This is a genomic window from Paenibacillus antarcticus (assembly GCF_001637225.1).
GTDB classification, from domain to species: Bacteria; Bacillota; Bacilli; order Paenibacillales; family Paenibacillaceae; genus Paenibacillus_AQ; species Paenibacillus_AQ antarcticus.
The window spans coordinates 1-57,671 of record NZ_LVJI01000054.1 but is presented as its reverse complement, the minus strand read 5'-3'; the positions used below and the strand labels follow the sequence as shown (position 1 = coordinate 57,671).

Annotated in this window: 53 protein-coding genes and 2 pseudogenes; 11 read left to right on the top strand and 44 right to left on the bottom strand. The window is 40.4% G+C overall.

Annotated elements, in window-relative coordinates; all coding sequences use genetic code 11:
- Window positions 1–152 precede the first annotated feature (152 nt).
- From PBAT_RS26105 to PBAT_RS23090, 6 genes and pseudogenes are all read right to left on the bottom strand, one after another.
- Complete coding sequence (locus PBAT_RS26105) at window positions 153–785, bottom strand: alpha/beta hydrolase (protein ID WP_246168220.1); 633 nt, start codon at window positions 783–785, stop codon at window positions 153–155.
- On the bottom strand, window positions 748–1,356 hold the full coding sequence (locus PBAT_RS26100) for an alpha/beta hydrolase (protein ID WP_248912456.1): 609 nt from the start codon (window positions 1,354–1,356) through the stop codon (window positions 748–750). The genes PBAT_RS26105 and PBAT_RS26100 overlap by 38 nt, the downstream gene beginning before the upstream one ends.
- A gap of 381 nt (window positions 1,357–1,737) precedes the next feature.
- Window positions 1,738–2,718, bottom strand: coding sequence for an alpha/beta fold hydrolase (locus PBAT_RS23105; RefSeq protein ID WP_068653018.1), 981 nt, complete (start codon window positions 2,716–2,718; stop codon window positions 1,738–1,740).
- A 206-nt stretch (window positions 2,719–2,924) separates the two neighbouring features.
- Window positions 2,925–3,925, bottom strand: a pseudogene (locus PBAT_RS23100) (alpha/beta fold hydrolase).
- Window positions 3,926–4,135: 210 nt separating this feature from the next.
- Window positions 4,136–5,503, bottom strand: a complete 1,368-nt coding sequence (locus PBAT_RS23095) for a sensor histidine kinase (RefSeq protein ID WP_068653017.1) — start codon at window positions 5,501–5,503, stop codon at window positions 4,136–4,138.
- Window positions 5,500–6,174: a response regulator transcription factor gene (locus tag PBAT_RS23090; RefSeq protein WP_068653016.1), complete on the bottom strand. Its 675-nt coding sequence runs from the start codon at window positions 6,172–6,174 to the stop codon at window positions 5,500–5,502. The genes PBAT_RS23095 and PBAT_RS23090 overlap by 4 nt, the downstream gene beginning before the upstream one ends.
- Window positions 6,175–6,375: 201 nt before the next feature.
- Between PBAT_RS23090 and PBAT_RS23085 the strand changes: the two genes are divergently transcribed.
- Both PBAT_RS23085 and PBAT_RS23080 read left to right on the top strand, forming a co-directional pair.
- Window positions 6,376–7,215: a YihY/virulence factor BrkB family protein gene (locus PBAT_RS23085; RefSeq protein ID WP_246168216.1), complete on the top strand. Its 840-nt coding sequence runs from the start codon at window positions 6,376–6,378 to the stop codon at window positions 7,213–7,215.
- A gap of 103 nt (window positions 7,216–7,318) precedes the next feature.
- A complete protein-coding gene (locus tag PBAT_RS23080) occupies window positions 7,319–7,783 on the top strand; it encodes a DUF2062 domain-containing protein (protein ID WP_068653014.1) in 465 nt (154 codons plus the stop codon).
- 94 nt (window positions 7,784–7,877) lie between these two features.
- Here PBAT_RS23080 and PBAT_RS23075 read toward each other — a convergent pair whose 3' ends face one another.
- Window positions 7,878–8,210 carry an antibiotic biosynthesis monooxygenase gene (locus PBAT_RS23075; protein WP_068653013.1) on the bottom strand — a complete coding sequence of 111 codons (333 nt, stop codon included), beginning with the start codon at window positions 8,208–8,210 and terminating at the stop codon, window positions 7,878–7,880.
- A gap of 181 nt (window positions 8,211–8,391) precedes the next feature.
- On the opposite strand from PBAT_RS23075, the gene PBAT_RS23070 reads away from it, so the two are divergent.
- Window positions 8,392–9,057: an S-layer homology domain-containing protein gene (locus PBAT_RS23070; RefSeq protein ID WP_068653012.1), complete on the top strand. Its 666-nt coding sequence runs from the start codon at window positions 8,392–8,394 to the stop codon at window positions 9,055–9,057.
- A gap of 127 nt (window positions 9,058–9,184) precedes the next feature.
- Here PBAT_RS23070 and PBAT_RS23065 read toward each other — a convergent pair whose 3' ends face one another.
- Window positions 9,185–10,423 carry an aminopeptidase gene (locus tag PBAT_RS23065; RefSeq protein WP_068653011.1) on the bottom strand — a complete coding sequence of 413 codons (1,239 nt, stop codon included), beginning with the start codon at window positions 10,421–10,423 and terminating at the stop codon, window positions 9,185–9,187.
- Window positions 10,424–10,459: 36 nt separating this feature from the next.
- Window positions 10,460–11,230, bottom strand: coding sequence for an exodeoxyribonuclease III (locus tag PBAT_RS23060; RefSeq protein WP_068653010.1), 771 nt, complete (start codon window positions 11,228–11,230; stop codon window positions 10,460–10,462).
- Between the two features lie 200 nt (window positions 11,231–11,430).
- On the opposite strand from PBAT_RS23060, the gene PBAT_RS23055 reads away from it, so the two are divergent.
- The 3 genes from PBAT_RS23055 to PBAT_RS23045 are packed head-to-tail and all read left to right on the top strand — an operon-like array spanning window position 11,431 to window position 15,154.
- Window positions 11,431–12,525 carry an endospore germination permease gene (locus tag PBAT_RS23055; protein WP_068653009.1) on the top strand — a complete coding sequence of 365 codons (1,095 nt, stop codon included), beginning with the start codon at window positions 11,431–11,433 and terminating at the stop codon, window positions 12,523–12,525.
- Window positions 12,522–14,006 carry a spore germination protein gene (locus PBAT_RS23050; RefSeq protein WP_246168214.1) on the top strand — a complete coding sequence of 495 codons (1,485 nt, stop codon included), beginning with the start codon at window positions 12,522–12,524 and terminating at the stop codon, window positions 14,004–14,006. The genes PBAT_RS23055 and PBAT_RS23050 overlap by 4 nt, the downstream gene beginning before the upstream one ends.
- Window positions 14,003–15,154 (top strand): Ger(x)C family spore germination protein, encoded by a 1,152-nt coding sequence (locus PBAT_RS23045; protein ID WP_068653008.1) that lies wholly within the window; start codon window positions 14,003–14,005, stop codon window positions 15,152–15,154. Before PBAT_RS23050 ends, PBAT_RS23045 begins: the two co-directional genes overlap by 4 nt.
- Before the next feature lie 29 nt (window positions 15,155–15,183).
- Here PBAT_RS23045 and PBAT_RS23040 read toward each other — a convergent pair whose 3' ends face one another.
- A complete protein-coding gene (locus PBAT_RS23040; protein ID WP_084403323.1) occupies window positions 15,184–16,485 on the bottom strand; it encodes a voltage-gated chloride channel family protein in 1,302 nt (433 codons plus the stop codon).
- A 166-nt stretch (window positions 16,486–16,651) separates the two neighbouring features.
- Here PBAT_RS23040 and PBAT_RS23035 point away from each other — a divergent pair, with 166 nt between their 5' ends.
- Entirely contained in the window at window positions 16,652–17,350 is a 699-nt protein-coding gene (locus tag PBAT_RS23035; protein WP_084403322.1) for a DsbA family oxidoreductase, read from the top strand.
- A 75-nt stretch (window positions 17,351–17,425) separates the two neighbouring features.
- Here the strand turns inward: PBAT_RS23035 and PBAT_RS23030 are convergent, their stop codons facing one another.
- On the bottom strand, window positions 17,426–17,917 hold the full coding sequence (locus PBAT_RS23030) for an 8-oxo-dGTP diphosphatase (RefSeq protein WP_068653006.1): 492 nt from the start codon (window positions 17,915–17,917) through the stop codon (window positions 17,426–17,428).
- A 183-nt stretch (window positions 17,918–18,100) separates the two neighbouring features.
- On the opposite strand from PBAT_RS23030, the gene ymzB reads away from it, so the two are divergent.
- Window positions 18,101–18,436, top strand: a complete 336-nt coding sequence (ymzB, locus tag PBAT_RS23025; RefSeq protein WP_169810166.1) for a protein YmzB — start codon at window positions 18,101–18,103, stop codon at window positions 18,434–18,436.
- Window positions 18,437–18,562: 126 nt separating this feature from the next.
- Here the strand turns inward: ymzB and murB are convergent, their stop codons facing one another.
- The 15 genes from murB to PBAT_RS22945 all read right to left on the bottom strand — a co-directional run bounded on the left by murB (window position 18,563) and on the right by PBAT_RS22945 (window position 37,425).
- On the bottom strand, window positions 18,563–19,474 hold the full coding sequence (gene murB, locus PBAT_RS23020; protein WP_068647069.1) for a UDP-N-acetylmuramate dehydrogenase: 912 nt from the start codon (window positions 19,472–19,474) through the stop codon (window positions 18,563–18,565).
- Between the two features lie 606 nt (window positions 19,475–20,080).
- Window positions 20,081–21,805: an assimilatory sulfite reductase (NADPH) hemoprotein subunit gene (gene cysI, locus PBAT_RS23015; protein WP_068647067.1), complete on the bottom strand. Its 1,725-nt coding sequence runs from the start codon at window positions 21,803–21,805 to the stop codon at window positions 20,081–20,083.
- A gap of 22 nt (window positions 21,806–21,827) precedes the next feature.
- On the bottom strand, window positions 21,828–23,660 hold the full coding sequence (locus PBAT_RS23010; RefSeq protein ID WP_068647065.1) for an assimilatory sulfite reductase (NADPH) flavoprotein subunit: 1,833 nt from the start codon (window positions 23,658–23,660) through the stop codon (window positions 21,828–21,830).
- A gap of 269 nt (window positions 23,661–23,929) precedes the next feature.
- Complete coding sequence (locus PBAT_RS23005) at window positions 23,930–25,714, bottom strand: methyl-accepting chemotaxis protein (RefSeq protein ID WP_169810079.1); 1,785 nt, start codon at window positions 25,712–25,714, stop codon at window positions 23,930–23,932.
- Between the two features lie 192 nt (window positions 25,715–25,906).
- Window positions 25,907–26,347, bottom strand: a complete 441-nt coding sequence (locus PBAT_RS23000; protein WP_068647060.1) for a hypothetical protein — start codon at window positions 26,345–26,347, stop codon at window positions 25,907–25,909.
- Window position 26,348: 1 nt separating this feature from the next.
- A complete protein-coding gene (locus tag PBAT_RS22995; protein WP_068647057.1) occupies window positions 26,349–26,555 on the bottom strand; it encodes a helix-turn-helix transcriptional regulator in 207 nt (68 codons plus the stop codon).
- A gap of 276 nt (window positions 26,556–26,831) precedes the next feature.
- Window positions 26,832–27,209 (bottom strand): helix-turn-helix domain-containing protein, encoded by a 378-nt coding sequence (locus PBAT_RS22990; RefSeq protein WP_068653004.1) that lies wholly within the window; start codon window positions 27,207–27,209, stop codon window positions 26,832–26,834.
- Window positions 27,210–27,940: 731 nt separating this feature from the next.
- Window positions 27,941–29,233 (bottom strand): hypothetical protein, encoded by a 1,293-nt coding sequence (locus PBAT_RS22980; protein WP_068653002.1) that lies wholly within the window; start codon window positions 29,231–29,233, stop codon window positions 27,941–27,943.
- The gene (gene gndA, locus PBAT_RS22975) at window positions 29,221–30,630 is read right to left on the bottom strand and encodes an NADP-dependent phosphogluconate dehydrogenase (protein WP_068653001.1); all 1,410 of its coding nucleotides are present in this window, start codon (window positions 30,628–30,630) and stop codon (window positions 29,221–29,223) included. Before gndA ends, PBAT_RS22980 begins: the two co-directional genes overlap by 13 nt.
- A gap of 376 nt (window positions 30,631–31,006) precedes the next feature.
- Window positions 31,007–32,365 (bottom strand): nickel pincer cofactor biosynthesis protein LarC, encoded by a 1,359-nt coding sequence (gene larC, locus PBAT_RS22970; RefSeq protein WP_068653000.1) that lies wholly within the window; start codon window positions 32,363–32,365, stop codon window positions 31,007–31,009.
- A gap of 1 nt (window position 32,366) precedes the next feature.
- Window positions 32,367–33,041, bottom strand: coding sequence for a nickel pincer cofactor biosynthesis protein LarB (gene larB, locus PBAT_RS22965; RefSeq protein WP_068652999.1), 675 nt, complete (start codon window positions 33,039–33,041; stop codon window positions 32,367–32,369).
- A complete protein-coding gene (gene larE / locus PBAT_RS22960; RefSeq protein WP_420848834.1) occupies window positions 33,038–33,856 on the bottom strand; it encodes an ATP-dependent sacrificial sulfur transferase LarE in 819 nt (272 codons plus the stop codon). Before larE ends, larB begins: the two co-directional genes overlap by 4 nt.
- A 16-nt stretch (window positions 33,857–33,872) precedes the next feature.
- Complete coding sequence (locus PBAT_RS22955; RefSeq protein ID WP_068652997.1) at window positions 33,873–35,393, bottom strand: gluconokinase; 1,521 nt, start codon at window positions 35,391–35,393, stop codon at window positions 33,873–33,875.
- Window positions 35,390–36,667, bottom strand: coding sequence for a nickel pincer cofactor-dependent isomerase, group 22 (locus PBAT_RS22950; protein WP_068652996.1), 1,278 nt, complete (start codon window positions 36,665–36,667; stop codon window positions 35,390–35,392). Before PBAT_RS22950 ends, PBAT_RS22955 begins: the two co-directional genes overlap by 4 nt.
- On the bottom strand, window positions 36,664–37,425 hold the full coding sequence (locus PBAT_RS22945) for an SDR family oxidoreductase (RefSeq protein WP_068652995.1): 762 nt from the start codon (window positions 37,423–37,425) through the stop codon (window positions 36,664–36,666). Before PBAT_RS22945 ends, PBAT_RS22950 begins: the two co-directional genes overlap by 4 nt.
- 168 nt (window positions 37,426–37,593) lie before the next feature.
- Here PBAT_RS22945 and PBAT_RS22940 point away from each other — a divergent pair, with 168 nt between their 5' ends.
- On the top strand, window positions 37,594–38,589 hold the full coding sequence (locus PBAT_RS22940; protein WP_068652994.1) for a LacI family DNA-binding transcriptional regulator: 996 nt from the start codon (window positions 37,594–37,596) through the stop codon (window positions 38,587–38,589).
- A 106-nt stretch (window positions 38,590–38,695) separates the two neighbouring features.
- Here the strand turns inward: PBAT_RS22940 and PBAT_RS22935 are convergent.
- The 7 genes and pseudogenes from PBAT_RS22935 to uidA form a co-directional block, all read right to left on the bottom strand.
- Window positions 38,696–39,001 (bottom strand): annotated as a pseudogene (locus PBAT_RS22935) (HIT family protein); the annotation flags it as partial.
- A 104-nt stretch (window positions 39,002–39,105) separates the two neighbouring features.
- Window positions 39,106–39,966 carry a sugar phosphate isomerase/epimerase family protein gene (locus PBAT_RS22930; protein ID WP_068652993.1) on the bottom strand — a complete coding sequence of 287 codons (861 nt, stop codon included), beginning with the start codon at window positions 39,964–39,966 and terminating at the stop codon, window positions 39,106–39,108.
- On the bottom strand, window positions 39,963–40,976 hold the full coding sequence (locus PBAT_RS22925) for a Gfo/Idh/MocA family protein (RefSeq protein WP_068652992.1): 1,014 nt from the start codon (window positions 40,974–40,976) through the stop codon (window positions 39,963–39,965). The genes PBAT_RS22930 and PBAT_RS22925 overlap by 4 nt, the downstream gene beginning before the upstream one ends.
- Window positions 40,977–41,016: 40 nt before the next feature.
- Window positions 41,017–42,168: a Gfo/Idh/MocA family protein gene (locus PBAT_RS22920; RefSeq protein ID WP_188017027.1), complete on the bottom strand. Its 1,152-nt coding sequence runs from the start codon at window positions 42,166–42,168 to the stop codon at window positions 41,017–41,019.
- A 2-nt stretch (window positions 42,169–42,170) separates the two neighbouring features.
- The gene (locus tag PBAT_RS22915) at window positions 42,171–43,058 is read right to left on the bottom strand and encodes a sugar phosphate isomerase/epimerase family protein (RefSeq protein ID WP_068652990.1); all 888 of its coding nucleotides are present in this window, start codon (window positions 43,056–43,058) and stop codon (window positions 42,171–42,173) included.
- A gap of 68 nt (window positions 43,059–43,126) precedes the next feature.
- Window positions 43,127–44,539: an MFS transporter gene (locus PBAT_RS22910; protein ID WP_068652989.1), complete on the bottom strand. Its 1,413-nt coding sequence runs from the start codon at window positions 44,537–44,539 to the stop codon at window positions 43,127–43,129.
- A gap of 218 nt (window positions 44,540–44,757) precedes the next feature.
- Window positions 44,758–46,557 (bottom strand): beta-glucuronidase, encoded by a 1,800-nt coding sequence (uidA, locus tag PBAT_RS22905; RefSeq protein WP_068652988.1) that lies wholly within the window; start codon window positions 46,555–46,557, stop codon window positions 44,758–44,760.
- Window positions 46,558–46,667: 110 nt separating this feature from the next.
- Here uidA and PBAT_RS22900 point away from each other — a divergent pair, with 110 nt between their 5' ends.
- Both PBAT_RS22900 and PBAT_RS22895 read left to right on the top strand, forming a co-directional pair.
- A complete protein-coding gene (locus tag PBAT_RS22900; protein ID WP_084403321.1) occupies window positions 46,668–47,903 on the top strand; it encodes an AraC family transcriptional regulator in 1,236 nt (411 codons plus the stop codon).
- A gap of 91 nt (window positions 47,904–47,994) precedes the next feature.
- Window positions 47,995–48,573, top strand: a complete 579-nt coding sequence (locus tag PBAT_RS22895) for an LURP-one-related family protein (protein WP_068652986.1) — start codon at window positions 47,995–47,997, stop codon at window positions 48,571–48,573.
- Between the two features lie 78 nt (window positions 48,574–48,651).
- On the opposite strand, the gene PBAT_RS22890 is transcribed toward PBAT_RS22895, so the two are convergent.
- From PBAT_RS22890 to PBAT_RS22840, 11 genes are all read right to left on the bottom strand, one after another.
- Window positions 48,652–49,086, bottom strand: a complete 435-nt coding sequence (locus PBAT_RS22890; RefSeq protein WP_068652985.1) for a MarR family winged helix-turn-helix transcriptional regulator — start codon at window positions 49,084–49,086, stop codon at window positions 48,652–48,654.
- A gap of 144 nt (window positions 49,087–49,230) precedes the next feature.
- On the bottom strand, window positions 49,231–50,268 hold the full coding sequence (locus tag PBAT_RS22885) for an NADH:flavin oxidoreductase/NADH oxidase (protein ID WP_068652984.1): 1,038 nt from the start codon (window positions 50,266–50,268) through the stop codon (window positions 49,231–49,233).
- 252 nt (window positions 50,269–50,520) lie between these two features.
- On the bottom strand, window positions 50,521–51,867 hold the full coding sequence (locus PBAT_RS22880) for an LLM class flavin-dependent oxidoreductase (RefSeq protein ID WP_068652983.1): 1,347 nt from the start codon (window positions 51,865–51,867) through the stop codon (window positions 50,521–50,523).
- Between the two features lie 25 nt (window positions 51,868–51,892).
- Window positions 51,893–52,705 carry an ABC transporter permease gene (locus PBAT_RS22875; RefSeq protein WP_084403320.1) on the bottom strand — a complete coding sequence of 271 codons (813 nt, stop codon included), beginning with the start codon at window positions 52,703–52,705 and terminating at the stop codon, window positions 51,893–51,895.
- Window positions 52,702–53,553: an ABC transporter permease gene (locus PBAT_RS22870; protein WP_068652982.1), complete on the bottom strand. Its 852-nt coding sequence runs from the start codon at window positions 53,551–53,553 to the stop codon at window positions 52,702–52,704. The genes PBAT_RS22875 and PBAT_RS22870 overlap by 4 nt, the downstream gene beginning before the upstream one ends.
- Before the next feature lie 31 nt (window positions 53,554–53,584).
- Window positions 53,585–54,595 carry an aliphatic sulfonate ABC transporter substrate-binding protein gene (locus PBAT_RS22865; RefSeq protein WP_068652981.1) on the bottom strand — a complete coding sequence of 337 codons (1,011 nt, stop codon included), beginning with the start codon at window positions 54,593–54,595 and terminating at the stop codon, window positions 53,585–53,587.
- 35 nt (window positions 54,596–54,630) lie between these two features.
- Window positions 54,631–55,404: an ABC transporter ATP-binding protein gene (locus PBAT_RS22860; RefSeq protein ID WP_068652980.1), complete on the bottom strand. Its 774-nt coding sequence runs from the start codon at window positions 55,402–55,404 to the stop codon at window positions 54,631–54,633.
- Between the two features lie 274 nt (window positions 55,405–55,678).
- Entirely contained in the window at window positions 55,679–56,284 is a 606-nt protein-coding gene (locus tag PBAT_RS22855) for a TetR/AcrR family transcriptional regulator (RefSeq protein WP_068652979.1), read from the bottom strand.
- A gap of 125 nt (window positions 56,285–56,409) precedes the next feature.
- On the bottom strand, window positions 56,410–56,841 hold the full coding sequence (locus PBAT_RS22850) for a BclA C-terminal domain-containing protein (RefSeq protein ID WP_068652978.1): 432 nt from the start codon (window positions 56,839–56,841) through the stop codon (window positions 56,410–56,412).
- A gap of 126 nt (window positions 56,842–56,967) precedes the next feature.
- Window positions 56,968–57,252, bottom strand: coding sequence for a DUF4183 domain-containing protein (locus tag PBAT_RS22845; RefSeq protein WP_068652977.1), 285 nt, complete (start codon window positions 57,250–57,252; stop codon window positions 56,968–56,970).
- A gap of 88 nt (window positions 57,253–57,340) precedes the next feature.
- Window positions 57,341–57,671: DUF4183 domain-containing protein (locus tag PBAT_RS22840; RefSeq protein WP_068652976.1), on the bottom strand; the 331-nt coding region annotated here is incomplete at its 5' end.

Sequence of the window (57,671 nt, the reverse complement as noted above, 5' to 3'; positions counted from 1 at the left end):
TCTTCTCCTGTCAGTATCTCTTAGAGTATCTTTCTTTGGTGCTAAAATAAGCTTAACAAATATAAATGTACTCTTCGTGACGTCTATATGAACCGAATATGAACAGGTAAAATAATATTACAGCGTCACTCTACTCAGTCGGACATGATCGATTAGAGGTCTCCCTGTTCTATAAATTTCACCTCTGGATACATGTCGTTCGGTCCCTGAATCAGATTTCCACCCGTTCCTTTCAGTTGCTTATTAAAGAAATCGAGTACATATTGATTTACGATGCTTGATCCTCTCTTACCATTTATATCTCCTGTTATCCCAGTCAGTTTAATCAACTCAGAATAGAATTGAAGGTCTGTGAAATTGAAGTGTTGGGTTCCTTCTACATAAATCGCACTTCCTCCATGTTCGATAACATTTTTAATAATGTGCAGCTCATCTGAAAGTTGTTTAGTTATTTCGTTATCCGAATTTTCATCATTTTTAAAATCTACTAACCAGTCTTTAAAACTTCCCGATCTTATGAACATAAACGGCTTGTTTATAACATCTCTATTCTCCACTTCATATAATGACCCGTCCATATTAATCCCTGCCTTGATTCTATGATCTAAATAAGTTGTATTAAACGCCGTTGCACCCCCAAAAGAATGCCCCATCACGCCTATGTTATTTAAATCTATGTTCCCTTTAAATTGACTTTCGATTGCACCTGAATTTATCTTTTCAATTTGATTGATTACAAACTCTACGTCATTTTTCCATATATTTCCAATTTTTTCTACACTCATCTATTGTTGTCATCTTTGTTTTATAGTCCGTTACACGGCCATCCGGAAAAATGGTAGCAAAGGTGCTATACGTATGATCGATTGTGACCACGATAAACCCATGACTGGCCAGATTCTCGGCCTGTGATGCATGTAGAACCCTACTGGTTCCCATACCATGAGATAGCATTACCAAGGGATAAGGACTTGTAGAAGATAATATTTCTACATTTTCATAAGAGTTGGTTCTACTATACTTCCAGTAATCGAACACAAAATCGGGAAGGTTTAAAGAATTAGAGTATGTCTGAATATACTTTTTGAACATTTCTTTATCTTTTGGAAAAAGAGCTTCACTCTTGTTATTATTGCTATTTTCAGTAGGGTACCAAACTTGAACCATTAGTTCCCTCTTATCGCTTTGATCTTCAGTTAAGACTTCATCTCTGTTCTGATCTGTAAAATGAAATGTTTGAGTACCCACTTTCTCTGGACCATCAGGCTTCGGCAAATGAAAGACAGGCAAGTATACAGACAAGATGGTAGATACAACAAGTAGAATGACGATTATGGAAGATAAACTATATTTCAACGGCTTCCCTATTTTTAGATTCAGCATCTTTTTGGAATGCCTGAATAAAACGATGAGTATGAATAGAGCCGTCATAATATATACCAAAAGCAACTGCATCTATATTCCTCAACAAACAATTGAATTACAAATATAACGCCACTTCCTATACACAAAACCAGTCCTGTTTTCTTTGCACCTCTTTTAATAAACAATAGATCTACGAGTAAAGCGAAACAAGATAGAACTAAAAGTATCTCAAATAATCTCATTTGAATTCCTCTCTTTCATGACGGATATTGGTCGAATTGGACATACTATGAAAAAACCGCCCCACAGGACGGTTTTTTCATATTCATGTATACACATCTATAAAATCACAAGTAGACTTTTACAGGATATTCACTTCGCTTCGTTCATGAATGCTCTAACATCTTCAGCTATTTCTTTAAATAACGTATGGTGCAAATAATGTTCGCCATCCATTGTTATTACTTTTCCATGTACTGAATCTTTGATCTGACCTTCGTGCAAAGGTATCCATCCTTTTACACCTTCATTATTCGCTTGAATAAGGAGAAGAAGTGGAAGGTCTTTAGGGAAGGTTAAACCTTGAGCTCCTTTAAAATTGGAAGAAATATGGTCCATCTCATTCAACATCGTGGAACTATTCGAGTTTTTACTCGACAGCATTTTCATCTGCTCTACGGTGTGATCATCAAATGCGAGTTCAGCATAAGGGTCACCACCAAATTTGACCACTAATCTTTGGAGACCTGATTTTTTAAGAAATCCGAACATTTTTGTAGGTAATTTGGCATCCATACCCGGTTGTGTTGGAACACTACTGTCAATTCCGACGAATGCGGTTACCTCATCCGGATATTTGTTCACATAATCAATGCCGTAAATGCCTGCAATGGAGTGGCCCATGAGCATGTACTCGTTAATGTTAAGCTGCTGTAGAGCTTCATGAACTTCACTTACGATATTCTCTGCGGTTCGTTCTTTTTCAGTTCCATCACTTAATCCATAACCGAATGGCTCAACCGCCACAACTTTGTAATATGGAGATAGCTCATCGATGAGCATCTTAAAATCAAGCGCTGGTGCAGCTGTTCCATAACCTGGTAGAAGCACGATCGTTTCCTTGCCTTCGCCTTGAATTAACACATTCATATTTTTCCCGTCTACAGATACGTGCTGACCGTAGGGCTCTATCTTTTTCGCCTCTGAATTGCTACTGATCACATTCGTGATATAAACAATACCTAGAAACAGAACAATGGTGATTACGATTGCTCCTAGTATTTTAAGTATAATGTTTCGTACTTTCTTGGCCCTCGATCCATTACTCGCTTTCTTTCCCTCTGGTTGTGTCACTCTCATCTTCTCCTGTCTTCATCTGTTTATTGGGCTATTTTAAACTAGCCGTTAAACATAGCTTATACGACGAATATGTACTCCCCGTGACGTCAATATGAACTGAATATGAAAAAAAAAAATGCTACTGCGTCACATGCAAAGAAGCTTGCACATGATGCCGTAGCACGGAGAATACGGGGACAGTATTTAGATCATACGATTTCTTATTTTATTTCTTGCATAAATTCTCTAAAGTTTTCTACGATTTCTTTTGCTTCGGTACGATGTAAAGAATGGCCACCTTCCATTGGCATCACTTTTGCATGTAAAGAATCTTTTACTTGCGCTTCCTGCTCTGGTATCCATTGATCATATCCTTCTGGCTTATTCGCATCTACAAATAACATAACGGGAAGATTTTTTTCGGGAATGTTAAATTTTGAGCTGCAACAACATTAGAATCCATATTTTTCATTTCATTTAATATGTTGGGATTATAACTGTTTGTGTTCGTAAACATTCTCATTTGTTCTTTCGTTTCATCATCATATGGCACTGTAGCCAATGGATCAAGATCAGTACCCAGTTTCAGAGAAAATCTCAAGAGACCTGATTTGTAGCCTAGTTTGATAATTGCTAATTGTGAAGATGTAACCTTTAAACTTACCATTGAGCCCATCGTTGGATAACTGGTGTCGAGCCCAACAAATGCACTCACTTCGTTTGGATATTTATTCACATAATCTAGTCCGTAAATGCCTGAAATGGAATGGCCCATTATCGTGTAACGGTCAATATTAAGCTGCTGTAAAGCTTCATGAATTTCACTCACAATATTCTCTGTGCTTCGTTTCTTTTCGCTTAAATCACTTAATCCATAACCAAAAGGCTCAATCACGACGACTTTGTAAAATGGTGATAGCTCTTCTATTAACGACTTAAAATCAAGTCCTGGTGCTGGTGTTCCAAGACCAGGTAGGAGCACGACGGTTTCTTCGCCTTTTCCTTGAATCAAAACATTCATATTTTTCCCATCTACCGTCACAGTCTGACCATAGGGTTTTATTTTACCTTGCTCCAATTTGTTGCAGATCGCATTCACGATAAAAACAATGGCTAGAAAAAGTACTATGGCTATCGCTATAACTCCTAAGGTTTTTAGTATCATGGTAAGCAGTTTGCCCCTCCTCTTTTTCATTACCTCTTCTTTTGGTTTCACTCTCATCTTCTCCTGTCCTCGTCTGTTTATTGGGCTACTTTAAACTAGTTGTTAAACATAGCTTATACGACGAAGATGTACTCCCTATGATGACAATATGTACTGAGTATGAACAAGCAAAAAAAGCTACGCGTCATATGCAAGGAAGCTTGCACATGATGCCATAGCATGGAGAATACGGTTAGTCAATCCGATTGATACCACATGAATCTAACGCTAATCTATTGGCGTAGTGATTGGTAAGGTGACAATGAAGGTCGTTCCTTGGCCAGGTTCACTTTCCACTTGAATGTCGCCTTGATGAAGCGATATGATCTGTTTAACGATGGCGAGTCCCATACCGCTACCGCCATACTTACGACTGTGGGAACGATCAGCCTTAAAAAACCGCTCAAATATACGCTTCTGATCCTCTAAGGAAATACCAATACCTGTGTCGGATATTCGGACTATTACGTTGTTGATATCTTGTTTGATACTGACGTTAATAACGCCGCGATCTTCAGAAAATTTGATGCTATTACCGAGTATATTGGTCCACACCTGATTTAGCTGGTCATGATCAGCCATCAAGATAATCGCCTTCAAATTGAGTTCGAAACGGATGTTGCGAGCCGACCATTGCGGCTGTATCGCGACGATGACTCGTCTAATCTGTTCATCAAGACTGAAGGTGACCAATCGTAGTTGCTGTGACTGCGATTCAAGCAAACTCAGCTTTAGCAGGCTATCGCTCATCTTGGACATCCGATTTGCTTCATCTATGATAATATCGAGATATCGACTTCGGTCGTTATCTGCGATGCCTACTTGCTTGAGCGCTATAGCATAACCAGATATTGAGGTGAGCGGAGACTGAACCTCGTGGGACACGTTCGTTACGAATTCCCTGCGCATCTGCTCAAGTTGCTGCAGATCGTGCATCATTTCTTCGAAACTGCGAGCCAAAGTACCCAGCTCACTCGTTTGCTTAATATTCAGCTTGACATTGAAATCTCCAGATGCTATACGCTTGGTCGCATTTGTCAACTTTTTGATCGGTCTTACCAGAAATACTGAGGCGACTAGAATAAATAAGCTTCCTGCAATCAACGAACAGGTTGCAAAGATCAATCCCCACTTCATGACAAAAGAGGCAGAAGGGGGGGAGCGCGTTTCCAAAAACATCGCTTTCGTTCCCATTTCCGTTTTGAGCGGCAACCCTAAGAGGACCGTAGCAATACCATTCGGAGTGTCTTGAACAACGCCTCCTTCTAATACTTTCTTTATTTTTTCCATTGTCACAGTAGCAGGCTTGTGTCCGTTAAGCGCTCCGTAAGACTGGAACTGACCTGTGGCTTCGTAAATCCGAATATAATAGGAATCGAGCTGCTTCATTTCACTTACGAAAGAGTCCGCTTCACCTAACGGAAGGATCTTGTAAATCCGGACGATGTCTTGGCCAAAGTTCCGTAAGTTGATTCGCGCGTTGTCGTTCAATTTTTCTTCGAATATCCAAGTTGACACAAAAAAAGAAATGATCGTGCCCCCAATGACGGAGAGTAGAAATGTCAGGACAACACGTATATATAAGGATCTGATCATTCGTAAACCTCAAGCCGGTACCCAAGCCCACGCACCGTTTCAATACGAAAATCGGGTGTGGTCGCGAATCGTTCGCGCAAGCGTTTAATATGTACGTCTATCGTTCGATCATCTCCAGCGTAATCGATCCCCCAAATTTGATCGATCAGTTGCTCACGCGTATAGATTTGTCCAGGTGTTCCCGCGAGTTTATAAAGTAATTCAAACTCCTTGAGTGGCAAAGTAAACGACACCGTCCCTCTCATCACCTTATATGTCTGCCGATCAAGAATGACGTTGCCGAGCCGAATCGTCTGCGTGGAGCCAATTCGAAATCGTTTCAGTAGTGCCCCAACACGAGCGGTCAACTCCAATGGATCGAATGGTTTCGTCAGATAATCATCAGCCCCAAGTTGGAATCCTTTCACTTTCTCCCATGTTTCGCCTCTTGCAGTGAGCATAAGTAACGGAAGATCAGGATTGCTTCTTCGAAGCTCCTTGCATAACGTCCAACCATCCATAATCGGCATCATAATATCGAGTACTACAAGATCGATATGCATCGAGGCATATACGCTCAGTGCCTCCTTGCCGTCCGCCGCTTCGGCTGTTTCGAATCCGTCATTCCGTAGAAACAAACAGACAAGTTCGCGAATGTTCACATCATCGTCAGCAACCAGTATAGTAGGCATCCGTTCCCTCTTTCCCTGTTTTCCATCACATATAATAGTGTTCATTGTACTATAAATACAATGTGGATAGAAAGAATAGATGAGATTTCATCCCAACAATAATGATTAATTTCACTGTATCCGTGAAGAATGATACTATAGAATGTATAAAGATAATGTAAGATTATTTTCCAATTGAGGGGCACAATGGAGGAGTCACGCGTGACTTGGTTAATTGATTTCTTTAAACAACTTTTCAAAAAAATAAAAGATGACGATGTTCAAGCCATTAGCGCGCAGCTAACCTATTATCTACTTCTATCCTTTTTCCCTTTTCTAATTTTCATTATGACGCTTGTTGGTTATGCCAACATTTCGATAGTAGATAAGGTCGATGACTTAAGAGAAATAATTCCAGTACAAGCTGTAACCATCATTGAAGAAATAATAAAGGAAGTATCCGAGGGCAGAAGTCAGGCATTACTTTCTTTCGGAATGTTAGCCACTTTATGGGCAAGTTCAAGATGCATTAAGGCCATTATCAAAGGTCTCAATAAAGCATATGCTATTGAAGATAACCGAAGGTTATGGAAAATGAGAGTATTTTCTCTCTTAGGAACTTTTGTAATCGGAATTGTCGTTCTACTAAGTATCTTACTGATCGTATTCGGTAATTGGGTTGGGAATCAGCTATCTTATTTATTTCATTTCTCTGACTCAATTCATCACTTATGGAATTTCCTTCAATATATGATTCCCTTAATCGTTATGACTATTGTCTTCACACTTCTTTATATGCTTGGTCCTAATCAGAAAGTCACATTTAAAGAGGCTCTACCAGGGGCAACCTTTACAACCTTAGGTTGGATTATAACATCTGTCACATTCTCCATTTACGTTAATCAATTTGGGAATTTCACCAAAACCTATGGTAGTCTAGGAGGGGTGATGATCTTGTTGATCTGGTTATATATCAGTTCTAACATTATTCTAATTGGTGGGGAAATCAATGCCACCTTATCTCACAGAAACAGAAAAACAACACTTAAGTTCAAGAAATAGACAATCGTTTGTAATCGTTTACTGAAGACTTGAACTCGCAGCTATTTAATATGCTACTATGTTATGTATAACTGTAGACTTCACAAGTAAAGGAAGAATTAACATGAAAATAAGAATCTTCAGGAAATTTAAATATGATAGTTTGCGATTATTGCGCATCAAGAAATCAGATCACTTAATTTCCATTGGTTTTATTGCCGGATTTTTTCATTGTTGGTTCCCTACATTTGGAATCGGACTACTACTATCCATAGGACTTGCTCGCTTATTACGTGGAAATGTTGTTGCTGCTGTTATTTCAGGATCACTAGGCACAGTGATGTGGCCAGGTCTGTTTTTTCTGAATTACAAAATAGGTTTCGTATTCATTAGCTTATTCTACTTCTCTACAATTCAAGGCAATCAAGAGATCGTAATGAATAGTCATCGCTTTGGCCATATGGGTATGAACTTTTTAGTAGGTTCTGTTGTGAATAGTATCTTATTCTCCATCATTGGATATTTCCTTATTCGTTTTGTGTTAATGAAATATCGTCTTCCGTTACTTAAATTACTCCGTCGTTCCTGATAAGATTAATAAGAATAGTGTACAAGGAGAACCCTTTCATTAGCAATCTTGCTAATGAAAGGGTTCTCCTTTGTAATATAAATGATCATCTATTCTATTGATTATTAAACGCTTTGCCTTTTTTGATGGTTTGGGTCAGATACATATTAACCGTAGTGCTAATGACATACTCGGGTGGAGTCTGCCCTTTTTTCGAACGATGCCCCTGAATATGAATATCGCTCTTCTCCCAGTTCTTCCAGGCCTCTTCTGATTCCCAACGAATGATGACAACAACTTCCTCATTTTCTTTACTTCGCTTGTTCAGTAATACACTGATATCTATGAGTCCTTCCATACCTTCTACTGGACTTTCCTGACTGAAACGCTCAATAACCTGTTGCGCGTTACCTTTTTCTACAACGATCGTTCTTGTTTGAATAAGCACGTGTATGCCTCCCGATTATATAGTTTCTCATAACTAGTATTTTGAATATACTCTCATTGTAATTGATAATGATTATCATAGTCAATTATTAAAATGAACAAGGTATTACATGCAACATTCTTAACACCCTCTGCGTCAAAGAAGGTAATAAATTACACGTATAACTTAGGGGGAACACAATATGAAGATACAAAAGACATTGGCAACACTTACAGTCGCATCTATCCTTACTCTTTCACTTGGAGGATGGATCTATGCAGCTGACAGCACATTCACTGATTTAGGATCCACTCCTAATAAAGACAAAATCATCGCCCTTCATGAGCAAGGCTTCATTAACGGAGTTACTGAAACTGAATTTCATCCAGAGGCAATCGTGACGAATGCTCAAGCTATACAGTTCATCACAAAAGGACTCCAACTCAATCTTAGAACGATGAAATTCATCAAAGCGCCGCTAGCAAGCGACAACTTCACACATGTAAAGAATGATGCATGGTTCGCTGAAGCATTTATTAATGCCTTCTATAACAACATAGATCTTCCCAAGGACATCGAACCATCTAAATCGATGTCAAAAGAACAGTTTACGTATCATCTTGTTACAGGTGTTGAGAGAGTTGGTAATCTACCTATGGTTAAACTTGTCCCTTCAACCATTACAGATGAAGACGAGATTACAGCTATGTATCAAGGCGCTATCCAGCGCTCACTTAAATGGAACATTAATACACTTACAAGTGATGCGAAGTTCAATCCTACAAGTGAGATTACTAGGTCAGAAGCAGCTGTTATGATATTCAATGCATTAGAATTTTTGAAAACTCAAACAGTAGAGATTCAATAAATCACTCTAGCTTCATATCACCACGTTAATCTAGCTCAACTCATATGAACCTCCCAATCAACGAACAATAAAACCACCGTCTCTTTTACTACACATAGAGAACCGGTGGTTATTTAAATTTATAAGATTAAGCCCAATTTCCGTTGCGGAATACAGCTTCGATCGTACCATCCGCCAGTTCACCGTCAATCTCAAGCTTTTCAGAACCTATCATGAAATCGACATGTGTTAAGCTGACATTGCCACCTTTTAATACTAATTCTTCTTTACTAAGTTTTGTACCGCCCTCGATATTGACTGGATATGCACTACCCAGTGCAAAGTGGCATGATGCATTCTCATCAATACCCGTATTATAGAAAATCCGGTTCAATCGTGAGATGGGTGAATCATGAGGAACTAGCGCCATTTCACCAAGATAAGATGCCCCTTCATCGGTATCTAGTAGTGAAGTTAAGTGTTCGCGCCCTAATTCAGCATCATACTCAACGACTTTACCTTCTTTAAAAGTCAAAGTCATTCCTTCAACCAACCGCCCGTTTAAATTCAGCGGAAGTGTACTGGTTACCTTTCCATTCACTCCTGTGCGTAACGGCATCGTATATATTTCCTCCGTTGGCATATTCGCTACAAAATACACGCCGTCTTGGTTCTCATCTCCTCCACCAAGCCATAAATGACCTTCAGGCATTTCAACATGTAGGTCAGTCCCAGGAGCCCGGTAGTGCAAACTTTTATAACGTTTCTTATTCATTCGTTCCTGCGTTACTTTAAGTTGCTTAATGTGTTCGCGCCATGCTTCTACCGGGTCTTGTGTATCACCTGCTTCAACGCGGTTCATAAGGAATACCGCTTCCCACATCGCCTGTACCCGTTCGTCTTCTGGAAGGTCAGCGAACACTTTATTAGCCCATGCGCGAGTTGGTGCCTTAATTAACGACCAGCTGAATTTATTCGTACGTACATAAGTCGAGTATCTCTCACGTGCAATAGCAGCCGCTTTGACAGATCTCGATACCTTTAAGGAATCAATCCCATTGAATAGTTCCGGATTAGGAACCTTAATATGTAGGATGGCTCCACCGCCTTCAGCAAGTTGCTCCATCATATCAGCTTGCCACTTCGGATAATAGTTGAATGAATCATCATTCGCCTTCTCATAGCGAATACGCGTGACCCCTTCATCCTCCCACTCTACCTGCACATATTTGGCTCCAGCCTCATACGCTTTAGACACAATTAGTCGTGTAAGATCAACGGTTTCGAGTGGCGATTGAACGACTAGGACTTGTCCAGGTTGGACATTCACCCCCACTTTCACAACTAGTTCAGCGTATTTATCCAACATGATATCGAACTCTTTCATAATCCTTTTCCCCCACATCTTTTTAGTGACTTACCCTCATATTCCGTTGCTTATGTCCTCTAGCGTCAGAGTAATTGGACAATGATCGCTTCCAATTACTTCGTGATCAATTCCTGCATCAATCAAGACCGTATTCAGTCTCGATGAGACAAGGAAATAATCAATTCTCCATCCGATATTCCGTTCTCTCACCTTGGCCATATAGGACCACCAACTATAGGCATCTTCACGATCAGGATAGAAATATCTGAACGTATCGATGAATCCAGCATCCAACAATGTAGTCATTTTTCCTCGTTCTTCAGCCGTAAACCCAGAGTTGTTTCGGTTAGATTTCGGATTCTTCAGATCAATTTCTTGATGAGCAACATTCAGATCTCCACAAATGATGACAGGCTTTTGTTCGTCTAGTTGTTGAAGATAGTTACGGAAACGATCTTCCCATTCCAATCTATAATCTAACCGCGCTAAATCGCGCTTTGCATTAGGTGTATATACATTTACAAGGTAGAACGTATCGAATTCCAACGTAATGATGCGACCCTCATCTTCTTTATCCTCTTCTATCCCATACCGTACAGAAAGTGGCTTTATTCTCGTGAAAATGGCAGTACCCGAATAACCCTTTTTGAGTGCATAATTCCAATATTGAGTAAACTCATCACCTTGATCAAGGACAATTTGTCCTTCTTGCAGCTTTGTCTCCTGTACGCAAAAAATATCTGCTCCAGATTCTTCGAAATATTCGTTAAAACCTTTAGTTACACATGCTCGTAAACCGTTCACATTCCAAGATACTAACTTCATTATCGTCAATTCTCCTTGCTTTTTTACATTCAATTCTATTCCAAGTGTATCATATATTCACTTTTTCAAGATGAGTATCAGAATCGAACAAAGAAAGAACTCTTATATTTATTACCCTTTGCTATTACATATAAATTGGTTTTCAAGGGAATCCTAGTGGCATAGAAAGATCAAGTGATAAGAATGAAGGTGGTCCATGAATGAGTGCTTCTATAGGAAAAATAAGTTTCTTTCAAACAGTAATGATTCTCATGTTAAGTAATGGGCTAATGACACACGTCATTATAAATCCAATGCTTCTAGATTCTTCGGGTAGAGATTCATGGATTTCGATCATGATATCTTTTTTCGTCTTCATTCCTTGGTTTGTCTTCGTTGCAATATTTATGAAAAAATCAGGGCAACAGAAACTACTTCCATGGCTCATTTCGCGGACTAATCCAATTATCGCATGGATCCTTATCATTCCGATGTTTATTCAACTATATTTAATTGGTGGGACTACGATATTTCATACAGCCACATGGACTTTTTCAAGTTATCTACCTTCCACACCCAAAATTGTGCTAGTCATTACATTGGCCCTTGTTAGCTTTTACTGTGCCCGAGTTGGCCTTACATCTATTGCGATTGCTTCTGGGATACTGCTTCCCTTCGTTATTATCCTTGGCATATTTGTAAGTATTACGAATATGCCCCAGAAAGATTATGCACGATTGACCCCTATGTTGGAACATGGTTGGGGACCTGTATTCAATGGTTTAGTGTATATTGGTGGGGGTGTTACAGAACTACTCATTATCATCGTTATGCAACACCATTTGAAATCCAAGGTTCGCCTGTGGCAACTTCTTTTAATTGGCGCTATTTTAGTTTACATTTCAATAGGTCCAATTATAGGAGCCATCACTGAATTCGGTCCAAATGAGGCTTCTAAACAGTTTCAATCCCCCTATGAACAATGGCGTCTACTGAAACTAGGAGAGTATATTGAACATGTCGATTTCTTGTCTGTATTTCAATGGTTAGCAGGAGCGACCATTCGAATAAGTCTCGCTCAATATCTATTGGGGGATATGCTCCCTTTTAAGAATCAAGTCACACGAACACGATTTCTTCTCTTCATAACGACAAGTTATATTCTGTTGTCGTTGCTACCTATTAGTCAAAATGAATTTTATCAATGGTCATATCGAATATTTGTTCCTACAACACTTTTGGTAAGTGTGTTACTCACTTTGTTTTGGCTCTATATTTCCATATTTACTAAACCAACAAAGGAGGGTTCTACTTGAGCAATCATTCAGTCAAAGACACCTACGTTAACTGGACTACAGAGAAACTGAAAGACATGTTCAAGCAATCCGCTGATATATCCATTTTCGATCATCATTATGATGAGTCCCCATCTTCAGAGGTCGTTCTTATATATAGTGAAGGAACGATAGAATCGAGTTTAATAAGCCGTGTTGTATTACCTGAACTACACAATATGTATCAAGAGCATAATGGATTTATTATCCATCAAGGAGCCATGTTTGGATCGTTACAACTGGTATCCCTTGAAAAAGAAGCTACCAAAGAGACCCTCTTTGAGGATATATTTGAAGGTTTCCTTCTCGTGTTCTTCCCTCAACTCAATACTTTCTTCACCGTAAATATCAGTCAGATTCCCGGAAGATCTCCTGAAGAATCGAGTACCGAGATTTCAATTAAAGGTCCTAAGGATGGTTTTGTTGAGAGTGTTGTTACGAACGTTGCGTTAATTCGCAAACGAATTCGAAGTAATTCACTTTGTTATGAAAGATATATTTTAGGCACAAGAACTAAAACCAAGGTTGGTTTACTCTATTTCGAAGATATTATATCACCTAAGATTCTGAAAGAAGTTAAGCTACGACTAGAAAAGATTAATGTAGACGGCATCTCGGGTGTTGGTCAACTTGAAGAGATACTATCTGATTCTAAATACTCACTCTTTCCATTATTTGATTTCACAGGTCGCCCAGACTACGCAGTTAGTTGCTTACTCAATGGAAGATTCATCATTATTGTCGATGGAAACCCTATGGTCCTTATTGGACCTGGAACATTTACTTTGCTATTGAAATCACCTGAAGATATTCATTTCAGTTTTTATTACGTTTCATTTGTTCGCCTTATCCGAGCATTAAGTTTCCTGTTGTCCATTATACTTCCAGGATTTTATGTAGCTTTAACGGCATTTCATCCCGATCAGGTTCCATTTTATTTGATGGCAACGATATCAACCGCACGCACCGGACTTCCATTCACATCACCCGTAGAAATGTTCTTACTTATTATTCTCCTTGAACTTTTTCGTGAAGCGGGTGTCCGATTACCAAGTTCTATTGGACAGACCTTAACTGTCATTGGTGGGCTAATCATAGGAGATGCATCTATTCGTGCAGGGTTGGTATCTCCTTCTGTTGTCGTTGTTGGGGGAGTTACAGCTGTATGTGGCGTTGCATTGGTTAATCAGTCCCTAAGTTCTGTTGTTAGTCTTGTGCGACTGGTCTTGTTTATTTTTTCATCTGTACTGGGGATGTTTGGTCTATTAATGGGGATTATCCTACTCGTTATTTACTTATCAAGATTGCAAACTTTTGGGATTTCTTACCTATCACCCCTTTCACCTCCCAATTTCAAAGATATCGCACAGACCATATTACGGTTTCCATGGATTAAAATGAAACAAAGACCACAAGATTTAAATACCATAGATTCAGATCGCCAAGGGGAAGATGCGACATGAGTATTCTAAAAAGGTTGTTAATCAGCGTTCTTGCTCTGGCGGTATTATCAGGTTGCTGGGATTCTAAAGAAATTGAGAATATGGCCTATGTTACTGCTTTAGGTTTTGATTATGAAGATGGAAAATATAAAGCATATGCACAGGTTCTTAATTTCTCCAATATAGCGAAAAACGAGTCCGCAGAAACAGGGAAAAATGTGCCTACGTGGATTGGACAAGGGGAAGGCCATACGATTTCCGAATCCGTTGATTCACTCTATGCTACAGCACAGCAAAGAGTATTCTGGGGTCATGTTAGAACCATTGTCTGTAGTGAAAACTTACTGAAGCAAGCTACGAAAATACAAGATGTCTATTCTGCAGTGAATCGCTACCGAGAAATAAGATATAACATACTCGTATATGGTACGAAGGAACCGATAGCTAAATTATTTGCAATAAAGTCCTTGTTAAATTACTCTCCCATCGAGTCTATTCTGAGTACACCAGAGCAAGTATTCAAACAGTTCTCCATTATCAAACCCGTATATGGATACAAATTCATTGCAAACTCTACAGAAGGTAGTGGGTCTTGTATACTTCCATCCCTATCTATTGATAAAAAGACATGGTTGGAAGATGCGAAAAAAATACCATTGCTCAGAATGAATGGTGCGTATATGTTAAGAAATCTCAAACTACTTGGATGGCTATCAGAAGAGGATTTGAAGGGGGCTCGATGGCTCGAACGAGGCATTAATCGGGTTCCCACAAATGTACCAGATACAGAAGATCCCAAAGCAAATGTAGTAATCATTAAGCCCCATAATGCTATTACTTCAAAAGTTGTAGACGGGAAAGTACAGTACAACGTTAAAGTTAGTGTTGAAGCTTATCTGAATGAACTACTGGAACCTTTATCCAGTGCAACAATCAAAAAAGAAACAGCCAAAGTTATCGTCGCACAAATCAGGAGTACCTATATGAAGGGGCTCGCTATTAAAAGTGATGTATTAAATCTGGAGGACTCACTATATCGTTCAAATAATAAAAAATGGAAAGAGTTACATCAACATGAGGATACTTTTCTATTAACCGAGGATTCTCTACAAGATATTGAAGTTAAAGTCCATATTATCCACGCTGGTAAATATAAGACAAAGAGGTGACACTCACTCCAATGTGGTGAGTGTCACCTTTATTTTCGTTTTACTTTAACCGAAGATAGACTTGTTCCAAGCGGAACCTTCAACAGTGGGCTCTTCGACACACCGATCAATTGAGAAGTATAGATACCTGTGTGACCAGAGAACAAATAACTTACCAAACACGCGATAAACATATAAATAGCACCTTCAGATCCAAACAACTCGATTCCCATCAGAAAGCAAGCCAGAGGCGTATTGGTTGCACCGCAAAATACAGCAATGAAGCCTAATCCAGCCAAAAAAGGTGCGTACAACTGAAGAACTCCTGCTAGTGAATTCCCTAATGTTGCACCTATGGCAAATAAGGGTGTCACTTCCCCACCTTGGAATCCTGCGCCTAACGTGACTGCTGTGAAGAGAAGTTTCCCAAGGAATGCAAATGGATGAACGTTATCCTCGAAAGATTGTGATATAAGTGGTATACCTAATCCTAAGTAATCACGTGATCCAATAAGATATACCATGAGGATAATGATCACGCCCCCAATCGCACTTTTTAACATAGGATTAGGTATGATGGAAACGAAGCTCTTTTTAAGAAAATGGGTTAACTCACTGAAAATCATGCTTACTAACCCAAAACATACAGCAGCAACGATCACTTTCAATACTACCATTAGTGTTAGTGCAGGAATTACACCCATATCATAATGAATGTGAGTGATTCCCCATAAATTCATAGCTACTATATTACCTACAAAGCTCGCGACAAAACAAGGAATTAACGCATTCGATCGTATCATTCCTAAAGCGATCACTTCAATGGCGAAGACAGCTCCAGCGATAGGCGTTCCAAATATCGATCCAAACCCACCACTAATGCCGCACATCAATAGGATTTGCCGATCTATAGGTCCCACCTTAATCCATTTACCAAACTGTTCTGCAAGGCTTCCACCCATCTGAACAGCTGTTCCTTCACGTCCTGCTGATCCACCTAGTAAATGTGTTACTAATGATCCCAGCAGGACAAGCGGTGCCATACGTAAAGGGACAGGCTCAAATGCCTGCTCTTGGATTTGCTCAATAATCAGATTGTTGCCTTTAGCACTATGCTTGCCATATTTATAATATAGATAACTTACGAATGCTCCTCCTAATGGTAATAAGAACAGCACCCAAGGATTAACTAATCGAATATCGGTTACATATTCAAGACTGTTCAGAAATAACGCGGATGCTGTACCTGACAATATCCCAACAACGCTACCATAGAAAATCCATTTCAGAAAAGAACGCATGAGCAACACATGAATAAATCGGTCTGAGCCATTTAACAATATCTTCCGCATCCTATTCATTCTCGTAAGACCTACCCTCTCACGTCCATTAAGCTCTTTTTTCGAAATTTTAGTTCATAAAGAAAGGCTTGTCAATGAAATATGCCAGAGCGACAAGTTGATTTTTCTATCTGTAATCATTATGATGATAGATAGGAACAAATAAGGGGGAATTGTCATGACAATGAAAGTAGAATTCTGGTCAGATATTGTATGTCCGTGGTGTTATATAGGAAAAAGAAGATTTGAGAAAGCATTATCTCAATTCGAACATGGTACAGAGATTGAAGTGATCTGGCGTAGTTTCGAACTTGATCCTTCATCACCACGTCAAGGTGGCGATCTTGTTTCCGCTCTTTCTAAGAAGATGGGTAGATCGATTCATGAAGTAAAACAGATGATGGCACAAATCACTAATTTAGCGGCACAAGACGGACTTGAGTATCGATTCGATATCGCGAAACCCGGTAATACACTTGATGCTCATCGACTCATTCATTTCGCTTCCGATCAGGGGCTTGTGGAGGAACTTAACGAATATCTATACCGTGCGTATTTTACAGAAGGCGTGCCTGTTAGTGACATCGAAGCGCTCATTCAAGTTGCTTTGAAAGCTGGCCTTGATGAGAATGCAACTCGCGAAATGTTAGCAAGTGATAAATATACGGACGATGTCCGATCAGATGAAGGTCGGGCGCAATCTTTAAATGTAAGTGGCGTTCCTTTCGTACTTGTAAATGACAAATATGCGATCTCTGGCGCACAAACATCTGAGGTCTTCCTCGATGCACTTCGTCAAGCATGGAATGAAGCACACCCGATTACCGTTATTGGTGGCACAGGAAACAGTTGCGATGATGGCAATTGTCTCATTTAACGAATAACTGATTAGATTGATACAGATAATAAGTGTCCCATAAATAACCTACAACTGGTTAGGGACGCTTTTTTTTCAATTATAAGCTTTATCATAATGCATTAAAGTCTCACCCAGTGCCGTGTCACTCTTCTTATTCCATATTACACTTCTCTCGAATGTTCCTTGTTGAAAAAAGTATGGGAAACGTCTCTTAAACCAATCTTGCATCGGGAGTTCCAATGCCTTCGACTTCTCAACCCACAACAATTCTCCCTCCGGTGGAAATTCTAGCAATTCCCCTTCACAGGATGTAACGAGATAGTTAAACACCATATATCTCAACCCCGTCTCCTGATCACAGAACTCATCTAACCCTTTAAATATAATCTCCTTCACGATCAGACCTGTCTCTTCTCTAACTTCTCGAATGGCTCCGTCTACAATACTCTCAGGGAAGTCTACCTTTCCTCCTGGAGCAATATACCCGGGAAAGCCCATCCTATCTGGTCTATTCATGAGTAATACTTTATCTCCTTGCTCGATCATACACATCGTAAATAACTTATAATTAACTTCAGATGACATGCGCTCAACTCCAATATTTTTATCAATTCATAGTCTCTTTCATTGTATCATTCATAAATCCACTTGAGGATACCACGACAACTAAATGTCAAAATGAGCACTCTATTATAAAAAAGGAATTACAGGTGAATTTATGGAGATACTGAGCAAATACAATAAAAAAATTACAGAGGGAATGAAATGATGGAACAAGCTATTACGCAAGTGACCCAATGGTTGAACTCACACCTAGACCATACCATCATCGTTAAAAAGGAAGAAGACGATGACATCGATCAAGTCCACATTCAACTGTCTCAATTTGAATTTCGACAGACCGGAGAAGGTAGCGATGCTTACTTGGACAGCGCCCTTGTATTACAAGGAAAGGGGAGTACATTGAATAATGATGGTGACTTAGTCCCACTTCCGCAAGACATGTATGATATTGCTACAACTGGTTTGGAGATAATCAACTTGGTAAGCGAAGAAATAGAATTACATTCCGCAAGAGCTAAATACACCATTTCTTCAACATAGGTTAATTCAAGTAACCTGATAATGTACGCCATTAATTGATCGACAAATAAGCTACCGAGGTTCGGTAGCTTATTTATACGTATAATGGATCAGCTGAATTAGGATAGGACGTCCATTACACCTTGGTTATTCTTCACCAATAAATTTGACTTCTGTTTCCAAATTGACACCGAATTTCTCTTTAACCGTTTCTCTAACATGAGCGACTAATGCAATATAGTCACTTGCAGTAGCGTGATCTACATTTACGATAAACCCAGCATGTTTCGTTGATACTTCTGCGCCGCCGATGCGTACACCTTGTAATCCACTCTCTTGAATCAATTGACCTGCAAACCGATTAGGTGGACGCTTAAAGACACTTCCACATGAAGGATACTCTAATGGTTGTTTCGACTCACGTAAATGTGTTAGCTCATTCATCTTCTCTTTAATGGAGGAATGATCACCAGGCTTTAATGCGAATCTTGCTTGAAGAATGGTATAATCTCCACCCGCAAATACACTTTGTCTATAGCCCCACGTCATGTCCTCTTTATGTAAGGTCAATATATGACCAGTGGAATGCACTACAAGAGCATCTAGTAACACGTCTGCAACTTCACCACCATAAGCACCAGCATTCATATAAAGTGCTCCTCCAACGGTACCTGGTATGCCACATGCGAATTCCAGTCCGGTCAAATCATGCTGCAACGCAACTTGTGACACCTGTATAATAGATGCCCCGCTTTGAGCTGTCAAAGTATGTTCAGAAAGTGTAATTTCCTGTAGACTGGTCATTTGAAGCACGATCCCTCGAATACCACCATCTCTAATAACCACATTTGATCCATTCCCAAGTGTTGTAATCATCACATTATGATCTACTGCATATTTGATGATACTTTGAACTTCGTCATAAGTAGAGGGTACAACACGAATATCCGCGTTACCTCCCATTTGAGTATATACGTAGCCTTTTAAAGTTTCATGACACTGAATGATCGCATTCGGCACAAGTGTCTGTAAATCATTGTAAACCTGACTGATGTCCATTTCTGCACTCCTCTTCCACGTTAATCAATTCATTCATCTGTGGTATATCTTATATTAACATAACATGAGAAATGACGTTTAACTGTACAAGCTTTCATTGAAATGTGACAATTATGTAGAACATGAACAAAACTTTCAACACCTCAACTAAAGTGTATGCCAACGCTGTCATGTCATATACGTTTGGTTTCATACTTATCCTAATTGCGGTAAAATAATCATTGTTTTTATTAAGTAAACTGGAGGTCATCTCACATCAAATTCTATGAATCAGATCATATCCCATCACATTTATTCACTAGAAGTAAATTAAAAAAACTGGGACTTCGTCCTATTTCCCAACATGTTGGATTAGTGATGTATCCTCCACATCATAGAAGATATAAATTATTTAGCCTTGAAGATGTTCGGCCGATGGATGAAAATGCTGGATTTTCTTTATTGATTGAGGATACCTCTGACGATGCGCGTGAACGATTCGAAGATTTCGCCAAAAGATTCCGGGAACGAATTCGCAAATGAAAACTAAGCTTACTAGTAAATAAAAGAAGCTGTTCCGTAAGGTCTACTATCTGACCTTTTAGAACAGCCTTAATTTATTAAATACTAGTTATGGAAATCTAGTCCAGATTGAACGGGTTTGACATATCCAGCTCGGATGACGAAATCTCCGAAATGCTCGCCTACTTCACGTTCTTGTGCATATTGATGGAGCATCGGTTCTAATATATTCAGAATTTCTTCTTCTCCGATATTTTCACGATAAATTTTGTTCAACCGCTCACCTGCAAATCCAGCGCCCAGATACATATTGTACTTACCTGGAGCCTTGCCCATGAATGCAATTTCTCCAAGTGCCGGACGAGCGCATCCATTAGGACATCCCGTCATCCGAATGTTGATCGCCTCTTCACTCAATCCAACTTCCGCTAAGATTAGCTCTATCTTCTCTAATAGGGTTGGAAGATAACGCTCTGCTTCAGCCATAGCCATTCCACAAGTCGGGAATGCTACACAAGAGAGGGCATTTCGGCGTAATGCGGAATGATGTTTGCCATCTGTAAGACCATACTCTTTAATTAACTCTTCAATTTTACGTTTCTTCGCAGTCGTCACATTGCCGATTACGAGGTTCTGATTTGGGCTAAGACGGAAATCACCGGTATTAATCTTGGCTATTTCACGTAAACCAGTCATCAATGGGTATCCTTCTTGGTCTTCGATTCGACCACTTGGGATATAAAGTGTCAGATGCCATTTCCCGTTACTACCTTTGATCCATCCATAGCGATCCCCATTATGACTGAATTCATAAGGACGAGCTTCTTCGAGATTCCAACCTAGTCTAGTTTGCAGTTCATTAACGAACCAATCCATTCCATATCTGTCGATCGTATATTTGAATCGTGCATATTTACGGACAGAACGATTCCCGTAATCCCGTTGAATCATAACTGTCTTCTCCGCGACATCGATGACCTGTTCAGGTGTACAGAACCCAATAACCCTTGCCAATTGTGGGTACGTCTGAGTATCACCATAGGTCATCCCCATACCTCCACCGACAGCAACGTTGAATCCCTTGAGTTTTCCTTCTTCATAAATAGCAATTAGGCCAAGATCTTGGGAAAATACATCCACATCGTTAGTAGGAGGAACAGTCACACCGATTTTGAACTTACGTGGTAAATAGACCTTTCCGTAAATCGGCTCTTGCTCTGCTTCATCGGCATTACTATCCACGATCTTCTCACCATCAAGCCAGATCTCATGATAGGCATTGGTCTTCGGAGACAAGTGATCACTAATTCTTGTTGACCATTCAAATACTTCTGCATGAACCTCAGATTGATATGGATTCGGATTACACATAATGTTACGATTCACGTCACCACAAGCCGCTAGTGTCGTCAAGAGAGCATCATTAATCGTACGAATACTTTTCTTCAAGTTCCACTTCAGAATCCCGTGGAACTGAATCGCTTGGCGCGTGGTGATACGTATAGAACCTGTAGTATACTCCCGAGCAAGTCGATCCATCTCCAACCATTGTGCAGATGTGAGGACTCCCCCAGGGGCACGTATCCGCACCATGAATTGGTAAGCCGGCTCCAGCTTCTGACGATGGCGTTCATTACGCAAGTCCCGATCATCTTGCATGTAGCTGCCGTGAAATTTCATCAATCGATTCTCGTCCTCAGACATCGACCCGGTGATCCCATCTTTAAGTGCTTCTTCAAGTTCCCCACGTAAGTAACGGCTACGTGTCTTAATATCCTCTACGTCACTCGGCGGACCATCTTGTACCACTACTGTTTTGTTCTGAGTCATTGTTGGTTAGCTCCTTTCGATCTTAATATACGTCACGTTGGTAGCGCTTCTGTTGTTGCATATCATTCAGATAAGCTACGGCTTCTTCCGTACTCTTGCCACCTTCTTGTTCAAGGATCGTGATCAAGGTGTTATGAACATCATGTGCCATGTGTTTCTCATCCCCACAGATATATACCGATGCACCATTTTCCAACCATTGATAGAGTTCACGGCTCTTCTCAAGCATACGATGCTGTACATATACTTTCTTATCCGTATCACGTGAGAAGGCAACATCCATGCGAGTTAGAACACCTTCTTTAACCCACCGCTGGAAATCAAGTTGATAGAGAAAATCTGTTAGTAAATGCTGATCTCCATAGAATAACCATGCTTTCCCTTCCGCACTTGACTCCTCTCTTTCCTCAAGGAAAGCTCGGAATGGCGCAACGCCAGTACCTGGTCCAATCATGATAATAGGGGTATCCGAATTCGCAGGAAGCTTGAAATTAGGATTATGATGAATATACATCGATAATTGCTCACCCGGTTCTAATCGTTCTGCGCATTGTGTAGAGCAGACACCATAACGTTCCCTTCCATGTGATTCATATTGAACCGTCCGAATGGTGAGATGGACTTCATCAGGTCTAGCTTTTGAACTACTAGCGATAGAATAAAGACGAGGAGGCATCTTCCTAAGGATCGATACGAACTCTTGAACTGTGCCTTTCCAAGGAGAGAAATCCTGCACTAAATCTAACAAATCGCGTCCATCCAAGTAATTCCGAAGTTCCACTTCATGACCTGGTTCTACAAGTTCTTCCAACGATTTATTAGATGATAACTTCGCTGCTTGTTCCAATAGCGGTTTGGTCAATACTGTTATTTCAAAGTTATTTAAAAGCGCTTCGCGCAAACTCCGTTCCTCGCCCTTCTTATTAACAGACACGAGTTCCTCTGGCTTCCAGCCCATGTTCTCAATCAACGATTCCACTAAACTTAGAGAATTCTCTGGGTAAATCCCCACACAATCCCCTGGTTCATAATGGAAATTGGAACCCTCAAGAGATAGTTCTAAATGACGAGTCTCACGATCTGATCCACGACCATTAAGGTTTAGATTCTCTAGTACTTCTGCTTTAAAAGGTGAAGTTCTCGAATATGCTGATTGTTCTGCTACTGTCCCAGTTTCAGTAAGCGTAGTACCTTGAGCTGGACCCGTGGACTCTAACTTCTTATTCAAGTTAGCTAACACATTTTCAATCCAATCCGCTGCCGAGTCATCATAATCTAAATCACAATCAACGCGTGTACTAAGGCGTTTACCACCCAATTCCTCTAGACGCTTATCGAAATCCTTACCTGTCTGACAATAGAACTCATAGGAACTATCTCCTAAGGCTAAGACGGAGAACTGCAAGTCTTCTAATTGAGGTGCGCGTTTACTATGGAGGAATTCATAGAATGGAATTGCGTTATCTGGAGGTGTTCCTTCACCATGCGTACTCGCAACAATCAGTAAGTTCTTAACTTTCTTCAACGTATTGGATTTGAAATCACTCATTGAAGAAAGTGTAACTTGAAACCCTAATTGTTCTAACTTGATAGTAAGAGCTTTAGCTAAACCTTGGCTGTTTCCCGTCTGAGAACCGAATAGCACTGTCACTTCCCGAGAAATTGCAACAGGACTATCGGTAGTTATAACTGTAGTTACTTCTGTAGCCGTATGTAACGTGGTATTAGAATTTTGTGTTGCTGTAAAATATCCGCTTAACCAAATCTGTTGTGACTCCGTTAGTGTTGGCACAAGGCGATTAAGAAGTTCTACTTGCTCCTGACTAAATGGGCTATTCATGACCTGAAATTGCAACGTTATCCACCTCACTTAGGAATATAATCAATTATAAATCAGAGTATACACATCGTATTAATATATCACTTTAACCTACCATAATGTGACAACGTGGTCAATAAAAAGACATATACCGTAGCATATTGAACAAATAATGACAAAAAAATAAATGCCATTATATGATAATAATAGCATTTAATATTTATTGTAATACCTTATATTTCATTATAGATATAGGTCAACCACGAAGTCCAATAATAGTATTGCAATAAAATCATAAGTTTTCCTTATATAACGATGCGTGATGGTGTTAGTATGTGCGAACCTTCATCTAAAGATAGGATGACCGCGTTATGCTCAATATCATCACCCTCATCCCCTTTAACATCAATCTTAAATACATTGATTTCACGGAACAGTTTTTGCGAAATTTCATTAATTTGAATCGCTTGCTCAGCAATATTACTAATCGCACTATCCTGCTGTATACTTGAAGCGTTCACTTCCTGAACGCCTGCAGCAGTCTCTTCAGCAATAGAAGCTACACAATGAACAGATTCAGACAGTCTCGCATTGTTAGTCCGGGTCAAATCCACCTTATCGTGAATTTGTTCTATCTGCCTACTGATTTCTTCAATTGTATGATCTATGGCTTTAAAGGATGAAAGAGTCTCTGCTACTTGATGATCCTGTTCCTCTAGACTCCCTTTCGTTTCAAGCATCGATTTCTGGAAGTCTACCATTCCAGCTTGTAAATCATTAACTATTTTACCGATATGAACGGATGACGCTTTGGTTTGCACCGACAATTTCCTTACCTCATCGGCAATAACGGCAAATCCTTTGCCATATGCTCCGGCCTGTGCTGCCTCAATAGCCGCATTCAACGATAGTAAATTGGTCTGTGTCGAAATCTCCGAAATCGTATGCGTAATCCTTGATATCTGTTTCGATTGCTCCATAAGCTTGATTAAAGAATCATACACCTTAACGATTGAATCACGAGAATGCTCAGATACTTTCTGCAGATCTGTGACAGCTGCAAACCCTTTTCTAGTATTGTGATTAGCTGTTTCACTTGTTGCTACCATAACATCGGTATATTCCGAAATTTCATTTACTCCACGTTCCAATTCCTGAATTAAGCTTGCACTATGCTCTGATTGCTCCGCCTGTTGCCCAGCCCCTACCGAAATTTCCTGTATAGTCTGTACAATATCTAGATTCGTATGTGCTGTAATAGCTGAAGATTGTTGGAAGGACTGTGAATACGTTGCTAGTGAAGATGCCACGGACTGTGTTTGTTGCAGCATATCCCGAACTCTAATGACCATATGATCGAAATGATGACTCAGACGACCTAATTCATCATTATATGGAGAATTGATTTGATATCGCAAATCTCCTTCTGAAATCTTGAGTAATGCGGATTGTAGCTTATTTACCGGTAACAAAAAGGAACGTATAAGCACAATTGCAATGCTTAGCGTCATCAGAAATATAAACACCGCTGCATAAGCAGCAATGGAAGCTGTATCATCTAATAATTTAAAGGAACGTGCTTCCGCCTCTATTGCGTTCTCCGCTGCAGCTGTATACAATGTTCCATTCGTCTTAATCATAGCATTATTGATTACAAGTGCATCGGTATGTAGGCTGTCGATTTTTTCAAGGACCGTCAAAGGATCCAATTCTACATTTTCTAACGTAGTGGCTAATTCAGCAACGTTTTCCTTATATTTATCAGCTTGGATTTTCAATCGCTGTAAATCATTAAAAGCTTCTGAATCCATTTTAAAACTTACCTTATTTATTTCCGTATAAAGCTTCTTTTGTGTTTCTAAGAACTGCTCAACATATTCAAGGTCACTAGATTGCGAGAGTGAGGTTTCCAGACCATTTAACTCTTGAAGTATTTGGGTGATCTCAGCAACGGCAATTCTTTTTTCCATCTCTTTTTTTTGCGTTTCCATTGAAATCTCAACATGATTAATTTTAATGTTCTGGTAAAATGCCACTCCAAGAAAAATAAGAGCAACCATAGAGAAGCTTAGAATCAACTTCCATTTCATCGACAGGTGTAAGGTGCTTCCCTTCAAAAATATCATCCTCCAATTGTCCTATTGATTTGCTGTAGGACTTTTATACTAGCATCTTGATTGTAGGAGATAGATATTAAAGGGAATACATGATTGTGTAAACGCAGTGTAAATCGTATTGGGCGAACACTTAGTGTTTGAAAGATAGAATTATACTAATCTTTTTCAAAGGGCTCTTCTGTAATACGTTAGCGTAGTAAGCATTACAATTAACAGCAGTCCCATAACACTTAATAATGTAATGAAGACAATGATATTAAAAAATCCTGCAATGACTGTAGAAAGTGCCACGATCACAAGCAATACGACTAGCGCTAATACGGAGGCTTTATAAGCGATTAACTGTTCACGTTCATCATGTTCTTTAATGTATAACTTTTTCAGTGCTTCAGCATTCTTTAAACACGCTGTGTATTTTGAAATAATGTACAATAAAAACACCAGCAGACCTATAAAAACGCCTGTCTGAAATCCGAAAATAAAATCGGGTCTGGCAGGTAGTCGATCTCTCATAAATTGTAATATCACATTACTTAGCACCGTTATTACCATTACAATGGCTAATAATTTAATTCTTAATTGTATAGTTGCTTTGAACTTCTCCATCTCACATCTCCTCCAATTGGCTGAAATCAAATACTTCTTCAATGCTGAGGCTAAAATATTGTGCAATCTTATAGGCAAGGACTAATGATGCTGTGTACTTCTCACCTTCCAAGGAAGTAATGGTTTGCCTGGTCACCCCTACGGCTAATCCTAGTTCTTCCTGTGAAATACGATGTAGTTTACGTAGTTCTTGAATTCTGGTCTTCACAAGACATCCTCCCATATGCAAAGTTCACTTTACAAAATAAGTATAGCTAACTTTGCAATTTATGTAAAGCCTACTTTGCAATTGTAATCATATCATTACACTTTAATTCGAATTCTCCAATATACACTGGAATTAGTAAGCTTTATACCAAATTTAAAAGGCCGTTATTAAGAAGGTTATCCCTACAGGGATAACCTTCTTAATAACGACCTAGCTTAAACGTTTAATCTACCTTGATCCAATGACAAATAACAAATGACAAATGACTTCCATTAATTAAGAATTTACAACCATCGAGTCCTTTATTATATCTTTACTTGTCGAGTTCATCTGATCAAGATGAGTAAACATCACTTCAAGCATATTCAATGCCATTTGCTGCTCATCAATCGAACGTTCATGAACCAATTGTATGATTTTATGTATGAAGTGACTTTCATTCATTTTGAGAGAATCGTGAAGTAATTCGTCTGCGGTTACGTCTAATTGATTGGCTAATTTGATCAGAGTTTCGAGCGTAAGGCTTCTCTCGCCTCGTTCAATTTGGCCTATATATGCATGAGATACATCGATCCTCTCAGCCAATTTTTCTTGGGTGAAATTATGTTTAAGTCGTTCCTTACGTAATCGCGATCCTAATTGAATATAATCCATTGTTATATCACCCTCCACCCTAAACAGTAGTGAAAGTTTAATCTAAAATTAATATACTGTTAGTTCCATTATATTTACTGATAGTTTCATTTGGTATATAATTACTTTATTGGATCATTATTTATTGTTTTAACTTGAGATTCACCCTCACAAATGAAAGGAGAATGAACATTGCACTGTCTTAAATGTAACTTTCAGAACAAAGATAGCGCACAATTCTGTGATCGTTGCGGAATTCTGTTATATGAATCTTTCAAAGTCCATCTTCAAAAGAATGCAGTAAGAACAGAAGAAATCATAACTTCTATTCCAACTCAGAAGAAGAAAGATAGTAGCACAATGATTCTATTTATTTCATTATCGTGTATGGGGTTGATTCTATTAATACTATCTTGTACGAAAATCTAACCTATGAGATTGAATTCTAGTAGTTATCTCGATCCCCATTCATTATATTGATCTATCGACGTTTCACATTTCCCCATGTTTCCAATTGTGTAAATCATCCACTAAATTTATTAAAAAACCCCTCCTTTATCGTAAGATCTTATAGATACCTAGTATATATTAGTACACGATGTGAAAGGAATCCAATTCAGAAGTATGGAATAAATTGATGGTTTCTGCGTGACAGTTAAAAAAGTGAAACGTAACTCTTATATTTCGAATACGCAAAAAATAGGCCGTTCTTAAGAACCGCCTATTTTTGCATCAAGTTCGGATCTTACCTGCTATTGACCCTTGCCCAGAAAGCGCCAAAAGTTCTGGTTTAACATATCATCCAAATCTCTTTTTATTTCTTCTTCAGTTACATTCCATCCACTATAATGAAGCTTCTCGTATTTGTCTGCCAGCACCTTAGCAATAATTTTTCTAGAATGCTCCCATTTATAGATCAGTTGTTCAAAGACACGACAGTCAGAATGCTGCGGAATCATTGAAGTACCTAGAAGCTCTACCCGGAATCGCGTCATCTCCTCAACGATGGACTCGATGTGAAGAAACCACCAACAACCGAAAATCATTAAATTGCGGAACTTGCGTGCAAGCACTGTCAATTCATGCTGATTCTCTCTCGCTAGCATAGTAATTAGGAACTTCTGGTCCGGATAACGGCGACATAATGCTTCAACTGCCGATACGTCAGATCTCATACTCATGTCGCCTGCCAATCCGAGCAATGGGTTCACTTTTCTCCGAACGCCGATCATAAGTGCAAACGGGATGTTTTGCCCTTGGCATACCGGAATCATAACCTCGTCAATCATTTTACTTCTATGGTCATCCGCTGGATATTGAAAATCACCTGGCATAGATACTGCAAGATAAAGAGCATCCATACGAATGATCCATTCGCTCAGAAATCTACGCGTTTCCTCTATTGTCTGTTTGGACCATTCCATTTGAACATCATAACCAAGGTTTTGAAGCTCGTTCACGGCAAGTGGCCAATCGTTCAACAGTGTATCCACTCGAAGTGCCGCGTAGAACCGAGGATCCTTTTTCCCGTTTCCTGACAACCATACTGAACGTTCAATGGAATCGAACGGGTCATTCGTCATGACGATTTTATCTATGCCCGCGATTTGCATCACAATATCTACTTGTTCATTAACCGAACGTTTCGCGAGTTCTTGACGGTAATCATCTAGGTTACGTGAGCTTACATCAAACCCAAGACGAGTGAGGATCGTAATGAAACCACTGGTCGCCTCACTTACCGGCGAATGATCAAGGAAAAGGGTTTGCCATATCCAGTCCGCTTGCTCACGTTTGGTCATAGACCAGAAATGACTATATTCTTCTTCAGACCATCTGATCGACTCTGAAATCAAATAATGATAAGTCAACAGTTCATCAATGCCCCACAAAAGCAATTCCCCAAATTCAGGCGCATATAAATGCGTATGCATATCGGTGACGGGCATGCTCATTGCCAAATGCTCCACAGTCTGTCGTAGATCAGCCTTACTTACATTAGTTTGAATATTCACTTTAATTTCCCCTTTCGTTAATTGTTCCATTGATAGTGATAGCTTCCTTCTTTATCAACACGCTCAAAAGTATGGGCCCCAAAATAATCACGCTGAGCCTGAAGCAGATTTGCTGGGAGATACGCTGTACGATACGCATCAAAATAAGATAGAGCCGAAGCGAATGCCGGTATAGAAATGCCGTTTAGTGCTGCAACTGCAACAACTTCACGCCACGCCTGCTGATATTCATTCACAATATTTTTAAAATAATTGTCTAAGAGAAGATTAGATAGAGTTGCATCGGTATCAAAAGCATCCTTTATATTGTGAAGAAATTGAGCACGGATAATGCAACCTCCTCGGAATATCATCGAAATGTTACCGTAATTTAATCCCCACCCGTAAGTCTCGGAAGCCATCTTCATTTGAGCAAATCCTTGGGCATAAGAGCATATTTTACTTGCATACAACGCCTTACGAATTAATTCAATGAAATCCTTACGATTTCCACTGATTTGTGAAATAGCCGGCTTATTAAACAACGTGGAAGCAAGCTTACGTTCTTCCCCTAGAGATGATAAATAACGCATGAAGACTGACTCCGTAATGACCGGCAAAGGAACACCCAGATCCAGTGCATTTTGTGAGGCCCATTTCCCGGTACCTTTCTGGCCTGCAGAATCCTTGATGATATCAACGACATATTTACCAGTGTCTGGATCGATCTTGGTAAATATGTCTTGTGTGATTTCAATCAAGTAGCTGTTAAGTTCACCCTCGTTCCATTCCTTGAAAATCTGATGAAGCTCCTCAGGTTCTGCCTCTATTACTTCTTTTAGCAAGTGATATGCCTCGCAAATCAGCTGCATGTCTCCATATTCGATACCGTTGTGCACCATTTTGACATAATGTCCCGCGCCATCAGGTCCGATATAGGTGCAGCAAGGATCTCCCTCAACTTTAGCCGAAATAGCAGTTAAAAATGGTTCAATATATGCATATGTTTCTCGGGTTCCACCAGGCATAATAGCGGGTCCCTCCAATGCCCCCTGCTCACCTCCTGAGACTCCTGCACCGACAAACTGAATGCCGTGTAGCTCCAACTCACTTGCTCTGCGCTGCGTATCTATAAAGTATGAATTACCACCATCAATCAAGATATCTCCTTTTTCAAGTAGTGGTATAAGTTGTGCAATGGTATCGTCCGTAGGTGTTCCAGCCTTTACCATCATTAGAATTTTTCTAGGGGTCTCAAGAGAAGCCACAAAGTCCCCCAAAGCGTCGTATCCGTACAAATTCCGGCCAGATGCTTCGGTGACCAACTCCTGCGTTTTATCAAAGGATCGATTATAGACGGCAACCTCAAATCCTCGACTCTCCAAATTCAATGCAAGATTCTTACCCATGACTGCAAGTCCAATAACACCAATCTGTTGTTTATTCATTTACTATCTCTCCTTAAATGATATATAAGCTATATAAGCAATCAATAACAACGTTGTTAAAAAATCTTAAATAATTTAATCAGCTAGCTTACACTAATTACAAAAATAAATATGTAACCGCATACAGTGAAATTAATAGCAACCCCAGATATTCCATAATTAAAAACAGACGGCCCGTTCACAGTAGTGAACAACAAAAGCTCTTCTGTACCCATTTCCCGACTCCACTAACTACTTTTACTTCTCCTAAGCTGTATCAGGATCGACATATTAACCAAGGGTAAGTCCTACGGCTTTACTTATCAGGTTGTCGACCCTTCAATTACAGTCCAAGATAACATGAGATTGCTACAATCAAGTATAAAAATATTAGCTATTACCTTAAATGTTTATATATTTCACGATATACGGATTCAAGTGGAACACCAAATGAACGAGCCGCTTGAGCCGCATCCTCAAATTCAGGCGATTGACGAATGATCCTATCGCCTTCAATAGCCTGTTTCACTCTTACTGATCCATAATCAGTGTCTACCTGAATCCATTGACGTTCAAGCACTCTTCGCTTCCAATCGCTTCGTCTTACACCGAAGGTAGATGTTTCCGCAAGCAGTGTCTCCTCACAACGATCGCTCTTAGCCGGGTGACATAATACGCTAATGAGGATTCCAGGACGATTCTTTTTCATATATACAGGGGTATAATACACATCTAGCGCTCCAGCTTCGAACAGCTTTTCCATGGCAAACCCGAGTATCTCTCCCGTAGAATCATCTACTTGAGCTTCTAATACAACAATTGTCTCGTCAAAGTTCTTCGTTTGCTCTTGCTGAAAAAGAATCGCTCTTATCACGTTGGGATGGTCGAAATTTTTGGATCCGGCGCCATATCCTATCCTGTCTATTGTCCCCGCAGGCAGAGTTCCAAACTCAGATGCCAACGCCTTCACAATCCCCGCCCCTGTTGGTGTTGTCAGCTCTCCTTGGGCAGTAAATGAAGACAATGGTACACCTCGAAGTATCTCCGCCGTTGCAGGAGCAGGTATCGGATATAAACCATGCGCCATACGAAGCCTGCCTGTTCCTGTTGGTACGGGTGAAACAATTATCTTGGAGACATCGAGACTCTCGAGTGCTAGGCAAACTCCAATGACGTCTAGAATAGAATCCATTGCTCCCACTTCGTGAAAGTGAACCTCTGCTGGGTCCATCCCATGGATCTTACCTTCTGCTTCGGCAATCAAATGAAAAATCGACAAACTTCTCTCTTTAACACGTTCTGGTAGATTTGAACTATCTATCATGCGCATAATGTCGGAAGCTTTCCTATGCTCATGAGAGTGCCCACTTGTCTCATCGTGCGTATGTGATGCACGATGAAGGTCGTGATCATGGTCATGATGGTGGCTATGATCATGATCGTGGTCGCTATGATGCTCATTGTGATGGCTATGGTCGTGGTCGTGGTGATGCTCATGATGATGGCTATGGTCGTGGTCGTGGTGATGGCGATGATCATGATCGATGTCGTGATGATGTTCATCAAAGCTCAGTTTCAACCATTTGGCCGTAATCCCTCTCCGATCAACCTCTATAAATTCCATCGTGAATGAATCAATCGGCAGTTCAGTTAAATGGCCTACAATATATTCTTGATCAGCACCCAAGTCCACTAGTGCAGAAAGAGCCATATCACCTGCAATGCCTGAAATACAATCCAAATAGATTGTTCTCATGTTAAATGCCCTCCGATACCAATTGTAATATCATCGCTGCTTGAAAGCCTGCCCCGAATCCATTATCAATGTTGACTACCGTAACACCCGCTGCGCAAGAGGTCATCATTGCAAGAAGCGTTGTAATTCCCTGTAAATTGGCTCCATATCCCACAGAGGTAGGTACAGCGATAACCGGTCTACGCACGAGCCCTCCTACCACGCTGACCAAGGCCCCTTCCATACCTGCAACAGCAATCACAACAGATGCTTCCCTGATGCGTTCCTTTTGGCTAAGTAACCGCTCGATGCCAGCTACCCCGACATCATAGATTCGATCAACCTCGCAACCCATCCATTCAGCTGTCCTTGCCGCTTCCTCTGCCACTGGGATATCCGATGTCCCTGCGGTTAGAACAGCCACCTTCCCTAGAAGATTCCGCGTGGGTTTACCTAAGTAGATGAGACGAGATACTTCGTCATACTCCGCTTCCGGGTAGGTTGCATTCACTCGCTCAGCCATTTCGGGCGTAGCGCGTGTTACAAGTGCCCTCCCATGAACTTCCACAAGCCGAGAGAAGATCGTGTCCACTTGGTCCACTGTCTTCCCCATACCGAACACAACCTCTGGATGTCCCGTCCGCTCATTTCTACCCATATCTAGTTTGCAGAAGCCAAGATCCTCGAACTCATTCATTGGGTCTTCCCTCCACCCGCAAGCAATTTATTCATACTGCCACTACGATAACCAGTAAGATCCATTGCCACATAGATGAAACCAAACTCTTTCAGTTTGTCTGAAATGAGCGATGCCTGACCAATCAGTTGCTCCATTGCTTCTGATTCAACTTCGATTCGGGCAATATCACCATGACTTCGTACCCTCACTTGGCCGAATCCAAGTGAGCGGATATAGCGTTCGGATTCTCCGACACGTCCAAGCTTCTCGATAGTAATGGTCTCGCCGTATGCAATTCGGGAGGAAAGACAAGCAAATGAGGGTTTATCCCAATTTGCGAGTCCGTGTTCACGGGATAAGTCACGGATTTCTCCTTTATATAGATCCGCTTCTTGTAGCGGCCCCCGTACACCTCGTTCCTTGGCTGCTTGAACTCCAGGTCTATGCTCATTCATGTCATCAGCAATGAGTCCATATACGATATGCCGATAATGCCCTTCTTTAATGAACGGCTCCAAATGTTCAAACAGGCTTTTTTTGCAGAAATAGCAGCGATTTGCCGTATTTTCTTTATACCCTGGAATATTTAGTTCGGATGTCTCTATAACCTTATGCTCAGCCCCGAGTTGTTTCGCTAGCTTAATCGCTTCCTCCAACTCTTCCGTTGGATATGTTTCTGAGTCAGCAGTGACCGCCAAGACATTCTCACTTCCAAGTGTCTTTAATGCGACATCCAGAAGAAAAGTACTATCAACGCCCCCTGAGAATGCAACGACTACAGATTCCATTTCTAATAGAATCGCTTGCAACTTACTATATTTATCATGCATGATATTAGCCCTCCATCAGTTAAAGTAATTCATCAGTTGTATGCTGGAGCATCGTAATTTCCCTCATTGGCTCTTTCAATCGATCATATAAGTCTAAATAGAACGGAAGTAACTTTTGGTAAATCTTATGGTTTGCCACGTCTGGTTCGTAAATACTGCCGTTCAATTCTTTCCACCTGAGTAGCGGTCCGTCGCAACCTTCCATGGCATACAGTCCAAGCTGAGCAGCTCCAAGTCCGGAACTTTCTACTGATTCAGGTACGCGAACAGGTACGCCTAACATGTCAGCCAGCATCTGGCACCAAATGGTAGAACGAGCAAACCCTCCGGATGCTCTAACTTCCCTAGGCTTCCCGCCGTCATCTTTCATCAAAGAAACAATAGCCGTAATTTGAAATAGGACACCTTCCATTGCTGCGCGAAGCATATCCGACTCCGTATGTGCAAGTGTCAGTCCGAACATGACTCCCTTCGCATGCGCATCCCAGAAAGGAGCTCTCTCTCCTGATAAGAGCGGTAGGAAGAGAAGGCCGTTCGCTCCTGGGGGTACAGCTGCAGCTAAAGGAAGTACCTCTTCTATCGTTTTTCCAGCGTAGAGGCGGTCCGATATCCAACTAGCAACGATAGCTCCGTTGTTGGTTGCGCCACCTACAACCCACTGATCTTTCGTCAATGCGTAACAGAACAACTTCCCTTCTGGATCTAAGGTTGGTTGATTAACAGTCGTCCGCACAGCACCACTTGTTCCAATCGTTACTGCAAACACATCTTCCTCGACTGCTCCAATACCCAGATTGGCCAGTACCCCATCTTGCGCCCCGATAATAAATGGCGTGTTCATTGCAAGACCCATATGCTCGGCTGCTACCCTACTTAACCCCTCGATGCGTTCCGTAGTCGGAACTAATCGAGGTAGTTGTTCCTCACGAATAGCTGCTAGCTGCATGGCTTCAACATCCCATGATAACGTTCTCAAATTGAATAGTCCGGTAGCGCTAGCGATAGAATGATCCATAATCAATATCCCGAATAACTTATTCACAATATATTCTTTTATCCCGACGAAATGTTGTGCGGCGTAGAATAACTCCGGACGTTCTTCCCTCATCCAAATCAACTTAACAAGTGGTGACATCGGGTGAATCGGTGTCCCCGTTCGTAAATATACTGACAATCCAGTACCATCTTTCAATAATTGCTCCGCCTGTACAGCACTTCGCTGATCTGCCCAAGTGATGCTTGGAGTAAGAGGCTGCCCGCTCCCGTCAAGTAGAATTAAGCTATGATTAGCTGAACTGAAAGAAACACACAATATGTCTTCAGCAAGGAAGCCGCCCTTCTTCATGAGATTGGCCACGCAATTTAATACGACCTCATATATGACATCAGGATCTTGTTCAGCATAGCCAGGAACCGGCGTATGCAGTGGATATTCAATCGAATGGCTACCAAGGATATTCCCGGACTGATTCACTGCGAGTGTCTTCGTGCTCGTCGTTCCGATATCAATCGCTATTACTATTTTTATATTCTCACTCATTTGGGTAAGTATCCTTCCTCGTCAAATTCCCACTCATAAGGTCCTTCCAAAATTTCAATACGTGGATTTCTTCTAGCTTCCTCCAGAAGCGCTTCGGAAATTTCAATAGTACCTAGATGAAGCGTGTCACGAATGCGAATCAGTTTGCACTGTGAATAATCTAGAATGTTACAGGTTTTGATCGCAGCTTTGATAGCATCACGATCATCCGCAAGCGTTGTTGCCTGTTTCGTAGGTGCACACACCGTTGATGTTAGTCCATTGGCATAAGTACTAGGCCAATCCGTCTTACTAACTAAGCGACTCGTCGTGAAATCGGCTGTACCTACACCATTGGCATTACCCTCGGACTCAGGTGTCAGATCGAGGACAACCATCTTATTCACCTCTGGTCCGCCATGTGCATACGGTGTCGGATATCTACCTGTGATATTCGGATCGGCTCCATCTCCACTGATGTTCTTACCGATGTAATCTATAACAAGTACGTCAAGCTCAGAGAATAGAATTTGTGGCAAACGACTCTTCGCCTCAACGAGTAGTTCCTTCTCTCTTGCCTCCATAATATCTGTACCGAGAACTTCTATGCGACAGATTTGGTCGTACGCGTTCTCCACGATTGCCACTCCAAATACAATTGGAAGCTTCTCGATCATCACTCGTGCCATAGCCGGTACGTTCTCAGCCATATATTTAAATCCGAGCTGATGACAAGCTTCAGCACCCTTCTGCTTACCTAGTCCGATAGAGATCATCTTAAACATTCCGCTTTCAATCTCACCACGAAAAGCAGTATGTGGCTTGATTCGGTTAATGACGATAATGGCGTCAGCTTCCGTAGCTGCAATTTTGTCGCAATAAACCGGCAACCCATTCGGTAGACGATCCAACTCAACAACCTCCATCGATGATCGAACCGGACAGTTCATCCGTTTCTCGTCGATGCCAAGATGGGCAAGGACCTCTGTCTGCCCTCCTGCCGTCGCTCCCCCATGACTTCCCATGCAAGGTACAATGAAGGGCTCAGCACCAATCCTCTTTAGTTCGTCGATAACGGTCTTGGTCAGCTCATCAATTCTAGAAATCCCCCGGCTTCCGACAGCTACTGCAACCTTCTGTCCAGCAATAATCCCCGACTTTGATTCAGCAGACCGCAATCTCTTAATCAATTCTCCAATCGGATCTTCTAGGATCGTGTCGTCAAACGACTGTCGAATCTTCACTAACTTCGGAATTGGGATGTTCTCGACTAGCTTTTTGAGTATGTCGCTCATATGGTCATCGCTCCAAATCCACCATCTACCCGGAGTAAAGTACCGGTGACAAACGAAGAAGCTCTTGATGAAGCCAAGAAAACTACCGCTCCCTTAAGTTCTTCTGGATCACCGAAACGATTCATTGGCGTATGTTGCATGATTGATTCTATTCTGTCAGGGGATAGTATTTTTTTGTTTTGCTCAGCAGGGAAGAATCCTGGAATGATTGCGTTAACCCTTACTCTATCTGGTGCAAATTCACGAGCTAAAAACTGAGTTACACTATTGACTCCCGATTTCGATGCTGAGTAAGTAAACACTCGAGACAACGGTGGTGCAGAAGAGACAGAAGATATATTAATGATTGAACCACCATTGCCCTGCTCAATCATCTTTTTACCAAAAACTTGACATGCAAGTACTACGCTCTTAAGGTTAACATCCATGATTCGGTCCCATTCATTCATTTCCAAATCGAAAAACGGTGTTGGACTGTTCGTACCAGAGGCATTGACTAGGGTGTCTACTCGCCCTCCCCATAACAGTACTTTATTTAATACGGACTCTAGTTCGTCTTTCTTTGTCGCATCAGCTTCAAAAAAGATCGCTTGACCGCCGTTGCTTTCAATTTTCTCACATACTAATCTAGCTTTCTCCATGTCTCGGCCAATGATGGCTACCTTTGATCCTGCTTCGGCAAGCGCTGCTGCCATCGCACTGCCCAGAACACCATTACCTCCGATAACAACTGATACGGTATCTTGTAGATTAAACATTAGAAAACCACCTCTGCTCCAAATTAACAACGTTGTTATTTTTATAATATCCCAATATACTTATATTGTCTACTCGAATTTAAGGCGCTTTCATTTAAGAAATAAATATACTATGATAGATGAATCATTTATGATATTACTCGTAAATATTTCTCTCGGAGGCCAACTATGGTAACGATCAAAGATATCGCAGAGCGAGCAGGTGTTAGCTTCTCCACTGTCTCTAAAGCACTCAGAGATAGTCCGCTCGTACAGCACAAAACAAAACAACATATCCTTTCCATCGCAAAAGAAATGGATTACCAACCTAACATTGCAGCCCGAAATCTCGTCTCTAAGAAAAGCGGAGCTATTGGCATCGTATGGCCATCTATAGAACGTGTTGCTCTTTCCTCCCTTATAACAAAACTTAGCGAGGAACTTGAGAAACAAGGATATATCACGATATTATTGATTAACAATATAGAATCCTCGATTGAAACCCTACGTCGCTACCAAGTGGACGCCATTCTTATCTTTGGGGACAGGGATAGTAATACCAGCTATAGTAACTTAAATCAGATGAAAATACCCATTCTTACCTACGGTGATGCCGGCTATACGCCTTACTCCACAGTTGACGTTAAACGTGGTCAAGCCATTCGTCTAGCTGTTCGACATTTGGTGGGATTGGGTCATAGAGATATTGCGTATGTAGGTGAGCCTCAGTCGCATGATCCTTTACAGACCGTTAAGATTGAAGCGTTTCGGGATGAGACCCTACGTCAAGGCCTTCACATGGAGGGCGACCCCATTATTCAAATGCAAGGATTAGAGTTCCACGACGGATACATAGCCGGACGTACCCTACTGGAACGATCAACACGTCCGACTGCAGTCATCAGCGGCGGTATAGATTTGACTCGAGGAATCCTTCGAGCCGTAAGTGAACATGATCTTACCATACCCTATGATATGTCTGTCGTCAGCTACGACAATCTCCCTCAGATGGAAGACTTAGAAATACCTATGACTATGGTAGGTGTTGCCATATCCACGATGACAACTGCTATTGTCGAAACCATTCTTGAACTTATTAAAGATCCAAGTTCGATTAGAACCATTCACTTAGAACCAGAACTCGTTGTACGTGCCTCCACCACATACAAAAACTCACTTTCCTAATACAAATATGAAAAGGTAATTCTCCGCATTGCGCGTTAAGAATTACCTTTTCATATATTAATAGATAAATAAATTCACTAATTCTCCAACTCTACTGATAGCTATCCTACAAATGACATTTTATTTGATCGATAATATCTTGATATTCTTCCTTGGTAAGCTGCTTATTTGCAGAAGGATTCATCTCAAACATGGTTCCCCACTCAGGTCCATTTTTTTGTTTAGGTACGATATGAAAATGTACATGAGGCATGTTATCTCCGAACGCACCATAATTTATCTTGTCGCTTGAGAAGGCTTGTTCTACCGCACGTGCCACTTGTGCAACATCTCTCATGTAATCATCTTGTACTTCTTGAGATAGATGAAATAATTCCTTATGATGTTCATTCAGCGCTACAACACCGAAACCCGAAGCGTGTCTATTTCTATCATGAGATTCTCTAACCTACCATCATCAGCACAGTAAATACAATCCTGAATCATTTCCTCACACTCCCTTTTTATATATTTAAATTAAAACCAATCAGCATAACCCATTTCTCTCAAGTTGTTACGAGATGTCTCCAAACAATCAAATGGATCTCGCCCATACAGATCGTCTTGTTCAACAAAGAAATACTGTGCACCATGCTCAAGACCGGCATCAATAATAGCTGGCATATCAAGGTTACCCTCACCAACTTCTGCAAATTCAATTGTATTCGTGAAGATATGCATGAATTTAGATATATCTTTAAAATCCACTTCACTTAAATCCATTTGTCCAATTCGATAATCTTTCAAATGTAATAGAGAAATACGACCTTCATATTTCTTAATAACCTCGACTGGATTTTCTCCAGCTCTTTGAATCCAGTGAACATCTAATTCAAATCCAAGTTTAGATGTATTATTTTTTATCATGTCCAATAAATATTCACCATCATATTTCTGGAATTCAAGATGATGGGTATGATAGTACAATTCAATGCCATGTTCAGCTAATTTAATTGCCATCATATCAACTTTTCCAATGAACTCCATGATTTTATCTTTATGACCCATGACGTTTAATGGCAACATGCCGATTCGCAAAAAATGACAATCTAACGTTTTGCAATCGTTAACAATTTTATCGAAATCATGTGTCAACGTCTCCCCTGGTGCACCAGGTAGCATTGGCTCTAAAGCGGCAGAAAGGGCCGCAATTTCAATATCGAAATCTACACTACCTCTCTTCATCTCAGCTACATTTTCTGTTGTCATCGGTATTTGTGATACCTCTACACAGTGATATCCAAGTTCATTTAATGTCCTCATCGTCTCATATACGCCTATCTCTTCGACTTTGCCTCTTAGCATCATCATTTGCACACCGATTTTACCCTTATTCATTGTGTTAAACCCTCCATATTCATTGTTCTTTTCACTTCAGAAGATTTACGAATAGTATCTATCATTTTCATTGCAATAAGTGCGTCCTTCACGTGAACATAATCTTGAGCGTTAGTTGCTATACAGGAATAGAATTGATCAATCAATCTCACATGGCTTGCCCCGTAATAGGATTTGGTGCCAAGTAGCTTTGTATCTTCAATCAATTCTTCCTTTTCACCCCGTACATTAAGCCTAGTTAGTATGCTATCTTTGATGGTTAGTTCGCCATTCTCAAAGAGTACTTGAAGCTCAACGCTTGAATTCCCCGTGTTAGCGATCGTTGCATAATATAATCCCTTTGCGCCGTTTACAAACTGAATATGAGCTGTAGCTGTGTCTTCTACTTCAATGTCATAATCCAATAGGTTATCAATAGAGCCTCTAATGGTCTCTATTTCACCGCCTAACAACTGCATTAAGTCCAAGGTGTGAATAGATTGATTAATCATGACTCCACCGCCTGCATACTTCATTCTTCCTCGCCACGGCTTATCATCATAATAAGCCTGCGGTCTAGACCAGGTAACCAATCCCTTGATACCTACAATATCTCCATACTGTTTACTCTGGACAATCTCCTGAATCTTTATGAAAGTGTCATTAAATCGATTTTGCAAGCACACACAAATTTTAACTTCCTTATAGTCTTCCTCAAGCTTTACTAAGGTTAGCCCCTCATCAGCGTTTAATGCCAAGGGCTTTTCAAGAAATACATGAACCCCCTTTTCCACACAGGCTATCGTCGCAGGTAGGTGAAGATAATGTGGCAGACATATATGAACGCAATCCAGGGTTTCTTGTTCTAACATATCATGAAGATCTGTATAAAAACTCACGCCTGGCAGGTTATCCCTTAATGTTTCATCCCGATCGCAGACGGCTACGAGCTTAACATTTGGGTTGGACTGAATAGCAGGGATGTGAATGTTAGATATATCCCCAAGTCCAATAACAGCAGTTTTTATCACAATTCCATCCTCCTTGGAAACCTACTTCTTAAGCTGAATACTATGAATTACTTTTTTCATCTTCAATTTTTTTGTTTAATTCAGCTAAATATAGATCTTCATCAAATGGAATCTCTACTTGTTTCCCTAGAAAGCTAGAAAGATGGATGGCATTTGCTAATCTAACACCATGTATACCATCGCTACCAGGTGCGATTAATGGTGTTCCGTCTACAATATTTGCTGCAAAGTTTTCTAATACGGCTATATGCTGAGCACCCCATACACTTTCAAATTCGAGCACTTCCTCACTATATATTTCAGATGCACCTTGACCCATGAAAATTTTCATAACATCTTGCATGCTCATGCTAGAACTCATTTCTGCCTCGGGTTTAATTAGTCGTTTAATCGTAATCTTCTTGCTATCATCAACTACGATTTTACCTTTATCGCCTAAAATTTCGAATCTGTCCGTACCCATAACGTCATGTGTACAGGTAATAAATACACCCGTCGCCCCATTCTCGTAGTCAAACATAGCTGTTACTTCATCCTCAACCGCGATCTTTCTTTGATAACCAAATTTCACATTGGAATATACCTTCGTCGGCATACCGCAAATCCACTGAAGCAAATCTAATTGATGAGGTGCTTGGTTAACAAGTACCCCGCCGCCTTCGCCGCCCCAAGTTGCTCTCCACTCACTTTGGTCGTAGTAACCTTGTGGTCTCCACCATGTTGTAATCAACCAGTTCGTCCGACGGATCTCACCAATTTCACCACTATCAATCAAGGATTTGAGTTTTTGATAGAGTGGATTGGTTCTCTGATTGAAGAATATTGCAAAGGTCAACTCAGGTTTTGTAGCTGCATATTCATTTAATTCTTGAACTTGTTTCGTATACACACCAGCAGGTTTTTCTACCAATGCGTGTATATTTCTCTTTAATGCGTTAATGCCCATCTCAGGGTGTAAATAGTGAGGGACACAGGTTACGATAGCATCAACGTTATTACTATCCAGCATTTCGATGTAGTTGTCATAGAAAGGAATGTCCGGATACTTCTCTGCACACATTGCCTTTTTATCTGGGTCGATATCACAAATAGCCCCAATTACCATGTTGTTAACTTTACCTTCTGCTAAAAATCCAGCATACAATCCACCTTCAGCACCAATACCGATAATCCCCAATTTTACGATGTTCATCATTATTTCCCCCTACCCTCTATACTTTCAAGGATTTGTAGTAGTGACTCATATTGCATCCGATAACCGTCCGCGCCATCTATTCCCTTGTTATCCTTTATTACTTCAGAAGCATCCTCAAGCTCTAAATCTTTTAAAGAATCGAATAAAACTAAGTGTGGTTCTAATGTTAAAAATCCCTTGTATCCGCTTTCAATAGCTTGCGTTAAGATCTCTCGTATTTTCCCTTCCCCTGTGCCACAGACAACATTTTGGCTGGTTGTTGAAACAGCATCTTTTATGTGAATATAAACAATTTCTTCTTTAAGTAGCTCGTAGCATTCTTGAGTATCCTCATCGCACTGTACAAAGTTAGCAAAATCAAAAATCGCCTTAAAATGTGCGGCATCCACCCCTTTAATCATTTCGTAACAGCGTCTTGCAATGTCGCCAAAGATATCCTTTTCATTCTCATGTAATAAGATCACATCGTATTGTCTCGCGATAGCGGCATATTCCTTTAACTTATTTATGACTTCAACTCGATAATGATCTGCATTCTCTCCTTTTGGAATATAGAAGCTGAATATTCGGATATATTTACAATTTAATATATTGCTAATCTGACACAGCCTATCCAACATGACCTTTTGGTTGGCAAATCCCTCTTCATCGTTGATAAACACTTTGCCAATGGGAGATCCGATAGAGGAAATATTCACGCCCCATTTGTGAAGCCTCGGTAGTACAAGCTCCTTAATCTCATCTACAGTAAAATCTCCAATGTTTCTTCCATCGATACCGCGCAATGAAATATATTGCATTCCGAGTGTTGTTACAACTTCAAGCTGAGTATTGAAATCAGACGAGATTTCATCTGAGAACCCTGAAATCATTAAATTATGATTCATTTGTAACTACTCCTTCATCCGTCATATGGGCTCACCCTTAAGGTGGGCCCATATTCAGCGTATTCTATCTATACTTTAATTTCTCTTTTACTAGCTAAATCCTTCGTAAGTTGAGTCGTACGTTTCTTAGACAATGGGTAGAGGAATGCTAATATGATGAATACCACTAGGAAGACGATGCCTGGAACTAAAGTAGCTATCGTATGAATCCCATTTAGTGCGCTTTGTGTTTGTACCTTGAGCGATGCATCATATCCAACCGACGTCAACGCAAAACCACCGAGACCACCCGCAATCGCTTGACCCACTTTACGAGCAAATGAATATACAGAATACACGGTTCCGTCTTCTCGTAAACCTGTTAAATATTCATGATAATCGATCACATCTGTTACGAATGCCCAAACCACTACACTAAAGAATGCATATCCAAATGTACCCACAGTTGCAAACGCCATAAATTGGATTGCAGTTAAGTTGGGTAAGAAATATAGAAGAATATATACAATGGCTGAAAGTAACATACCCACTGCTGCTATTTCCTTTTTACCAAATTTAGATACCAAAGGTTTGGCTAACGGAAATACAATGAACATCGCAGCCATTTGAACAAGTCCTACAATACTTAATATCGCTGCGTTTCCGAAGTAATCTTTATACAAATACACGTTTACTGCACCCATAAGCATGCTACCCATCATGAAAATCAGTGATCCTGAAAGGATTGAAATAAGTGGTCTGTTTTTCATAATCGCTTTTAATGTTATACTCAAATTAGTTTTTTGAACTGTAGTTTCAGAAGCAACAACACGTTCAGTAGATAATTTATAACATGCCATATAACAAGAAATGGATAGAACTCCAAAAATAATAGCGCCTAAAGTAAACCGGCCTGCATCTGCTTTATTGTCTACAAATAGTATTAATGGTCCAGCTACACTAATGATTAATCCAGCCAACGTAGCACCCATCGTTCTGAAGGTCGATAAACTTGTACGTTCAACAGGATCGCTCGTAATGACAGACGCCATAGAACCATAAGGAATATTTACTGTGCTATATAAAGTTCCCCATAAAATATATGTAACAAAAGCATACGCCAGGTAAAATCCATCTGACATCCCTGGAATATATACAAACATTAAAACGCCTGAAATGACAAGTGGGAACGACATTCTAAAAATCCAAGGTTTGAACTTACCATGTTTACTAGGCTTTCTCGTATCAATGAACCGACCCCATGTTACGTCCGCAACAGCATCCCACAACCTTGCAATTAAAAAGAGTATCCCTACACTGGCTGCACTAATACCGAAAATGTCAGTATAATAAACCATCAAGAAAGAACTTACTAGAATAAAGAAGAAATCATTACCGAAATCACCTAATAAATAACCAAGTTTATCCTTCAGACCAAATTTTCCTGCTTCCACATTTGTAGTTACTATTTTTGTTGTTTCTAGACCTGGAACTGGACTCATTCTAACCCCTCCATTATATTAATCAAATTTCAGCAAATTCTCCTCTAGTTGTTTACCAGATTCAGCTATATTCTAGAAGCTGCAGCCATATGAAAGCGCTTACTAAACAATAGATTTAGAGATTTCTCCACCTTTCATTCACTCAAAGATACGTAAATGTCAGGAAGGAGAAATTGGCCTCTGATCTATTAAAAGTTGAACGTTATACTATAAGTATTTTATTTTTTATATCCAAAGTCTGGAATATTCATCCATCTCTTTCGTAACTCATGCGCCGCATATTTCGGTTTTCTATCACGTGTAAAAATCCCCTTCTTATTTCCTTGCACGCGTAGAATTCCTTGGCTCGTACTAAAGTCAGCAAAATTCCATACTTGTTCACCGATGAAGTGTTCAAACTCATCAAAAACTTCATGATTTGCTCGTAAATACTCAACCTGAAACTCTTCTGTAAACATGACCGGGTCAATATCATGCAGTCCAGTAACCGTATCTGCTCCATACTCGGTCATCATAATCGGTTTGCCTGGGCAGCGTTTGTACCAGCCTTTAAATTCATTACGTAGATTCATCTTAGCCATTTCCATATCCCCACCATTGACGTACCATCCATAATAGCGATTTAAGGCGAGTACATCGACAAGCTCAGCGATCTTATCTGTAACAGGCGTTGACATCAAATGAGTTACGATCGTTACCGGTCTCTTTTGTGGATCATATTCTTTGGTCAGCTCCACTAGTGGTTTGAAATATTCATAAGCTCCTTCTTCTTCGGAAGCAGGTTCGTTCGCAATGGACCACATGACCACGCAAGCATGGTTTTTGTCTCGATCGATCAGTTCACGAATGATTTCCTGATGATATTCACCAGTCTTTAGCTCTTTCCAAGTATCTCTTCTACTTCCGCCTCCCATCAAAGTAGCTGCGAAGTTCAAATGTAAGCCCACAGCAGGCGTCTCATCAATCACGACAAGCCCTTCTTTATCAGCCAATCTCATTAATTCTTCGGAATAAGGATAATGTGCCGTCCGGAATGAATTGGCGCCAATCCACTTCATCAATCGGAAATCAGTTACATTGACCGCTTCGTTAAATCCTCTTCCATTTATATGAGAATCTTCATGTTTACCGAAACCTTTGAAATAGAATGGCTTGTTGTTGATGAGGAACTGTCCATTCTTCACTTCAACCGTTCTAACGCCGAAAGGTTGCTCATACACGTCGATGACTTCATCATCCTTCGATAATGTTACCTGAAGGCTGTACAAATACGCATTCATCGGTTCCCATAATTTCACTTCACTAATGTTAATGCTGCCTTTATGGCCGCTCAGTTCTCCAACAATAGTGCCTTTTTCATCAACAATACGAGCATTTACCTGAGCATCGCCTACAATATCTACTTCATATTGAACGATGCCACTGTCATCTTTTATATCTGTAACGACAGTCACATCTTTAACATAGGTCTGAGGCGTCGTATATATTTTCACAGGTCTATGAATACCTGCATAGTTGAAAAAATCAAAATTCGGCGTATTTCGGATGACTTTTCCAAGACCAGGTACTTCTTGCTCACTATAAGATCCAATAGGTAATGTGGTTTCATCCACAATATTATTAACTGCAACAGTCACACGATTCTTTCCAGTCTCTAAGAAAGAGTTGATTTCTGCTTCGAATGGCGTAAATCCGCCTTTATGTTCAACAACTAGCTGACCGTTTACATACACCTTTGCTGTATGCGTTGCTGAACCAAATCGTAACACGATCCGCTGTGTCAACATTATTTTGGGAATAACAAACTCTCTTTCATACCATACAAAACCTACATGATTACGAACATCAGATGTAATTCCCACATCATTATAAGATGCAGGCACTGCCATATTTATAGTATCTGTAAGCTTTGCTTCGTACCACTTCTCATTAAGCCCCTCACCTTTATCTAATTTGAAATTCCAAATTCCATTTAAATCAATAATGCCACGAGAATCCGTTAAAATTGGATACAACAATTGAGGTCACTCCTTTTTAAATTCAATATTGTAAGTGCTTACAAAATGAGTATAATCATATTTAACGGATCCAAGAAGGATTTAAATTGCTATTTCAGGACTAAATTAACATGAAGAGAGTTGGTTATATCATGGTCGATCATCTTCAAATGACATCTGCGAGCATCAGTATTTTTCATTTAATCAATACCAATACATTCATATTAACTATAGATGGTTCTGTACATTTGGCCCATGAAAGCGATCAATTACCCGAGTTCTTACAAGGAATTCAACAAAGAGACTTCATCTTCCTCAGCGGACAAACAGTTCACAATAAGCAATGCTGTATGTACACGAACGAACTGGGCCTTACTTATTTATCATGTATCGTTGAGTTCGAGGGGGAAGAAGCAAATATTTGGGTTGTTGGCCCCTTTCTAATGCAAATCCCAGATGCACATAGAATTAATGCTATCTTCCATACGGAACTAAACAAACGAGATGTTATGTTAGATTTCGTTCGAAGTTTAAAAATGTTTAGCATCTCCAGAATACAGAGTATCGTAAACATTCTGAACAATGCAGGATCCATTCCTCAGATTCCCTATCGCACTTTGAATTCACAATTCTTAGAATCAGATCCATTCGATAAGAACAATATGCAGCATATTTTAAGGCAACCGGACGAAAAGGATACTAAAGTTATTGAAATAAGATACGAAATAGAGAGTGAAATCATGAACGCGGTGGAAAACGGGGATAGATTAAAAATGCAGGAGATCATGTCGAAGTCGAATAATTTGTTTGATTTCTCTGAACGTCTTCCGAATCAACCTGTTCGAGCCATGAAAAATATGTTAATTGTTTTTAATACAACGTTACGCATAGCTGCGGAGAAAGGAAAGGTACATCCTTTTTTTCTGCATCACATTTCAGAGAAATTCGCCAAACAAATCGAACGTTCTGATAGTATTAATTCCCTTAATTTATTATTTGAAGTTATGCCATTAGAGTATTGCGATTTAGTCAAGGATCGCGCCATTTCTGGGTATTCTCCCTTAGTGAAACAAGCCGCGCAGTACATTAAAATCCATTTCAGCAAACCGTTGAACCTGAAGCAATTAGCACAATACTGTCTCGTGCATCCTACGCATTTGTCGAGACAATTCAAAAAAGAAATGAATATGACACTAACCGATTTCCATAACCGAATGCGAATTGACGAAGCTAAACTTCTCCTGAAAGATAGCACTTCAATCGATCGCATTGCCGGCTATGTTGGTTTTGATGATGCCGGATACTTCACACGTATATTTCAGAAGCTAGAAGGCATGACACCTTCCAAGTATAGAAAAACAACTTGAGTTAAATATTCAGAAGCAATTCTATAAATACCCCTTTATTATGAAAATATGAGATAATAGACACAATCTGATTCCAAAGGAGAATGTCGTTATGAAAGAACGTTTTAATCATTCCAATTATTTGGTTCGCAAGCAATTCTTCAGAATATTTGGGGAAGCATTTCATATTTATGATCCTCAAGAGGGGCTTGTCTTCTATGTTAAGCAAAAGGCTTTTAAGCTAAAAGAAGATATTCGGGTATATAGTTCTGAGGATATGAATGAAGAAGTTCTCGTCATAAAAGCACGATCACGGATTGATTTCTCCGCTACATACGATGTCTTTGACCCTATTTACAACGAATCAGTTGGTAGCTTTAGAAGAAAGGGAATGAAGTCTATTCTGAAGGATGAATGGATCATCCTCGACAATCAAGAACGAGAAGTCGGACTTATTACAGAAGATAGTATGATACTAGCTCTACTCCGTAGATTTCTATCCAATCTCATACCGCAGACGTATGTTGGAACAATCGGGCAACACGAGGTGCTAACTTTTAGTCAAAGATTCAATCCTTTTGTCCAAAAGATAGAGTTAGATTTCTCTATGGATAGAAAGCAATTGCTCGATCGTAGACTCGGGATTGCCGCTAGCGTCTTACTTAGTGCAATCGAGGGCAGACAGGATTAAATATATAAATAACGCCCAGATATAATTATATATCTGGGCGTTCATGTAATTAGTTAATGTAATCATATTGTTAAATTCTTATTGTTGTTTTATCTGGAGCATTTGTCGTAGCAACTGTTCTAGATCCTTCACAGGTAATGCCTCTGATAAAATTTCATTAACAGTTACTTTTGCTACGTTGAGCTTATCTTGCCCTATTTGTGTTAAAGAGGTATAGATACTTCTTCTATCATCATCGCACGCATGTCTCTTTAAAGCCCCACAGCCCTTTGCTTCAAATCGGCTAACGAGTCTAGATACGGCACTTTGACTCAAACCTACCATTGACTCCAATTGTTGTAACTTCAGCTTCATATCTGGAGCCTCATATAAGAATAACAGCAAATAAAATTCTTTCAATGACAATTGATGTTTCTCTTGCAAGTTCGTTTCCAAAGTATTAGCTACGTTCATTTGGATATGCGTTAATGCTAACCAGTTGTTTATAAGTTCATTGTTAAGGACATTCTTCATCTCATAATTCCTTTCCTAGACATCAAGCGATTGACTTCTCTGATCATATTATAACATCACAATCGCGTTCTTGTATAAAGAAAGAGACACGCTTTGGCTTTCGTAGCGAGTCTCCATCAGTTATCAAGTTATTCAATTATGTCTTTATCTTGTGATTCTAGGAAAGCCAAATTCATACTGCTTCGGAATATCTATCTCTTTTTGAAGTTGAACCGCAGCCTCTAGCGTCCAATAAGGATTTCTTAACATTCCCCGTCCGATTGCGACAAGGTCCGCATCCTCATTCCCTATAACGGCATTGGCAAGAACAGGTTCATCCAATCTCCCCACCGCAATCACCGGAATATTTAGACTCTGCTTTATTTCTCTAGCCAATGATACCTGATAGGCCGCATGTGTGCCCGGTTTACCCGCAGCTGCAATTGCTCCTTCACCACCTGCACTGACATGGAACATATCTACTCCTGCTTCTTTATAAGCTTCACTGAATTCCAGGCTTTCGTCAATTCCATATCCACCAGCTACATATTCCTTAGCAGAAATTCGCATGATCAACGGCATGCCTATCGGCATTTCACTTTTTGCTGCACGAATAACTTCCGTTGCGAATCGGTTTAAGTCTTGTCCGTATTCATCCGTTCTAAGGTTAGTTAGAGGAGATTGGAACTGATGAATGAGATAACCGTGCGCACCATGAAGTTCTATAACATCAAATCCAGCTTGCACAGCCCTGTTTACACCCTTGCGGTATTTCTCGACCATATCTTGTACTTCTTCAGTTGTTAGTTCTCTTGGAATTGTAGAATCTGAGTCAAAAGGAATTGCAGATGGCGCAACAGGAACTACCGCATCTTCCGCCTTACGTCCAGCATGCGCAATTTGAATTCCCACTTTTGCACCATACGAATGACATGCCTCAACAATTCTAGCTAAAGCGGGAATTTGTTCATCTGACCAAATACCAAGATCGAAATCGGTAATTCGGCCATCAGGATCAACATCAGTCATTTCAATAATAATTAGACCTGCTCCACCGATCGCTCGACTTACATAATGCATATAATGCCAATCCGTAGCGATTCCATCTTTATTGGTTACTGAATATTGACACATCGGAGGCATAACCACACGATTTTTTAGGTTTAAATCCATTAATTCATAGGGGCTAAATAAGTCCTTCATGTTATATCTCCTCTTTGTATGATTTATTGAATTTCATTCTGTTCATATAAACCAATATTTAATCAAAACACTTAAATGTATGCTCATGCATGTAAATATATCGAATATCGTAGCTTCTGTCAACTACTACTGCAAAGTCAATAATAGTGGCTTACCACACTCACACTAAATTTCTATTAGTTCCTCAGCATATCAAAACCTCCAACTCAGCGTTTACTCACTTCATTGGAGGCTTTCTTTATTTCATATTTATTATAGTAAAATTTCTTCTTGTTGCTGAAAATGACCGACATTCGGACGCTCAAGTCCTAGGTGATCACGAAGTGTATTGCCCGTATATTCCGTACGGAACAGTCCACGCTGTTGCAAAATTGGAATAACATGATCTACGAACTCATTTAAGTCCCCCGGTAGAACCGGCGGCATAATATTGAAGCCATCGCAGCCATATTGCTCGAACCATAATTGCATCAGATCAGCCAATTGCTCATAGGTTCCGACGAACTGCAAATGCCCGCGAGCTCCAAGAAGACGGCGACCAAGTTCAAGTATGGACAATTTATCTTTGCGAGCCATATCCATAATCAACTGCACACGGCTCTTCATGCCATTCGATGCATCGACCGGATTTGGGATCTCTGGGAGTTGACCTTCAACAGGATAACCAGATAGGTCAAAACTTAGCATACCCGATAACATCATGACAGCTGCTGTTGGTGGAATCAGTTCTTGTAGCTCCTTGTACTTCTGTTGCGCTTCTTCTTCAGTCGCTCCGATTATTGGAGATAATCCTGGCATGATCTTCAAGCTTCCACGTTCACGACCGTATTTAGCAAGCTTCGAATTTAGGCCTTCATAGAATGCTTTAGCTGCTTCGAGTGATTGCTGAGCAGTGAAGATAACTTCCCCGAAGCCAGCAGCGAAATCCTGCCCTGGGCCAGAAGAACCAGCTTGAATAAGTACCGGATAACCTTGAGGAGGACGTGGTACGTTAATCGTACCTTTTGTGGAATACCAATTCCCTTTGTATTCAATCTCTTTCACCTTCGAAGCGTCAGCAAATTTCCCCGCTTCACGATTAACGATAAGTGAATCATCTCCCCAACTATCCCATAGACGTGTTGCTACTTCGACGAATTCCCTTGCCATTTCATATCGAAGACCATGCTCTGGATGTTCAGGTTTCCCGTAATTATTTGCTTCGAGATCCAGTTGCGAAGTAACGATATTCCAGCCTACTCTACCGTTACTAATATGATCAAGTGTTGCGAATTTACGTGCTACATTATAAGGCTCGTTATATGTAGTCGATACCGTTGCTGTTAATCCTAGCTTATCTGTCACTGTAGACAGTGCTGACAACAACGTCAAAGGTTCCAACATGCCCGAAGCAGCGTCTTCCACACCACGAACGTACAGTAAATCTGCTAGAAACATCATATCGAATTTGCCACGTTCCGCTGTCTGTGCCAGTTCTTTGTAGAATTTAAAATCAAATAATCGCTCTGCCCCTGATTCTGGTTGACGCCATCCGTAATGATGATGACCTGTATAATAAATAAATGCACCTAAATGAAGCTGACCTTCTCTTGTTCCCATGATGAACCCTACCTTTCGTTTTCAATCATCCTTTGTACGTATCTCGCCAATGAAGCCATTTCTTCTCTAAATATCGAACACCCGAATCTGAGAACTTGCCCACCACGGCAAATATGATAATGCCGACAAACACAATATCCGTCTGAGAATAGCCCCTTGCATCCTGAATCATATATCCGACACCTGCACTGGCCCCCATCATTTCTGCGACGACTAATACCAACCATGAGATGCCAAGTGACAGTCGTACACCAAGTAGAATATTCGGAAGTGCTGCGGGAATAATCATCTTACATAGCAGTTGCCATCTCGTATATTGAAAAATGCGTGATACCTCAAAGAGCTTCAGATCCACACTTCTAATACCGAGAAATGTATTTAAGTACACGGGGAAAAATGCACCCAGCGCGATCATAAGTACTTTTGAAAACTCACCAATACCGAACCATAAAATAAACAATGGTATAAGTGATAATAGAGGAATCGTTCGAATCAATTGCAGGGATGTATCAAGCGTACGTTCCACTAATTTACCAAGTCCTGTTGATAAACCGATAAGTAGCCCAGCAATTGATCCTAACAGAAATCCTTGAGCAGCTCGGTAAACACTTATTCCAATGTACTCGAATAGTTCTCCATTCATCGTCAATCGTGCGAATTGTGCCACAACACTAATTGGAGAAGGAAGCATCGTAGCAGAAATGTTCCCTATATCCGATACTAACTCCCAAATGACAACGATAATTAGAGGGAGAATCCAACCGTGTAATGGCTTGGGAATTCGGCTTAGCCAACCGTCACGCTCATGCTGCTTCTTGACCAATACCTGCTCGCTCATGACGATCCCTCCCCCTTATAGCTATCCTGCCATCGTAACATTCTTCTCTCAATTAACTTCACAAGCGAATCCGATAATTTACCTACGATAGCAAATACGATAATTCCGACGAACACTACCGAAGTCAGTGAGAAGGATCGGGCATCATTAATCAGAAATCCGATACCTGTGCTAGACCCCATCATTTCCGCAACCACAAGTCCAAGCCATGCAACGCCAATAGATAATCGGATGCCTAGAAAAATATTAGGTAATGAAGCAGGTATAATGAGCTTTGTGATCATCTGCCATTGGCTGAACTGTAACACTCTTCCAACATCAAACAACTTTCCGTCAACGGAACGAATACCTAGAAATGTATTCACATACAGTGGGAAAAAACATCCTTTGGCAATCAACAGTATTTTCGAAGCTTCACCAAATCCGAACCATAGAATAAACAACGGAGCGATTGCCAAATGTGGCAGTGTACGAAGCATCTGTAAAGATGGATCAAGCAATCTCTCCGTTTTATAGGAGAACCCAACCCATATCCCTGCGGCAAGACCTAGACCTCCTCCTAACAAGAAACCGAGTAGCGCCCGCCAAGCGGAAACACCTAAATGCATTGCTAGTTCACCTGACGCCGTCAAACTTACGAACTCTTGCATGATTGTGCTAGGCCTTGGCAAGAGAATAGGATTCAGCTTGCCTAACGCCCCCGCCCCCTCCCATACAATGAGGAGAATGACTGGGAGGAGGATACTTAACAGCGCATTAGATACCTGGATTGAAAGGCCACGGTTCTTCACCCTACTTTTCTTCTTAATTAACGGAGTGACAACCGATTTCTCTATGCCCACCTGCATAATAACGCCTCATTTCATCTAGTCTTCCTACCTATTTCAAAGGTTCCTTGTCTGCTGCTTCGATGTACTGATTATCAATAATTGTGGAAACTTCAATCTCTTTCCGTATATTCTTGCTTTCAAATTGAAAATCCGCTGTCTTCTGAAGTTCTTTAGAGATCTCGTCACTAACTGGAATATTGATGGATTTCGATCGTGTAAGGGTTCCTTTAATAACTTCAACGGGGATATTACGTTCCTTGGCATAACGATCAAGAGCTACATCCTGATTGGCTTCTTCCCATGCAAGTGACTTATTCAATACTTTCAAATACAACGTTACAAGCTCGGGATATTTGTTAGCGAATTCTTCACGTACAATGTAAAAGGAAGGAGATAATATACCACTTTGCTCACCATCTGTTAGAACTTTGCCTTTCCCAGTTAACGTATTAATCGTAATGTACGGGTCCCATGTTGCCCATGCGTCAACGCCTCCTGATTCGAATGCCGGTTGCGCTTCATCTGTCTGAAGTTGAATAATCTCCAAATCTGAATCCTTAAGACCAGCATCATCCAAACTTCTATATAAGAAGTTGTAAGCATTACTTCCCTTAGCAACTGCAACCTTCTTCCCCTTCAGGTCAGCTAGCGATTGAATCGTACTGTTGGTTGGTACAATAATGGCAACATTGTTCTTACCATCAATGGCTTGAGATATTACTTTAATTGGAATCCCTGCTGCTTGTGCAGCGATGACTGGCATATTTCCTAACCCAGCGAAATCCAGCTTATTCGAAGCCATTGCTTCCGTCATTGGAGGTCCACTTAGAAATTCAGCCCACTCGACTTTCACACCCAGCTTCTCGAACTCCGTCTCATACCATTTCTCTTCTCGCGCTTTACCGAACAATCCACCACTGCCCTGCACTCCAATCTTAACGGTCAGTCCCTCATATTTGTTCTTCGCATCAGTGCCTTCCGTCTTCTCCGAGTTCGCGCACGCTGTAGTAAATACGGATAATATTAGCAACACAATCAATAAGGTACTGTAACGTTTCATGGTTTTACTCTCCTTTATAATTGAAAGATATTTGTCTATATACCTGCTCCAACATCAATCGTCGGTTCTTCTACCTTCTCAAACTCGCTTAACACCTTGTGGCGCAACTCCTGAAACGAACTACTCGACCTTTTCCTTGGAAAAGGAAGATCGATGGGCTGAACACTTCGGATATGTCCAGGCCGTGGATTCATAATAATCACGCGTTGGCCAAGAAATACCGCTTCATCTAAGTCATGTGTAACGAATAACATCGTAGTTCGGTTAGTCTGCCAAATATCGAGCAAGACTTCTTGAAGATGTGCTCGTGTAAATGCATCCAACGCTCCAAACGGTTCATCTAACAGCAATACATCTGGATTTCGCAGTAATGCTCTTGCAATGGCTACACGTTGTGCCATACCACCAGACAATTCCCGAGGATACGATTTCTCAAATCCGGTCAGACGAACGAGTTCGATAAGCTCGGTAACTCTTGTGCGCGTTGTTGGATCCTTAAGCGATAGATTCGCAGCGATATTCTTCTCTACCGTAAGCCATGGAAATAATCGAGGTTCTTGAAAAATAAATCCCTTCTCAATACTTGGTCCATCAACAGGTTTACCATTCAACACGACCGCTCCGGTATAATCCGTATCTAGTCCAGCAACAATCTTGAGCAAGGTGCTCTTACCACACCCACTGGGGCCTATAATCGTAATGAACTCGCCTTTCTTCACCTGCAATTGGATGTTATTTAATGCGATAACGTCTCCCGTGGGTGCTGCGAATGTTTTATTCAACTTGTCGATCTTGAGCATCTCCGTCATCAAAGAAATCTCCTTCCCAGTAATTACATTATACTTACCGACTTACTTGGTTTTAATATTAAAAAAAAGTGCTTCTCATCTTTAATTATTCGTTATGTATCTCCAGCTATCTGGTCGATGCGACAACTTCATGTCTAACTATTTCACAAACTGAATATCGATTCGGTTTGTTGTGGATTATTTTAACAATAACATTCATCACATGTCAAACTATTTTTTTCAAAAAAAAGCCTATTTCTTGTCTGTTGAAGACTGGTAAGAACGATTCCTTGATTTAACGCTCCGATGTCGACAAAAACAACCTAATAATATTCTCAGGTTCAATCTGAATTGGTATTTCATAACCTGGTGCCATCTGAAGTGTTAGCCCTTGAATTAAGCTTACGAAATATAGAGCCAACTGCATCGTGTCACCCTTGATAATAACGTTAGCGGTCTGTCCTTGTTGCATAATCACCGCTATTGGCTTCAGGTTCTCTGTAAATCTACGAGTGGCCGCTTCTCTGATCTCTGGGTTGACCGTTTCATTCGTCCGAATACTCTCTAACATGATCGTAAATGCCCAGTTAATCGAAGTCTTAAGCCAAATTGTGCATATCTCAGTCAACTTGTCGCGAGGATCTATATCCAAAATAGAATACGATGTGATCATCTTTCCATATTCGATCTGTCCTCTGCTCAGTACCTCACTTAATATTTCGTCCTTCGAATTGAAATAGTTATACACATTTCCGATGCTAAGCTGAGCTTCGCTAGCGATATCCTTGATACCTACGGAATCGATTCCTCGCTTGGCCATCGCCTGAAGCGCAGCATCTAATATATGATCCTTCCGTATTTCACGCATTTGCTGATCTCTCTCTACGTTTCTTGGTGACACAATGTATTCCCCCTTTTTACTAGTCAAGAATATATCAATAGTCTGTACTATCATAATCATATTTCACAAATTATTAAAGATGTATAGCTATCGTAACTATAATACCCTCTGCTATCTGGGACCTGTCATAGTTTTTTGAGAATAACAGAAGCGTTTACGTTGGTTTGTGTCCCACCGGCCAAGGTCTGAAGGCCAACCGCTGCAGCTGAACTTTGATTTCGTAGAGTAAGAACATCCCCGGTGGTAAGAACTATTATAGCCTGACCATTGTTTTGCTGAGTGCCGGCACCTGAGCCATATACGGTTCCCATAACCAGGCTACCATTCAAAAATAGAGCGAATTGGTTCGGCTCTACACTCGTCACGGAAAAACTAATCTCATACTTACCGGAAATGCTAACAACAATCTGAGCGGTTCCAAGATCATGTGTGATGCCAGGTGAAAGAATACCATTTGTATCAAAAATAATGTCGGTCTCTATAGGAATAGTCTGGGCACTCACATTATAAATAACACCAGAAACGATTGGGGGTGGAATAGGATAAATGATCGCCATTTATGTTCACTTCCTTTAATTGTATGGTTTCGCAGATATGTACTAACCTAATACCCAAAGGCTTAATAAATGAATGCCGACACTCCTCAACAATATTAATTGTCGGCATTCAATCATTAAAGAAGATTAGTTTACAACAAATTCGATTACAATTGGCGTCGCCGGGTCAAGTGTGTCACCATCCGGTATGGTGATCACGGTAGTGGTAACTGTTGAAGTATCAGCTGATTGAATCTGTGCATTAATATAAAGATTGTAATACGCAGGTGCAGTTGGGAAGGCCGTTGCAGCAACACCGATGTCATTGGTGGTTGCTGTTGCAAGAATATTATATGCAGCACCGACACCTGTTCCGTCTCCTGCTGTAGCAGTAAATCTTCGAGCAGCCATAAAGGGTTTTGTAATTGGCATTTATATCACCTCTCTTCTTAGAATCTCTATTAGTAGATGTCAGAGATAGAATAAAGGGAAGGGCTACTCGTATGATTTTAAGCACATTTCAAGAGATTACTTGAGCAAAGAATTGGATTATTTCAAGAATAATGGGTGTACCCGAAAATATTGTTTGATTATTTATATTAATGGTCAAGGCATTTTCATTAAAGCTATATAAACTGTTTACTTGTAATATCCCATTGATGTAAAGATTACTATAGCTATTTTGACCCATGTCTGGAAAAGCCGTTATGAATGTTCCCTCATCGTTAGTGAATTCATTCGCTGGAATAGTTACAAGGGACTGAGTATCTGAGAGCACATTATAAAAATATCTTTGAGCACTCGGCAAGATGATTATGTTAGGGAGAACGACAGATCCCGGTGGTCCTGTA

What these genes read in the sequence shown, in the direction of transcription:
- PBAT_RS26105 (WP_246168220.1), bottom strand. Translation starts at nt 785, where the DNA reads ATGAGTGTAGAAAAAATTGGAAATATATGGAAAAATGACGTAGAGTTT.
- PBAT_RS23095 (WP_068653017.1), bottom strand. Translation starts at nt 5,503, where the DNA reads ATGATCAGATCCTTATATATACGTGTTGTCCTGACATTTCTACTCTCC.
- PBAT_RS23090 (WP_068653016.1), bottom strand. Translation starts at nt 6,174, where the DNA reads ATGCCTACTATACTGGTTGCTGACGATGATGTGAACATTCGCGAACTT.
- PBAT_RS23080 (WP_068653014.1), top strand. Translation starts at nt 7,319, where the DNA reads ATGAAAATAAGAATCTTCAGGAAATTTAAATATGATAGTTTGCGATTA.
- PBAT_RS23070 (WP_068653012.1), top strand. Translation starts at nt 8,392, where the DNA reads ATGAAGATACAAAAGACATTGGCAACACTTACAGTCGCATCTATCCTT.
- PBAT_RS23065 (WP_068653011.1), bottom strand. Translation starts at nt 10,423, where the DNA reads ATGAAAGAGTTCGATATCATGTTGGATAAATACGCTGAACTAGTTGTG.
- PBAT_RS23060 (WP_068653010.1), bottom strand. Translation starts at nt 11,230, where the DNA reads ATGAAGTTAGTATCTTGGAATGTGAACGGTTTACGAGCATGTGTAACT.
- PBAT_RS23055 (WP_068653009.1), top strand. Translation starts at nt 11,431, where the DNA reads ATGAGTGCTTCTATAGGAAAAATAAGTTTCTTTCAAACAGTAATGATT.
- PBAT_RS23045 (WP_068653008.1), top strand. Translation starts at nt 14,003, where the DNA reads ATGAGTATTCTAAAAAGGTTGTTAATCAGCGTTCTTGCTCTGGCGGTA.
- PBAT_RS23040 (WP_084403323.1), bottom strand. Translation starts at nt 16,485, where the DNA reads ATGCGGAAGATATTGTTAAATGGCTCAGACCGATTTATTCATGTGTTG.
- PBAT_RS23035 (WP_084403322.1), top strand. Translation starts at nt 16,652, where the DNA reads ATGACAATGAAAGTAGAATTCTGGTCAGATATTGTATGTCCGTGGTGT.
- PBAT_RS23030 (WP_068653006.1), bottom strand. Translation starts at nt 17,917, where the DNA reads ATGTCATCTGAAGTTAATTATAAGTTATTTACGATGTGTATGATCGAG.
- ymzB (WP_169810166.1), top strand. Translation starts at nt 18,101, where the DNA reads ATGGAACAAGCTATTACGCAAGTGACCCAATGGTTGAACTCACACCTA.
- murB (WP_068647069.1), bottom strand. Translation starts at nt 19,474, where the DNA reads ATGGACATCAGTCAGGTTTACAATGATTTACAGACACTTGTGCCGAAT.
- cysI (WP_068647067.1), bottom strand. Translation starts at nt 21,805, where the DNA reads ATGACTCAGAACAAAACAGTAGTGGTACAAGATGGTCCGCCGAGTGAC.
- PBAT_RS23005 (WP_169810079.1), bottom strand. Translation starts at nt 25,714, where the DNA reads ATGAAATGGAAGTTGATTCTAAGCTTCTCTATGGTTGCTCTTATTTTT.
- PBAT_RS23000 (WP_068647060.1), bottom strand. Translation starts at nt 26,347, where the DNA reads ATGGAGAAGTTCAAAGCAACTATACAATTAAGAATTAAATTATTAGCC.
- PBAT_RS22990 (WP_068653004.1), bottom strand. Translation starts at nt 27,209, where the DNA reads ATGGATTATATTCAATTAGGATCGCGATTACGTAAGGAACGACTTAAA.
- PBAT_RS22980 (WP_068653002.1), bottom strand. Translation starts at nt 29,233, where the DNA reads ATGGAACAATTAACGAAAGGGGAAATTAAAGTGAATATTCAAACTAAT.
- gndA (WP_068653001.1), bottom strand. Translation starts at nt 30,630, where the DNA reads ATGAATAAACAACAGATTGGTGTTATTGGACTTGCAGTCATGGGTAAG.
- larC (WP_068653000.1), bottom strand. Translation starts at nt 32,365, where the DNA reads ATGAGAACAATCTATTTGGATTGTATTTCAGGCATTGCAGGTGATATG.
- larB (WP_068652999.1), bottom strand. Translation starts at nt 33,041, where the DNA reads ATGAATGAGTTCGAGGATCTTGGCTTCTGCAAACTAGATATGGGTAGA.
- PBAT_RS22955 (WP_068652997.1), bottom strand. Translation starts at nt 35,393, where the DNA reads ATGAGTGAGAATATAAAAATAGTAATAGCGATTGATATCGGAACGACG.
- PBAT_RS22950 (WP_068652996.1), bottom strand. Translation starts at nt 36,667, where the DNA reads ATGAGCGACATACTCAAAAAGCTAGTCGAGAACATCCCAATTCCGAAG.
- PBAT_RS22945 (WP_068652995.1), bottom strand. Translation starts at nt 37,425, where the DNA reads ATGTTTAATCTACAAGATACCGTATCAGTTGTTATCGGAGGTAATGGT.
- PBAT_RS22940 (WP_068652994.1), top strand. Translation starts at nt 37,594, where the DNA reads ATGGTAACGATCAAAGATATCGCAGAGCGAGCAGGTGTTAGCTTCTCC.
- PBAT_RS22930 (WP_068652993.1), bottom strand. Translation starts at nt 39,966, where the DNA reads ATGAATAAGGGTAAAATCGGTGTGCAAATGATGATGCTAAGAGGCAAA.
- PBAT_RS22920 (WP_188017027.1), bottom strand. Translation starts at nt 42,168, where the DNA reads ATGAACATCGTAAAATTGGGGATTATCGGTATTGGTGCTGAAGGTGGA.
- PBAT_RS22915 (WP_068652990.1), bottom strand. Translation starts at nt 43,058, where the DNA reads ATGAATCATAATTTAATGATTTCAGGGTTCTCAGATGAAATCTCGTCT.
- PBAT_RS22910 (WP_068652989.1), bottom strand. Translation starts at nt 44,539, where the DNA reads ATGAGTCCAGTTCCAGGTCTAGAAACAACAAAAATAGTAACTACAAAT.
- PBAT_RS22900 (WP_084403321.1), top strand. Translation starts at nt 46,668, where the DNA reads ATGAAGAGAGTTGGTTATATCATGGTCGATCATCTTCAAATGACATCT.
- PBAT_RS22895 (WP_068652986.1), top strand. Translation starts at nt 47,995, where the DNA reads ATGAAAGAACGTTTTAATCATTCCAATTATTTGGTTCGCAAGCAATTC.
- PBAT_RS22890 (WP_068652985.1), bottom strand. Translation starts at nt 49,086, where the DNA reads ATGAAGAATGTCCTTAACAATGAACTTATAAACAACTGGTTAGCATTA.
- PBAT_RS22885 (WP_068652984.1), bottom strand. Translation starts at nt 50,268, where the DNA reads ATGAAGGACTTATTTAGCCCCTATGAATTAATGGATTTAAACCTAAAA.
- PBAT_RS22880 (WP_068652983.1), bottom strand. Translation starts at nt 51,867, where the DNA reads ATGGGAACAAGAGAAGGTCAGCTTCATTTAGGTGCATTTATTTATTAT.
- PBAT_RS22875 (WP_084403320.1), bottom strand. Translation starts at nt 52,705, where the DNA reads ATGAGCGAGCAGGTATTGGTCAAGAAGCAGCATGAGCGTGACGGTTGG.
- PBAT_RS22870 (WP_068652982.1), bottom strand. Translation starts at nt 53,553, where the DNA reads ATGCAGGTGGGCATAGAGAAATCGGTTGTCACTCCGTTAATTAAGAAG.
- PBAT_RS22865 (WP_068652981.1), bottom strand. Translation starts at nt 54,595, where the DNA reads ATGAAACGTTACAGTACCTTATTGATTGTGTTGCTAATATTATCCGTA.
- PBAT_RS22860 (WP_068652980.1), bottom strand. Translation starts at nt 55,404, where the DNA reads ATGACGGAGATGCTCAAGATCGACAAGTTGAATAAAACATTCGCAGCA.
- PBAT_RS22850 (WP_068652978.1), bottom strand. Translation starts at nt 56,841, where the DNA reads ATGGCGATCATTTATCCTATTCCACCCCCAATCGTTTCTGGTGTTATT.
- PBAT_RS22845 (WP_068652977.1), bottom strand. Translation starts at nt 57,252, where the DNA reads ATGCCAATTACAAAACCCTTTATGGCTGCTCGAAGATTTACTGCTACA.